General features: G+C 70.9%; 49 protein-coding genes and 3 rRNA genes (2 of these 52 only partly in view). 9 read left to right on the top strand and 43 right to left on the bottom strand.

What is annotated here, in order from left to right; translation table 11 throughout:
• The 7 genes from HDA43_RS30960 to HDA43_RS30930 all read right to left on the bottom strand — a co-directional run.
• A protein-coding gene (locus HDA43_RS30960) for a copper transporter (RefSeq protein WP_179827888.1) crosses the window boundary here: on the bottom strand, positions 1-406 show its start. It extends 560 nt beyond the left edge of the window; only the first 406 of its 966 coding nucleotides appear in the window; it begins with the start codon at positions 404-406; its stop codon lies beyond the left edge, outside the window.
• A complete protein-coding gene (steA, locus tag HDA43_RS30955) occupies positions 403-1,617 on the bottom strand; it encodes a putative cytokinetic ring protein SteA (protein ID WP_179827886.1) in 1,215 nt (404 codons plus the stop codon). The genes HDA43_RS30960 and steA overlap by 4 nt, the downstream gene beginning before the upstream one ends.
• A 119-nt stretch (positions 1,618-1,736) precedes the next feature.
• A complete protein-coding gene (recN, locus tag HDA43_RS30950; RefSeq protein WP_179827883.1) occupies positions 1,737-3,452 on the bottom strand; it encodes a DNA repair protein RecN in 1,716 nt (571 codons plus the stop codon).
• Between the two features lie 90 nt (positions 3,453-3,542).
• Positions 3,543-4,448 carry an NAD kinase gene (locus tag HDA43_RS30945; RefSeq protein WP_179827881.1) on the bottom strand — a complete coding sequence of 302 codons (906 nt, stop codon included), beginning with the start codon at positions 4,446-4,448 and terminating at the stop codon, positions 3,543-3,545.
• A gap of 217 nt (positions 4,449-4,665) precedes the next feature.
• Positions 4,666-5,484, bottom strand: coding sequence for a TlyA family RNA methyltransferase (locus HDA43_RS30940; protein WP_179827879.1), 819 nt, complete (start codon positions 5,482-5,484; stop codon positions 4,666-4,668).
• Entirely contained in the window at positions 5,481-5,669 is a 189-nt protein-coding gene (locus HDA43_RS30935; protein WP_179827877.1) for a hypothetical protein, read from the bottom strand. Before HDA43_RS30935 ends, HDA43_RS30940 begins: the two co-directional genes overlap by 4 nt.
• The gene (locus HDA43_RS30930; RefSeq protein ID WP_179827874.1) at positions 5,666-6,577 is read right to left on the bottom strand and encodes a hypothetical protein; all 912 of its coding nucleotides are present in this window, start codon (positions 6,575-6,577) and stop codon (positions 5,666-5,668) included. Before HDA43_RS30930 ends, HDA43_RS30935 begins: the two co-directional genes overlap by 4 nt.
• Before the next feature lie 124 nt (positions 6,578-6,701).
• On the opposite strand from HDA43_RS30930, the gene HDA43_RS30925 reads away from it, so the two are divergent.
• Complete coding sequence (locus HDA43_RS30925) at positions 6,702-7,049, top strand: SCP2 sterol-binding domain-containing protein (protein WP_179827872.1); 348 nt, start codon at positions 6,702-6,704, stop codon at positions 7,047-7,049.
• Between the two features lie 282 nt (positions 7,050-7,331).
• On the opposite strand, the gene HDA43_RS30920 is transcribed toward HDA43_RS30925, so the two are convergent.
• Entirely contained in the window at positions 7,332-8,351 is a 1,020-nt protein-coding gene (locus HDA43_RS30920; protein ID WP_179827870.1) for an HAD-IIA family hydrolase, read from the bottom strand.
• Positions 8,352-8,375: 24 nt separating this feature from the next.
• Positions 8,376-8,807, bottom strand: coding sequence for a tetratricopeptide repeat protein (locus tag HDA43_RS30915; RefSeq protein ID WP_179827861.1), 432 nt, complete (start codon positions 8,805-8,807; stop codon positions 8,376-8,378).
• Between the two features lie 110 nt (positions 8,808-8,917).
• On the opposite strand from HDA43_RS30915, the gene HDA43_RS30910 reads away from it, so the two are divergent.
• Positions 8,918-10,216 (top strand): DUF1015 family protein, encoded by a 1,299-nt coding sequence (locus HDA43_RS30910; RefSeq protein WP_179827859.1) that lies wholly within the window; start codon positions 8,918-8,920, stop codon positions 10,214-10,216.
• Positions 10,217-10,317: 101 nt separating this feature from the next.
• Here the strand turns inward: HDA43_RS30910 and HDA43_RS30905 are convergent, their stop codons facing one another.
• Positions 10,318-10,851 carry a single-stranded DNA-binding protein gene (locus HDA43_RS30905; protein ID WP_179827857.1) on the bottom strand — a complete coding sequence of 178 codons (534 nt, stop codon included), beginning with the start codon at positions 10,849-10,851 and terminating at the stop codon, positions 10,318-10,320.
• A 116-nt stretch (positions 10,852-10,967) separates the two neighbouring features.
• Between HDA43_RS30905 and HDA43_RS30900 the strand changes: the two genes are divergently transcribed.
• Entirely contained in the window at positions 10,968-11,894 is a 927-nt protein-coding gene (locus HDA43_RS30900) for an MBL fold metallo-hydrolase (RefSeq protein WP_179827855.1), read from the top strand.
• 104 nt (positions 11,895-11,998) lie between these two features.
• Here HDA43_RS30900 and HDA43_RS30895 read toward each other — a convergent pair whose 3' ends face one another.
• On the bottom strand, positions 11,999-12,988 hold the full coding sequence (locus tag HDA43_RS30895; protein ID WP_312873627.1) for a hypothetical protein: 990 nt from the start codon (positions 12,986-12,988) through the stop codon (positions 11,999-12,001).
• Between HDA43_RS30895 and HDA43_RS34540 the strand changes: the two genes are divergently transcribed.
• Entirely contained in the window at positions 12,935-14,047 is a 1,113-nt protein-coding gene (locus HDA43_RS34540; protein WP_218912942.1) for a hypothetical protein, read from the top strand. The two genes, HDA43_RS30895 and HDA43_RS34540, sit on opposite strands and share 54 nt — an antisense overlap.
• Before the next feature lie 610 nt (positions 14,048-14,657).
• Here the strand turns inward: HDA43_RS34540 and rrf are convergent.
• The 12 genes from rrf to argC all read right to left on the bottom strand — a co-directional run bounded on the left by rrf (position 14,658) and on the right by argC (position 30,335).
• A 5S ribosomal RNA gene (gene rrf / locus HDA43_RS30890) occupies positions 14,658-14,774 on the bottom strand.
• 172 nt (positions 14,775-14,946) lie between these two features.
• Positions 14,947-18,072 (bottom strand): 23S ribosomal RNA (locus HDA43_RS30885).
• A gap of 396 nt (positions 18,073-18,468) precedes the next feature.
• Positions 18,469-19,987 (bottom strand): 16S ribosomal RNA (locus tag HDA43_RS30880).
• The 16S, 23S and 5S rRNA genes sit together here, the layout of an rRNA operon.
• A 639-nt stretch (positions 19,988-20,626) precedes the next feature.
• Positions 20,627-21,898: a tyrosine--tRNA ligase gene (tyrS, locus tag HDA43_RS30875; protein ID WP_179827854.1), complete on the bottom strand. Its 1,272-nt coding sequence runs from the start codon at positions 21,896-21,898 to the stop codon at positions 20,627-20,629.
• Positions 21,899-22,139: 241 nt separating this feature from the next.
• Complete coding sequence (locus tag HDA43_RS30870; RefSeq protein WP_179827853.1) at positions 22,140-22,787, bottom strand: DNA-3-methyladenine glycosylase; 648 nt, start codon at positions 22,785-22,787, stop codon at positions 22,140-22,142.
• Positions 22,787-24,205: an argininosuccinate lyase gene (gene argH / locus HDA43_RS30865; RefSeq protein WP_312873626.1), complete on the bottom strand. Its 1,419-nt coding sequence runs from the start codon at positions 24,203-24,205 to the stop codon at positions 22,787-22,789. The genes HDA43_RS30870 and argH overlap by 1 nt, the downstream gene beginning before the upstream one ends.
• A 294-nt stretch (positions 24,206-24,499) precedes the next feature.
• Positions 24,500-25,006 (bottom strand): arginine repressor, encoded by a 507-nt coding sequence (locus HDA43_RS30860; protein ID WP_179827852.1) that lies wholly within the window; start codon positions 25,004-25,006, stop codon positions 24,500-24,502.
• A complete protein-coding gene (argF, locus tag HDA43_RS30855; RefSeq protein WP_179827851.1) occupies positions 25,003-26,019 on the bottom strand; it encodes an ornithine carbamoyltransferase in 1,017 nt (338 codons plus the stop codon). The genes HDA43_RS30860 and argF overlap by 4 nt, the downstream gene beginning before the upstream one ends.
• Positions 26,016-27,161: an acetylornithine transaminase gene (locus tag HDA43_RS30850; protein ID WP_179828852.1), complete on the bottom strand. Its 1,146-nt coding sequence runs from the start codon at positions 27,159-27,161 to the stop codon at positions 26,016-26,018. The genes argF and HDA43_RS30850 overlap by 4 nt, the downstream gene beginning before the upstream one ends.
• A gap of 56 nt (positions 27,162-27,217) precedes the next feature.
• A complete protein-coding gene (gene argB / locus HDA43_RS30845) occupies positions 27,218-28,165 on the bottom strand; it encodes an acetylglutamate kinase (RefSeq protein WP_179827850.1) in 948 nt (315 codons plus the stop codon).
• Positions 28,162-29,316 (bottom strand): bifunctional glutamate N-acetyltransferase/amino-acid acetyltransferase ArgJ, encoded by a 1,155-nt coding sequence (argJ, locus tag HDA43_RS30840; RefSeq protein WP_179827849.1) that lies wholly within the window; start codon positions 29,314-29,316, stop codon positions 28,162-28,164. The genes argB and argJ overlap by 4 nt, the downstream gene beginning before the upstream one ends.
• The gene (gene argC, locus HDA43_RS30835; RefSeq protein ID WP_179827848.1) at positions 29,313-30,335 is read right to left on the bottom strand and encodes an N-acetyl-gamma-glutamyl-phosphate reductase; all 1,023 of its coding nucleotides are present in this window, start codon (positions 30,333-30,335) and stop codon (positions 29,313-29,315) included. Before argC ends, argJ begins: the two co-directional genes overlap by 4 nt.
• Positions 30,336-30,580: 245 nt before the next feature.
• Here argC and HDA43_RS30830 point away from each other — a divergent pair, with 245 nt between their 5' ends.
• Together HDA43_RS30830 and HDA43_RS30825 are read left to right on the top strand one after the other, a co-directional pair.
• On the top strand, positions 30,581-32,239 hold the full coding sequence (locus tag HDA43_RS30830; RefSeq protein WP_179827846.1) for a class I adenylate-forming enzyme family protein: 1,659 nt from the start codon (positions 30,581-30,583) through the stop codon (positions 32,237-32,239).
• 69 nt (positions 32,240-32,308) lie between these two features.
• A complete protein-coding gene (locus HDA43_RS30825) occupies positions 32,309-33,613 on the top strand; it encodes an MFS transporter (protein WP_312873624.1) in 1,305 nt (434 codons plus the stop codon).
• A 116-nt stretch (positions 33,614-33,729) separates the two neighbouring features.
• On the opposite strand, the gene HDA43_RS30820 is transcribed toward HDA43_RS30825, so the two are convergent.
• The 17 genes from HDA43_RS30820 to HDA43_RS30740 all read right to left on the bottom strand — a co-directional run bounded on the left by HDA43_RS30820 (position 33,730) and on the right by HDA43_RS30740 (position 50,558).
• A complete protein-coding gene (locus HDA43_RS30820; protein WP_179827845.1) occupies positions 33,730-33,975 on the bottom strand; it encodes a hypothetical protein in 246 nt (81 codons plus the stop codon).
• 85 nt (positions 33,976-34,060) lie between these two features.
• Complete coding sequence (gene pheT / locus HDA43_RS30815) at positions 34,061-36,577, bottom strand: phenylalanine--tRNA ligase subunit beta (RefSeq protein ID WP_179827844.1); 2,517 nt, start codon at positions 36,575-36,577, stop codon at positions 34,061-34,063.
• Entirely contained in the window at positions 36,577-37,674 is a 1,098-nt protein-coding gene (pheS, locus tag HDA43_RS30810) for a phenylalanine--tRNA ligase subunit alpha (protein ID WP_179827843.1), read from the bottom strand. Before pheS ends, pheT begins: the two co-directional genes overlap by 1 nt.
• A 71-nt stretch (positions 37,675-37,745) precedes the next feature.
• On the bottom strand, positions 37,746-38,828 hold the full coding sequence (locus tag HDA43_RS30805) for a sensor histidine kinase (RefSeq protein ID WP_179827842.1): 1,083 nt from the start codon (positions 38,826-38,828) through the stop codon (positions 37,746-37,748).
• 51 nt (positions 38,829-38,879) lie between these two features.
• Complete coding sequence (locus HDA43_RS30800) at positions 38,880-39,710, bottom strand: TrmH family RNA methyltransferase (protein WP_179827840.1); 831 nt, start codon at positions 39,708-39,710, stop codon at positions 38,880-38,882.
• Positions 39,711-39,827: 117 nt separating this feature from the next.
• Positions 39,828-40,211, bottom strand: coding sequence for a 50S ribosomal protein L20 (rplT, locus tag HDA43_RS30795; protein WP_179827839.1), 384 nt, complete (start codon positions 40,209-40,211; stop codon positions 39,828-39,830).
• 24 nt (positions 40,212-40,235) lie between these two features.
• On the bottom strand, positions 40,236-40,430 hold the full coding sequence (gene rpmI, locus HDA43_RS30790) for a 50S ribosomal protein L35 (RefSeq protein ID WP_179827838.1): 195 nt from the start codon (positions 40,428-40,430) through the stop codon (positions 40,236-40,238).
• A 130-nt stretch (positions 40,431-40,560) separates the two neighbouring features.
• Positions 40,561-41,202, bottom strand: coding sequence for a translation initiation factor IF-3 (gene infC / locus HDA43_RS30785; protein ID WP_312873623.1), 642 nt, complete (start codon positions 41,200-41,202; stop codon positions 40,561-40,563).
• Positions 41,203-41,509: 307 nt separating this feature from the next.
• Positions 41,510-42,334, bottom strand: coding sequence for a shikimate dehydrogenase (locus tag HDA43_RS30780; RefSeq protein ID WP_179827836.1), 825 nt, complete (start codon positions 42,332-42,334; stop codon positions 41,510-41,512).
• On the bottom strand, positions 42,331-43,476 hold the full coding sequence (gene mltG, locus HDA43_RS30775; RefSeq protein ID WP_179827835.1) for an endolytic transglycosylase MltG: 1,146 nt from the start codon (positions 43,474-43,476) through the stop codon (positions 42,331-42,333). Before mltG (HDA43_RS30775) ends, HDA43_RS30780 begins: the two co-directional genes overlap by 4 nt.
• A gap of 163 nt (positions 43,477-43,639) precedes the next feature.
• The gene (mltG, locus tag HDA43_RS30770; protein ID WP_312873622.1) at positions 43,640-44,674 is read right to left on the bottom strand and encodes an endolytic transglycosylase MltG; all 1,035 of its coding nucleotides are present in this window, start codon (positions 44,672-44,674) and stop codon (positions 43,640-43,642) included.
• Positions 44,671-45,168, bottom strand: coding sequence for a Holliday junction resolvase RuvX (gene ruvX / locus HDA43_RS30765; protein ID WP_179827833.1), 498 nt, complete (start codon positions 45,166-45,168; stop codon positions 44,671-44,673). The genes mltG (HDA43_RS30770) and ruvX overlap by 4 nt, the downstream gene beginning before the upstream one ends.
• A gap of 51 nt (positions 45,169-45,219) precedes the next feature.
• A complete protein-coding gene (gene alaS / locus HDA43_RS30760; protein WP_179827832.1) occupies positions 45,220-47,892 on the bottom strand; it encodes an alanine--tRNA ligase in 2,673 nt (890 codons plus the stop codon).
• Between the two features lies 1 nt (position 47,893).
• On the bottom strand, positions 47,894-48,148 hold the full coding sequence (locus HDA43_RS30755) for a hypothetical protein (RefSeq protein ID WP_179827830.1): 255 nt from the start codon (positions 48,146-48,148) through the stop codon (positions 47,894-47,896).
• On the bottom strand, positions 48,145-48,540 hold the full coding sequence (locus HDA43_RS30750; RefSeq protein ID WP_179827828.1) for a DUF948 domain-containing protein: 396 nt from the start codon (positions 48,538-48,540) through the stop codon (positions 48,145-48,147). Before HDA43_RS30750 ends, HDA43_RS30755 begins: the two co-directional genes overlap by 4 nt.
• 124 nt (positions 48,541-48,664) lie before the next feature.
• Positions 48,665-49,975, bottom strand: a complete 1,311-nt coding sequence (locus tag HDA43_RS30745; RefSeq protein ID WP_179827826.1) for a replication-associated recombination protein A — start codon at positions 49,973-49,975, stop codon at positions 48,665-48,667.
• Positions 49,976-50,075: 100 nt separating this feature from the next.
• Positions 50,076-50,558: a DUF2231 domain-containing protein gene (locus HDA43_RS30740; RefSeq protein ID WP_179827824.1), complete on the bottom strand. Its 483-nt coding sequence runs from the start codon at positions 50,556-50,558 to the stop codon at positions 50,076-50,078.
• 247 nt (positions 50,559-50,805) lie between these two features.
• Here HDA43_RS30740 and HDA43_RS30735 point away from each other — a divergent pair, with 247 nt between their 5' ends.
• Positions 50,806-51,675, top strand: a complete 870-nt coding sequence (locus tag HDA43_RS30735) for a peptidylprolyl isomerase (RefSeq protein WP_179827822.1) — start codon at positions 50,806-50,808, stop codon at positions 51,673-51,675.
• Positions 51,676-52,049: 374 nt separating this feature from the next.
• Here HDA43_RS30735 and aspS read toward each other — a convergent pair whose 3' ends face one another.
• From aspS to HDA43_RS30720, 3 genes are read right to left on the bottom strand one after another with little or no spacing between them, the layout of a single operon-like run.
• Positions 52,050-53,786 (bottom strand): aspartate--tRNA ligase, encoded by a 1,737-nt coding sequence (gene aspS / locus HDA43_RS30730; RefSeq protein ID WP_179827820.1) that lies wholly within the window; start codon positions 53,784-53,786, stop codon positions 52,050-52,052.
• Positions 53,783-55,048 (bottom strand): histidine--tRNA ligase, encoded by a 1,266-nt coding sequence (hisS, locus tag HDA43_RS30725; protein WP_179827818.1) that lies wholly within the window; start codon positions 55,046-55,048, stop codon positions 53,783-53,785. The genes aspS and hisS overlap by 4 nt, the downstream gene beginning before the upstream one ends.
• Positions 55,049-55,051: 3 nt before the next feature.
• On the bottom strand, positions 55,052-55,765 hold the full coding sequence (locus HDA43_RS30720) for an MBL fold metallo-hydrolase (RefSeq protein WP_179827816.1): 714 nt from the start codon (positions 55,763-55,765) through the stop codon (positions 55,052-55,054).
• Between the two features lie 148 nt (positions 55,766-55,913).
• Between HDA43_RS30720 and HDA43_RS30715 the strand changes: the two genes are divergently transcribed.
• Both HDA43_RS30715 and HDA43_RS30710 read left to right on the top strand, forming a co-directional pair.
• On the top strand, positions 55,914-56,771 hold the full coding sequence (locus HDA43_RS30715; RefSeq protein ID WP_179827814.1) for a peptidylprolyl isomerase: 858 nt from the start codon (positions 55,914-55,916) through the stop codon (positions 56,769-56,771).
• 38 nt (positions 56,772-56,809) lie between these two features.
• Positions 56,810-57,671, top strand: the 5' portion of a protein-coding gene (locus tag HDA43_RS30710) for a DUF349 domain-containing protein (RefSeq protein WP_179827812.1). It continues 389 nt past the right edge of the window; only the first 862 of its 1,251 coding nucleotides appear in the window; the start codon lies at positions 56,810-56,812; its stop codon lies off the right edge, out of view.

The following is a 57,671-nucleotide window of genomic DNA, read 5'->3' as shown; positions in this document are numbered from 1 at the left end:
CGAGCTTCTCGATGAGGGCCGCCTGGGCCGCGTCGACGTAGCTCTCGTCGAGGACGACCCGGCCGGTCACCGTGGCCCCCGCCTTGACGAGGAGGTCCTGGACCCCCTCGCGCACGGCGTTCGTGACGCCGGGGGCCTCGACGATGGCGACGCTCTCCGTGGCGAGGGCGTTCTGCACCAGTCGGGGGGCCGCGTCGGTGACGAAGGCGTCGTTGGCCGCCTCGCGCTTCTGCACGGCCTCCAGTTGGTCGCGGTACTCCTCGTTGCTCACTCGGAGCTGGTTGGCGAAGATCTCCGTCGCCTTGATGGCGGGGTCCTCCAGGAAGCTGGTGCCGAGCACGATGCCGACCGACAGCGCCAGGAAGATCGCGACGATGGAGACGAGGTGATAGCGGAAATCGATCACGAGAAGAGTCCGACCAACCAGAAGATGAAGCCGTTCCAGATGTCGCGGACGCTGTCCAGCCAGATCTTGCCCACCGGGGAGACGATGATCGCCACCCCCATGGTGATCAGCGTGGTGGCCACGAGCAGGAGCAGTGACGAGGTGGAGATCCGGCTGCGGTACAGCCGGCTGACGCCCTTGGCGTCGACGAGCTTGCTGCCCACCCGCAGGCGGGTGAGGAAGGTGCTGGCCATGCCGGCGCGTCCCTTGTCGAGGAACTCCACCAGCGTCGCGTGGGTGCCGACGGCGACGATCAGGTCGGCGCCCTTGTCGTCGGCGAGCAGCATGGCGATGTCCTCGCTGGTGCCGACGGCGGGGAAGACGACGGCGTCGCGGCCGAGCCGCTGGATCCGCTCCAGGCCCGGCGCGCGGCCGTCCCGGTAGGCGTGCACGACCAGCTCGGCACCGCAGGTGAGGGCCTTGTCCGAGACCGAGTCGAAGTCGCCGACGATGACGTCGGGGAGGTAACCGGCCTCGATGAGCGCGTCGGCTCCGCCGTCCACCCCGATCATGACGGGGCGGTACTCACGGATGTAGGGGCGCAGGACGGCGATGTCCTCCTTGTAGTGGTAACCGCGCACCACGATGAGGACGTGCCTGCCGTCCATGGAGGTGTGGACGTCGTCGGGCACGCCGACGCCGTCGATGAGGAGGTCGCGCTCACGCTGGATGTACTCCATCGTGTTGGTGGCGAACGCCTCGATCTGCGTGGTCAGCCCGGCCCGCGCCTCGGCCATGGCGGCCTCGACGGACTCGGCCGTCTGCACGTCGCCCTTGCCGACGATCTCGTCGTCGAGGTGGACGACGCCGTCGTGCAGCCGGACCAGGTCTCCGTCGGAGATCCGGTCGAACAGCTCGGGGCCGGCGTTGTCGACGAACGGCACGCCGGCCTCGACGATGATCTGCGGGCCGAGATTGGGGTAGCGCCCGCTGATGCCCGCGGCCACGTTGATCACGCCCGCCGCGCCGCACGCGACAAGCGCCTCCGCGCTCACCCGGTCGACGTCGACGTGGTCGATGATCGCGATCTCCCCGGGGCGGAGGCGCTTGGTGAGCCTCTTCGTCCGCCGGTCGATCCGCGCCACGGCCGTCACCCCGGGAAGGTCCGAGACCTTCCTGTGGCGGAGGTAACCGGTGAGCCTGCGTCGAGGCCCGTCAATCGGCACCTTCATCGAAACCATCCTGCCAGAGGCGACGACCGGGTGGGCCGGGCAGCCTGATGCCCGCCGGGTTCCTCACTGGGAATCACCGGCGTCCGGTTACTCCCCTGAATAGGCGTGGACAGTCCTCCTCAACCCCTTTTGTCGGCGGCGGCGATCGCCAGCAGTTCCTCGGCGTGCGCGCGGCCCAGCTCGGAGTCCTCCAGCCCGGCGAGCATGCGCGCCAGCTCCCGCGTCCGGCCGTCCCGGTCGAGCGCCACCACGCCGCTGCGCACCACGCTGCCGTCGCCCGCCTTCTCCACCACCAGGTGCTGGTCGGCGAACGCCGCGACCTGCGGCAGGTGTGTGACCACTATCACCTGGGCGGTGCGGGCCAGGCGGGCAAGGCGGCGGCCGATCTCCACCGCCGCCTTGCCGCCCACGCCCGCGTCGACCTCGTCGAAGACGAACGTCGGCACCGGGTCGGCGCCGGCGAAGACCACCTCGATGGCGAGCATCACCCGGCTCAGCTCACCGCCGGAGGCCCCCTTGTTCAGCGGCAGGGGCGGCGAGGCCGGATGCGGGGACATCCGCAGCTCCACCTCGTCCAGGCCGTGCGGGCCGAACTCGGCGGCGGGCGTGATGACGACCACCACCCGGGCGTGCGGCATGGCCAGCGCGGTGAGCTCCTCGGTCACCGCCTGCCCGAACCGCTCGGCGGCGGTGGTGCGGATCCGGGTCAGCTCGGCCGCGAACCCGGTGAGGCGGCCGGTGAGCTCCTCCTGCTCGCGGGTGAGCTCGGCGATCCGCTCGTCGTCGCCCTCCAGCTCGGTGACGCGCCGCGCGGCCTGCTCCGCCCAGGCCAGCACGGCCCGGGTGTCCTCGCCGTACTTGCGCACCAGGTGGGTCAGCACCGCCTGGCGCTCCTGAACCATCGCGAGGCGGGCCGGGTCGGCCTCGACCGACTCGGCGTAGGCGGCCAGCTCGGTGGCGACGTCGGAGATGAGGTAGCCGGCCTCGGCCAACCGGTCGGCGATCCCGGCCAGCGCCGGATCGAAGTCGCGGACCGCCTCGACGGCCGAGCGGGCCTGTCCGACCAGCGTGACGGCGTCCTGGAGGTCCTGGTCGCCGGCCATCGGGTCACCGAGCAGCGCCCGGTGCGCGGTCTCGGCCGCGCTGCGGAGCGAGTCGGCGTGGGAGAGCCGCTCCTCCTCCTCGCGCAGCTCGGTCTCCTCGCCCGGCCTGGGCTCGGCCCGCCCGACCTCCTCCAGCCCGAACCGGAGTATGTCGGCCTCCTGGGCGCGCTCCCGGGCCCGGGCCGTGATCTCGGCCAGCTCGTCGGTCACCTGCCTGTGGCGCCGGTAGGCCTGCTCGTAGGCGCGCAGCGGCTTGACCAGCTCCTCGCCGGCATAACGGTCGAGGGCCGCGCGCTGACGGCCGGACTGCAGCAGCCGCTGCTGGTCCATCTGGCCGTGGACGGCCACGAGGTCCTCGGCGAGGTAGGTCAGCGTACCCACCGGGACGGTGCGCCCGCCCAGCCAAGCCCGGCTGCGGCCCTCGGCCGAGACGGTGCGCGAGATGATCAGCTCGCCGCCCTCGACGTCTCCTCCGAGGTCCTGCACCTGCTGGGCCACCCGGCCCGCCGGGTTCACCACGAGGGTGCCCTCGACGGTCGCCTTGTCGGAGCCCGGGCGGACGCGGGCCGGGTCGGCCCGGCCGCCGAACAGCAACCCCAGACCTGTCACCACCATCGTCTTGCCCGCGCCGGTCTCGCCCGTGAGCACGGTGAATCCCGGCGACAGCGCCAGGACGGCCTCGTCGATCACGCCGAGCCCTTGGATGCGGACCTCCTCGACCCTGGGTCGCACTGGTCCCTCCCGTCACATCGAATTCACCGAACATCAGTGCGGTGCGCGGGCACGATCCTACGCGCTCGGCACCGCGATCGCCGGGATGATCTACGACCGTGCCCGGCCGCGCCAGCCCTGCACAGGAAGGCCGAACTTGGCGACCAGCCTGTCGGTGAACGGCGCCCCGGTGTCCTCCAGACCGTGCAGCCGAGCCAGCCGTACCGGCACCTCGGCCCGGCGCACCTCGACCCGTGCTCCGGCGGGCAGATCGAAGCGGCGGCGGCCGTCGCACCACAGCACGGCCCCGGCGGTCTCCGGCTGGACCTCCAGCGCCAGCCGGGAACGCGGGGAGACCACCAGCGGCCGGGCGAACAGCGCGTGGGCGCTGATCGGCACCAGCAGCAGCGCCTCCACCTCCGGCCACACCACCGGGCCACCGGCCGAGAAAGCATACGCGGTCGAACCGGTGGGGGTGGCGCAGATGACCCCGTCACACCCCCATCGTGACAGAGGCCGCCCGTCGACCTCGGCGACCACCTCCAGCATCCGGTCGTTCTTCTCCACGGTCGCCTCGTTGAGCGCCCAGGTGTCGGCCAGCAGCCGCCCGTTGAGGCGGGCGGTGACCTCGACGGCCATCCGCTCCTCCACGTCGTAGCGGCCCCGGACCACGCAGTCCACCGCGACCGCCAGGTCCTCCACCTCCGCCTCCGCGAGGAACCCGACGTGCCCGAGGTTGACCCCCAGCAGCGGCACCCCGGCCGGACGGGCGAGCTCGGCGGCCCGCAGCAGGCTGCCGTCGCCGCCGAGCACGATCATCATCTCGGCGTCCTGGACGGCCATGGCGGTGGCCGGCACCACGTCGGCGCCCGCGCACGCGACGGCCTCGGCCTCGGAGCCGAGGACGCGCACCGCCACCCCCGCCTCCAGCAGCCGCCCGATCACCAGCCGGGCGCTCTCGACGGCCGCCTGCCGCCCGGTGTGGGCGGTTACCAGCACGGTGCGCTTGGTTGTCATGTCTCCACTCTTTCGGGGGTGAGCACCGGCGTCTTCGACCCGTCCGCCGGTGAGGCCATGCCGCCGTACGGCCCCGTGCCGGGGGACGGCCCCGGTACGGTGAACGGTCCCGTGCCGGCGGGCTGTTCCGGGCCGTGGCGGGATCCCGACCTCGGTGGTCGCGACCGCCCGTGCCGCGGATCCCCGCCGTCCCGCGGCGAAGATCCACGAGCAGACCTTAGCGGGGCCCTTCCGCCACCGCGCGCCCGATCTCCGCCTCGACGTCGGCGACCGGCGGCGCGCCCTCTCCCTTGCCCAGCCAGATGACGTACTCGACGTTGCCGGACGGGCCGGGCAGCGGGCTCGCGGTGACGCCGCGCACGACGAGACCGAGCCCCCGGGCGGCCTCGGCGACATCCTGTACGGCCTGCGCCCGCAGGGCGGGGTCCCGGACGACGCCGCCGGCACCGACCCGCTCCCTGCCCACCTCGAACTGGGGCTTGACCAGCATCGCGAAGTCGGCCCGCCCGGCGGCGCAGCGGGTCAGGGCCGGCAGCACCAGGCGCAGCGAGATGAAGGACAGGTCGCCCACGACCAGGGTGGGGGCCTCCCCCACCATGTCGGGCGTCAGGTCCCTGACGTTGACCCGCTCCATGACCGTGACCCGCTCGTCGGTCCGCAGCGACCAGGCGAGCTGGCCGTACCCGACGTCCACCGCCAGCACGTGCGCCGCGCCGTTGCGCAGCAGCACGTCGGTGAAGCCCCCGGTCGAGGCCCCGGCGTCCAGGCAGCGCCGCCCGGTGACGGTCAGGCCGCGGGGCCCGAACGCCTCCAGCGCGCCCAGCAGCTTGTGCGCCCCCCGCGAGACGTAGTCGACGCCGCCGGGGGCCTCGGCCACCACGATCGCCGCGGCGGTGTCCACCTGGGTCGCGGCCTTGGCGGCCACCCGGCCGCCGACGGTGACCCGGCCCTCCTCGATCAGCTGGGCCGCCTGCTCCCTGGACCTTGCCAGCCGGCGGCGGACGAGCTCGCTGTCGAGGCGTGCCCGCCGGCTCACCGCTGCCGGTCCGCGGTGTCGTCCGCCGAGGCGAGCACCCCCTCCAGCCCGGCGAACACCTCCTCGAACACGCCCACGTGCGCCGAGACGGGCACCTCGCCGAGCCGGGTCAGCCCGTTCAGCACGGCGTCGACCCGCTCTTCGCCGGTCTCTTCGTCGCCGTTCTCTTCGGGCAGGTAGGTCATCCGTCCCCTCCGGAGGTGTTCTTCGCCGTCCTGTTCGCCGCACGGGCGCGGGACGCCGCGCCCGTGGACGCCTTGACCGTATCGGACGCCGCGGCGCGCGTCGTCCCGGCCGTACGGCCCGCCTTCCCCGCGGTCCTCCCGGCGGCTTTCCCGGCGGTCTTCCCGGCGGCCTTCCCGCTCTTGCCCGCGTCCTCTCCCGGCTTCTCCGCGGTCCCGCCGGTGGTCTTCTCCTCGGTCTTCTCCTCGGTCTTCGCGGTGGCCCTCCCAGCGGCCTTCCCGGTCTTCGCCGCCGCCTTTCCCGCGGTCTTCGCCGTACTCGCCGTGTCCTTCCCCGTCTCCTCAGCCGCCTTCGCGGTCGACCTCCTCGTCTTCGGGGCGGCCTTCCCGGCGGTCTCCTCCGGCTTCTCCTCCGCCTTCGCCTTGCCGGCGGCCTTCGTGGTCTTCGCCGCCCCTGTCTTCGCCGCGGCCTTCCCCGCGGCCTCCTCCGGCTTGCCCGGCTTCGCGGCGGCCTTGACCGCCTTGCCCGGCTTCTCCGCGGTCTTCGCGGCGGTACGGCTCCGTGTGGCGCGCGGTGTGGCAGAGGTCTCGGATTCGGCCAGCCGGGCCTCCAACTCGGCCACGCGCGTCCGCAGCCGGTCGATCTCCTCGATCTCTCTCGCGTGCGCCTGGTCGAACGCGTCGACCAGGCGGTTCACCTCGTTCTGAATGATCTCATCGAGCTGGTGCCGGCTCTCCTGCCCCGCCGTGACCAGCTCCCTGGCCATCTCGTCGATCTGGTCGGACGCCTGCGGTGACTCCGCCTCCTTCAGACCGAACAGGTCACGGACCACCTCCCGCGCCCTGGCCGTCGTCATCTCGGTGAGGCCGGTGGCCCCCTGCAGGTATCCGCGCAGCGCATCGAACACCATGGCGATGCCTCCCCCCTCCGGCGAACCCCCGCACGCCGGATCGCACATTATGTTCATGTGGAACGCTACCGTCCGTACGTCAAAGGATCCGGAAGCGTCCGGAAAGAGAAAGGAGCGTCGCGCGATGGCGACCGTCGACGAGTGCCGGGTGGCACTGCGCAGACTCGGCGAGCAGTTCGACGAGGTTGACCAGGCGAGCCGCGCCAAGCACGTGGTCGAGCGCAGCATCAGCTGCCACATCAGCGATCTCAGCGTCACCTTCTACGGACGCATCCACCACGGCGGACTGGGTCCCTTCGAGGAGCGGCCCCCCACCGACGGCAGACCCGCCGACGTGAAACTGACCATCGGCAGTGACGACCTGGTCTCCCTGGTCAACGGGGAGCTGGACATGGGACGCGCGCTGTTCGGCGGCAAAGTGAAGATCGACGCGAGCTTCGGCGACCTCCTCCGGCTGCGCAAGCTCCTCTGACCTCCGGGACCCGCCGCCTCCCCGGTTTCCCCGGCTTCCCGCCCCTCCGAGCCCGCGGGACCCGGGAAGCCCGGCGGGCGGGTCCGCCGGCCGGTTCCCCGCCCGGACCGGTTCCCTCCTGTACCGGCTCCTCACCCGGACCGGTTCCTCATCGCCTGTACCGGCTCCTCGCCCAGGCCGGCTGCTCACCGCCCGGGCCGGCTTCTCACCCAGACCGGTTACTCAACGCCCGGACCGGTTCGTCCTGCTCTGGGCGGCCCGTCCTCGCTCCGGGTGACCGGATCACGGACGGCGGACGCCTTCCCCGGGTAGCCGGGAGTCCAGTGCGGCCTTCACGGCGTCCTCGTCCGCCCTTCCCTCACCGGCCGCCTCCCATGTCGCGGTGCAGGCCGCGCGGAGACCGTCGATCGCCTCCCCATGGCCGTCGAGGCGCAGCCGACCGCCGTCCCAGCGTGCGCTCCACCCCTCGCAGGCCCACCCGTCTCCGGACCGCAGCACCGCGGGGTAGGGCCGGTGCAGCGCCGACAGGTCCGCGGCGACATAGGCTGGCCGCCGGTGGGGACCCGCTGTCAGCAGGTCGAGCGGCCCGGTCACGCCGGTCAGCACCAGCAGGGCGTCCACCCCCGCGTTCGTCGCCCCCTCGATGTCGGTGTCGAGCCGGTCACCGACCACCAGGGGCCGCCGGGAACCGGTACGCAGCATCGACTCCCGGTGCAGGGGCGGCTCCGGCTTCCCCGCCACGACGGGCTCCACCCCGGTCGCCGTGGCGATCACCCGGGCCATCGCCCCGTTGCCCGGCAGTTCCCCCCGGCCGGACGGCATCGTGGTGTCGGCGTTGGCCGCCACGAACAGGGCGCCCCGCCGTACGGCCAGCGTGCCCTCGCAGAGCAGGCCATAGGAGAGATCGGGCGCGATGCCCTGTACGACCGCGGCGGGCTCCTCCGCCGCGGTGCTCACCGGGCGCAGACCGTGCGCGCGCAGGGCACTGCGCAGCCCCATTCCCCCGACCACCAGCACCGCCGAACCGGGCTCGACCCGTTCGGCCACCAGCCGCGCGGCGGCCTGGGCCGAGGTGACGACGTCCTCGGCACGCGCCGGGGCGCCGAGCGTGCTCAGGTGCTCGGCGATCGCCCCGGGAGTGCGTGAGGCGTTGTTGGTGACGTAGGCGAGCCGCACTCCTCCCTCCGCCGCCCGGCGCAACGCCTCCGGAGCCCCCGGAACGGGGTCACGACCCAGATAGACCACGCCGTCGAGATCGAGGAGGAGGGTGTCGTAGGGGTCGATGAGCGTGTTGGAATCCACCGCCCTATTCCATCACCCCGTGTGTCACGCCTGACGGGCGCGGAGGGTCGCGCGGACGCTCCGCAGCGCCGACACGTAATGACGCTGGTCGGGACGCATCGCGACGGCGATGGCCAGGGGCTCCTGCGCCGCCTCCATGTCCCCGGTGCGCCACAGGGCGAGCCCCAGGCCGAAGTAGGCGTAGTCCTCGGCCGGGTTGGCGTCGATGATCCAGCGGAAACTGTCGACGGCGTCGGCGTACTGCCGCGAGTTGAACTGGGCCCGGGCGAGGCCCTCCCTGATGCTGCGAGACTCCGGTTCGGCGTCGGCGGCCCGCTCCAGCAGCGAGGCGGCGGCGGCCGGACTGCCCTCGGCCAGAAGCCTCATTCCGCGTTGAAACCAGTCATAGACGTCCCCGACGGGAGCGCCCGCCTCTGGATCGGGGGAATCAGGCGAACCGCTGCGTCCTTGGACCATACGTGAGGCCTCCTTCATCGACAGATGACGTATCTGACCGATTCCCTGACAACCCGGGCACCACCGCGCCCTCAAGACGGACCCCGAGCCTTACAGACCTTTATGACAACATGCCCTCTATGGCGAATCCTGAACTGCCGGTGCCTGGCGGGCTGGTGCTACGCCCGTTTCGCGGCGTGCGATTCGCGGTCGGCGATCTGGCCGAGGTGATCTCTCCGCCCTATGACCTCATCACCGAGATCGGCGCACGGGACCTGCTCGACACACACCCCAACAACGTGGTGCGGCTCATCCTTCCCGGCGGCGACCGCCACCGCTACGCCGAAGCCCGCGAGACCCTCCGGACCTGGCTCTCCTCGGGCGTGCTGGTGGCCGACGAGTCACCCGCCGTGTACGTCTACGAGCAGATCGGCCCCGGGATCCTGCAGCGGGGACTCATCGGGGATGTGGGCCTGGCCGGCCCCGAGGAGCAGATCATCCTGCCGCACGAGGACGTCATGCCGGGGCCCGTCGCCGACCGCCTGGCCCTGATGCGCACGACCGAGGCCAACCTTGAGCCCATCTTCCTTCTCTACGATGGCGACGGCGGGGCGGCCACCAGGCTCGTGGACGAGATCGCCGCCTCACGGGCGCCCCTGACCGAGGCGACGACCGACGACATGGTGCGGCACCGGCTCTGGGCCATCACCGCCCCCGACGAGATCGCCCTGCTCAACGAGGACCTGCGTCCCCGCAAGGCGCTGATCGCCGACGGGCACCACCGCTACGCCACGTATCTCGCCCTCCAGCGGGAGCACCACGCCGCGGCCGAAGCCGCCGCGCCGGGGCGGCCGCCGAAGCCGGGTGCCCGGGACTTCGGCCTGGCGCTCCTGGTGGACTCCACCGCCTACCCGCCCGATATCAAGGCCATCCACCGGGTGATCCCGGGACTGCCGCTCGACGAGGCGCTCACCCGGGCCGGGGAAGCCTGGAGGATCCGGGAGTACGGATCCCTCCGCGAGGGGCTCGCCGCGCTGGCGGCCGCGGCGGAGCCGGCCTACCTGCTGTCGGCCGGGGGCGCCGCCCACCTCCTCACCGATCCCGGCCGGGAACGGCTGGAGCGGGCCATGCCCGACACCCGGTCGGCCCGGTGGAGGGCCCTGAACACCTCGGTCCTCGCCGAGTTCCTGCTCCCCGAGATCTGGGGGATGCCCGACGACGAGCGGTCCGTGCGCGTCGTACACCACGACGCGGAGGCCGCGGTACGGCTCGCCCGGGAGTCGGGGGGGACCGCCGTGCTCATGAACCCCCTGGAGGTCGACGACGTGCTCGCCGTCGCGTCCCACCGGGAACGGGTGCCGCGCAAGTCCACCTCTTTCGGCCCCAAGCCCCGCACGGGACTGGTCCTGCGGATGTTCGACCTCGACTGACCACCGTAAGGCGTCGAAGGCCGGGCGGCGGCACGATGACCACGGCGGCGAGCCGATCCGCCCCGGGGCGCCCGCCATTCCACCGGCGTGGTTCGCGGTGCTCATGGCGTCCTCTCCGCCCCGGCCTCGTCTCTCCCGGCCGGTGGCCCGCCGCCGCGGCTCTCACGGGACGGGACGGCTCCGGCCCGCAGCGGTGAACGCTCCCGCCCGGGCCGCACCGGCGATCCCGTCGCGGAACCGCGGGCCGACGCGGACCCGGGAGGCCGTACGGCGGCCGCGGCCGCCCTCTCCTCGCCCCGGTCACCGGCGGGCGCCGCACCGGGAGCGGGGCCGAGGTGCCTCACCGAGTGAACCTCCACCTCGTAACCCGACGCCTTGGATCCGTCATCGCCCCACCAGCGGCGGCGAAGCGAACCCGTCACCTCGACCATGTCACCGGGAAGCCATCCGGCGGCGGCCAGGGCCACTTCCGGGACGAACGACGCGCAGGGAATGGTGTCCACCTGGGTCCGCCGGTCCCGCCGCTGCCGGCGGACGATCAGCCGCCACCTGGTGAGCGCGCTTCCGCTCCGCAGTTTCCTGACGCTCGCCGCCTCGGGCAGGCGGCCCGCCAGGACGACCTCGTTGCGATCCATCGAATCTTCCTCCGATCTCTGCCTCTGCCGATCGGAGACGACTCTTTACGATGTGAGCTGTGCCGGAACGGCCGAACGCCGTTCTGGGGAAGCCGGTTCCAGTTCTGAGGTGACCTGTGGACAACATCACCGCTCTCGGCGGCGAGGTCTATGAGATCGACACGAGAATGGCCGGATACTCCGGCATCACAGCGGGATACCTGATCCTGGGAGACCGTCCCTGCCTGGTCGAGACGGGCACGTCCACCTCCGCCCCGATCGTGCGCGACGCCCTCACCTCCTTGGGCGTGGGGCCCGCGGACCTCGCGACGGTGGTCGTGACGCACATCCACCTGGACCACGCGGGCGGGGTCGGCGACATCGCCCGCTTCTACCCGGAAGCCGAGATCGTGGTCCATGAGAAAGGCGCCCGGCATCTGGCCGACCCCTCGCGACTCATGTCCAGCGCCCGGATGGTCTGGGGCGACAAACTGGACACCCTCTTCGGGGAGCTCTCCCCCACCGAGTCGTCACGCATCCGCGCCCTCGGAGACACGGGGACCATCGACCTGGGCAACGGCCGCACGCTGAGCAGCCACTATTCTCCGGGCCACGCCAAGCACCACGTGGGCCTGATCGACTCCGGCACGGGGGACCTCTACGTCGGCGACGCCGCCGGTGTCTACCTCCCGCAGACGGGAGACCTGCGACCGGCGACCCCGCCCCCGGACTTCGACCTGCAGACCGCGCTCGGCTCGATCGCGTTGTTCGAGTCGCTGGCCCCCCAGCGCCTCCTGTTCAGCCATTACGGACCGGTCGGGAACGTGGCCGAGACACTGGAACGTTCGGCGGAGGAACTGCGCGTCTGGGTGGACCTGACCCGCCGGGCGCACTCCGAGGGCATGGACCTGGACCACGCGGTGGCCATGGTCAGGGAGCGCACCCGGGAGCGGTACGCGGCCCTGAAAGACGACGACGGGACGGCCGAGCAGTTCGAACTGCTCAGCGGCGCCCCGTCCAACGTGGCCGGAATCCTTCACTGGCTGAACCGGGTCCAGCCCTGAGCCGGCGCCGCCTCGGGTCGAACCGGTGACCTCCGGCGTTCTCCGGCCCGATTCCGTACCGCCTCGGGTGAGCCCTCCGGCCCGCCCGAGGCGGCGTGGAACCGCTACTTCTTCTTGTCCTCGTCCTCGTCCTCGTCCTCGTCCTCGTCCTCGTTCGAGTCCCCGAGGACATCGCCGAAGTCCGGCTCGATGAAAGCCGGGCCCACGCCGGCCTCGACCTTCGCCGCGGTCTTCGCGGCATCGGCGTCGGCGGCCCCGGCCGCCTCATCGTCGGCCTCGGTCTCCTCGGCTCCGGCCTTGCCCGCCTCGTCGGCCTCGGTCCCGGCCTTGCCGGCCTCGTCGCCGAGTACGGCCTCGCCCGCGGCCTCAGCAGGCGTCTCTTCTTCGGCGGCAGGTCCCTCCTCCGGCAGCACATCGCCGAAGTCCGGCCCGTCCTCGTCGAGGTCCGCCTCGTCCTCGAGCTGGGCGTCGAGTGTGGCGGCGTCGTCGACCTCGATCTCGTCGAAGTCCTCGTCTTCCTCCAGGTCCTCGATGACGGTGCCCGTCAGCTGCGCGTACCGCTCGGCGGCGTCGGTCTCGCCGTCCTCGTCGAAGGCCATCGCGCGGCCGAACCACTCGACGGCCGGCTCCTCGTGCCCCGCCTCGGCCAGAGCGTCGGCGTAGGCGAAGGCGAGACGCGCCGACCACGGGTGCGGACGCGTGTCGCGCAGCTCCGGGAGGCGCTGGAGAGTGATGACCGCGGCGTCGTTCTGGCCGAGGTCCCGGCGGGCGCCCGACTCCACGATGGCGAGTTCGATCTTTCCGACCCGGTCGAGACGCTCGGCCTCCTGGGAACGGACCAGGTCAAGAGCGCGCTCAGGGCGGCCGAGACCGCGCTCGCAGTCGGCCATGACCGGAAGGTAGGCGTCGGAGCCGGTCATACGGCGCGCCGCGCGCAGGTCGCTGAGCGCCTCGGCGAAGTGCCCGGAACGGTAGGCCGCGATGCCCACGGCCTCGCGGACCACGCCGATGCGGGCGGCGAAACGACGGGCCACCTTGGTGTGCTCGTAGGCGCGCTCGGGCTCGTCCTCCTCAAGCGCCCGGCCGGCCGCCACCAGGTGGCAGGAGACCAGGTCCGCGAGATCGAGCGGAAGAGAGCGCAGCTCGTCCCTGACGTCCTTGTCGAGCTCGTCCGCCGTGATGTCGGGAGCGAGCGGGGGAAGCTCCTCCCGCGTCCGGCTCCCGGTCTCCTCGCGCTCCGCGGGCCGGTCGTCACGGCCGTAACGCGTACGGGATCCGCCGCCCTCGCTGCGGAACCCCCCGTCACGATCGCCGGAGGGGCGTGCCCCGCGGTCATCGCGACCGTAGCGGGGACGGTCGTCGCGGTCGCCGTAGGAGCGGCGCTCCCCACGGTCGTCACGGCCCTGACCCGGGCGGTCGTCACGGTTGAACGGACGACGCTCACCACGGTCGTCACGACCGTAGCCAGGGCGCTCGTCCCGGTCCCGGGAACCGTACCGGCTACGCGCCTGGTCACGATCACCGTACGTCCGACGCTCCCCGCGCTCACCACGCTCCTGACCGGGACGGTCGTCACGATTGAACGGACGACGCTCCCCACGGTCGTCACGGCCATAGCCAGGGCGGTCGTCGCGATTGAACGGACGACGCTCTCCGCGGTCGTCACGGCCCTGACCGGGGCGGTCGTCGCGGTTGAACGGACGGCGCTCACTGCGGCCGTAGCCGGGGCGGTCGTCGCGATCCCGGGAACCGTACCGGCTACGCGCCTGGTCACGATCACCGTACGTCCGACGCTCACCACGCTCCTGACCCGGACGGTCATCACGATTGAACGGACGACGCTCCCCACGGTCGTCACGACCCTGACCGGGGCGGTCATCGCGGTTGAACGGACGACGCTCACCACGGTCGTCACGACCGTAGCCAGGGCGCTCGTCCCGATCCCGGGAACCGTACCGGCTACGCGCCTGGTCACGATCACCGTACGTCCGACGCTCACCACGCTCCTGACCCGGACGGTCATCACGATTGAACGGACGACGCTCCCCACGGTCCTCGCGGTAACCACCGGGGCGCTCATTCCGCTCCCGGGAGCCGTAGGAACCGCCTCCACGCCCTTCGCGGCGCTCACCATATCGGGGACCGTCGCCTGAACGTCCCCATTCGCGGCCCCCTCGGCCGCCCTCTCGACCGCCGAACCCGCGGTTCTCGCCTTCGCCGCGCCGGCCCGTGCCGTCACGCCCGTTATCACTGTTCACTTCTGGTCCATTCATTTGCTCACCGGCGAGCGCGCCCTCTTCGTCTGTGGATGGGCGATCGCTGTACGGGCGGTCTTCGGCCACGGGATGCGCCCCGTTCGATATCGCTGCCCCGCCCTATCGTGGTCCAGCGCAACGAAGGCCACCCGCGGTGGGGTGGCCCGGCACCTCCAGCCTAGCAACCGCTCAGGCCTCCTATGCCCCCTGCGCTCAGGTGTCAACACCCAGATGGCGAAAGTGCGGCGACGGCTCGGTCACCGGGGCTATCTCGCCTCTTCGCCTCGACGACCACCGAGCCTGCCACTCCGCCAACCGACGGGCGTACCGGTCCGACGACGCTTGACGTGACAAGCGCCCCGGCCGGCCTCCTGGCCTCGCCGCCCCTTGCCGAATGACACATCGGCCCTGCAAAGCGTCAGCCCCGCGGAACGCGGGAACGGAATGCGGGCACGCAAAAAAGCGGGGCCCCGGACGACGAACGTCCAGAGCCCCGCTTCGAAAGATTGTCCGGCGGCGACCTACTCTCCCACACCGTCCCCGGTGCAGTACCATCGGCGCTGAAGAGCTTAACTTCCGGGTTCGGAATGTAACCGGGTGTTTCCCCTTCGCCATAACCGCCGTAACACTATGAAACACACAAACACACGCACCCGACCCGGAACCGACATCCCGGGGGTGCAGACGGTGCCTGCTGCCTCAGAATCACACAGTGGACGCGAGCAAAACCAGTGATCACGCGCTGCTCCGGACCCGGCGAAGAGTACAGAGCGCTGCAGAAACCACACGAATGCTTTATGGTCAAGTCCTCGGCCTATTAGTACCGGTCAGCTCCACACATTACTGCGCTTCCACCTCCGGCCTATCAACCCAATCGTCTATTGGGAGCCTTACCCCCTCACGGGGTGGGAGACCTCATCTCAAGGCAAGCTTCCCGCTTAGATGCTTTCAGCGGTTATCCCTCCCGAACGTAGCCAACCAGCCGTGCTCCTGGCGGAACAACTGGCACACCAGAGGTTCGTCCGTCCCGGTCCTCTCGTACTAGGGACAGCCCCTTTCAAGTCTCCTGCGCGCGCAGCGGATAGGGACCGAACTGTCTCGCGACGTTCTAAACCCAGCTCGCGTACCGCTTTAATGGGCGAACAGCCCAACCCTTGGGACCTACTCCAGCCCCAGGATGCGACGAGCCGACATCGAGGTGCCAAACCATCCCGTCGATATGGACTCTTGGGGAAGATCAGCCTGTTATCCCCGGGGTACCTTTTAGCCGTTGAGCGACGGCGCTTCCACATGCCACCGCCGGATCACTAGTCCCAGCTTTCGCTCCTGCTCGACCCGCCGGTCTCACAGTCAAGCTCCCTTGTGCACTTACACTCGACACCTGATTGCCAACCAGGCTGAGGGAACCTTTGGGCGCCTCCGTTACCCTTTAGGAGGCAACCGCCCCAGTTAAACTACCCACCAGACACTGTCCCTGATCCGGATCACGGACCCAAGTTAGACGTCCAAAACGACCAGAGTGGTATTTCACCAATGACTCCACCGGAACTAGCGTCCCAGCTTCACCGTCTCCCACCTATCCTACACAAACCGTTCCAAACGCCAATGTCAAGCTGTAGTGAAGGTCCCGGGGTCTTTCCGTCCTGCTGCGCGTAACGAGCATCTTTACTCGTAGTGCAATTTCGCCGGGTCTGCGGTTGAGACAGCGGGGAAGTCGTTACGCCATTCGTGCAGGTCGGAACTTACCCGACAAGGAATTTCGCTACCTTAGGATGGTTATAGTTACCACCGCCGTTTACTGGCGCTTAAGTTCTCACCTTCGCACACCCGAAGGCATGCTAAGCGGTCCCCTTAACGTTCCAGCACCGGGCAGGCGTCAGTCCGTATACATCGTCTTACGACTTCGCACGGACCTGTGTTTTTAGTAAACAGTCGCTTCCCCCTGGCCTCTGCGGCCCCCACCAGCTCCGAGTGCAAGACTCATCACCAGCGAAGGCCCCCCTTCTCCCGAAGTTACGGGGGCAATTTGCCGAGTTCCTTAACCGCAGTTCACCCGATCGCCTTGGTATTCTCTACCTGACCACCTGAGTCGGTTTCGGGTACGGGCCGCCATGACACTCACTAGAGGCTTTTCTCGGCAGCATAGGATCACCCACTTCGCCACAATCGGCTCGGCATCACGTCTCAGACCCATGAGAGGCGGATTTGCCTACCCCTCGTCCTACACGCTTACCCCAGGAACAACCATCGCCTGGGATGGGCTACCTTCCTGCGTCACCCCATCGCTTACCTACTACCAGATCAGGTCAGGCGTTCAGCCTCACCCCAGACCCGAAGGCCCGGAGGGCTTAAGGACCCTTAGTATCACTGGGTTCAGTATGGGCGCATCACAGCGGGTACGGGAATATCAACCCGTTGTCCATCGACTACGCCTGTCGGCCTCGCCTTAGGTCCCGACTTACCCTGGGCGGATTAGCCTGGCCCAGGAACCCTTGGTCATCCGGCGCAGAAGTTTCTCACTTCTGATTCGCTACTCATGCCTGCATTCTCACTCGCACGGCCTCCACAACTGGATCACTCCGCTGCTTCGCCGGCCGCACGACGCTCCCCTACCCATCCACACCCCTCGACAAAAGCCAGGGTTAATGCGTGAATGCCACGACTTCGGCGGTGTACTTGAGCCCCGCTACATTGTCGGCGCAGAATCACTTGACCAGTGAGCTATTACGCACTCTTTCAAGGGTGGCTGCTTCTAAGCCAACCTCCTGGTTGTCACTGCGACTCCACATCCTTTCCCACTTAGCACACGCTTAGGGGCCTTAGTCGGTGGTCTGGGCTGTTTCCCTCTCGACTACGGAGCTTATCCCCCGCAGTCTCACTGCCACGCTCTCACTTACCGGCATTCGGAGTTTGGCTGACGTCAGTAACCTTGTCGGGCCCATCGGCCATCCAGTGCTCTACCTCCGGCAAGAAACACGCGACGCTGCACCTAAATGCATTTCGGGGAGAACCAGCTATCACGGAGTTTGATTGGCCTTTCACCCCTAAACACAGGTCATCCCCCAGGTTTTCAACCCTGGTGGGTTCGGTCCTCCACGCGGTCTTACCCGCGCTTCAACCTGCCCATGCCTAGATCACTCCGCTTCGGGTCTGCAGCATGCGACTCAAACGCCCTATTCAGACTCGCTTTCGCTACGGCTACCCCACACGGGTTAACCTCGCCACACACCGCAACTCGCAGGCTCATTCTTCAAAAGGCACGCAGTCACATCACGAGCAGGGCGAACCCCGCTCACGCTCCTACGGCTTGTAGGCACACGGTTTCAGGTACTCTTTCACGACCCCTCACCGGGGCACTTTTCACCTTTCCCTCACGGTACTAGTGCACTATCGGTCATCAGGGAGTATTTAGGCTTACCAGGTGGTCCTGGCAGATTCACACAGGATTTCTCGGGCCCCGTGCTACTTGGGATCCCCTCCAGCAGTCGACAGGATTTCGCCTACCCGGCTCTCACGGTCTCCGGCGCCCCTTCCCAGAAGCTTCGGCTACCCCATCGATTTCTCACTGCTCACAGTCCCGGCAGAGACTGTCAGAAGGTCCCACAACCCCGAACACGCAACGCCCGCCGGCTTTAACACGCGCCCGGTTTAGCCTCTTCCGCTTTCGCTCACCACTACTCACGGAATCACTATTTGTTTTCTCTTCCTACGGGTACTGAGATGTTTCACTTCCCCGCGTTACCACCAACCGCCCTATACATTCAGGCGGAGGCAACACCACATGACTGGTGCTAGGTTTCCCCATTCGGACATCCCCGGATCAACGTCTGGTTGGCGACTCCCCGGGGCTTAACGCAGCCTCCCACGTCCTTCATCGGCTCCTGATGCCAAGGCATCCACCGTGTGCCCTAAAAAACTTGGCCACAAAGATGCTCGCGTCCACTATGCAAATCTCAAACAACACGCAGCGACCATCACGACCCCACCACCAGACACCCACCCCCACAAGAGATGAGCCGGTATGACAGGCGGACGGTCCCGCAGAGGGAAAACCAAACCGGCGAGCCCGCCCGAACAGCGGGCCCGCCTGGTCCGTTTCCTCAGGACCCAACAGTGTGTTCACCCGGACCTCACCCCGACGACCCCGTTCCCACTCCCCCATACAGGGGCGGTACTAGCGGCCCGGCGACCCGGTCCGACTGACTAGCCAGTGCTCCACTAATGAGCGCACCGTGCGCGAGACGTTCGCTCGCGGCCACGGCATGGACCGATCAGCCCCCACCTCAGCGGGTGGCGTGCTGTCGGCCGGTGCTCCTTAGAAAGGAGGTGATCCAGCCGCACCTTCCGGTACGGCTACCTTGTTACGACTTCGTCCCAATCGCCAGCCCCACCTTCGACCGCTCCCCCCCAAAGGGTTGGGCCACGGGCTTCGGGTGTTGCCGACTTTCGTGACGTGACGGGCGGTGTGTACAAGGCCCGGGAACGTATTCACCGCAGCGTTGCTGATCTGCGATTACTAGCGACTCCGACTTCATGGGGTCGAGTTGCAGACCCCAATCCGAACTGAGACCGGCTTTTAGGGATTCGCTCCACCTTGCGGTATCGCAACCCTCTGTACCGGCCATTGTAGCATGTTTGCAGCCCAAGACATAAGGGGCATGATGACTTGACGTCATCCCCACCTTCCTCCGAGTTGACCCCGGCAGTCCCCCATGAGTCCCCACCACCCCGAAGGGCGTGCTGGCAACATGGAGCAAGGGTTGCGCTCGTTGCGGGACTTAACCCAACATCTCACGACACGAGCTGACGACAGCCATGCACCACCTGTCACCCAGTCCGAAGAGGGCTCTGTCTCCAGAGCTTTCCGGGCGATGTCAAGCCTTGGTAAGGTTCTTCGCGTTGCGTCGAATTAAGCAACATGCTCCGCCGCTTGTGCGGGCCCCCGTCAATTCCTTTGAGTTTTAGCCTTGCGGCCGTACTCCCCAGGCGGGGCGCTTAATGCGTTAGCTACGGCGCGGAAACCGTGGAAGGTCCCCACACCTAGCGCCCAACGTTTACGGCGTGGACTACCAGGGTATCTAATCCTGTTCGCTCCCCACGCTTTCGCTCCTCAGCGTCAGGTAAGGCCCAGAGAACCGCCTTCGCCACCGGTGTTCCTCCTGATATCTGCGCATTTCACCGCTACACCAGGAATTCCGTTCTCCCCTGCCTACCTCTAGCCAGCCCGTATCGAATGCAGACCTGGAGTTAAGCCCCAAGCTTTCACATCCGACGCGACAAGCCACCTACGAGCTCTTTACGCCCAATAATTCCGGACAACGCTTGCGCCCTACGTATTACCGCGGCTGCTGGCACGTAGTTAGCCGGCGCTTCTTCTGCAGGTACACGTCAACTTCGTCCCTGCTGAAAGAGGTTTACAACCCGAAGGCCGTCATCCCCCACGCGGCGTCGCTGCGTCAGGCTTCCGCCCATTGCGCAATATTCCCCACTGCTGCCTCCCGTAGGAGTCTGGGCCGTGTCTCAGTCCCAGTGTGGCCGGTCGCCCTCTCAGGCCGGCTACCCGTCGTCGCCTTGGTAGGCCGTTACCCCACCAACAAGCTGATAGGCCGCGAGTCCATCCCCAACCGAAAAGACTTTCCACACGCATCCCATGCGGAAGCGTGTCGTATCCGGTATTAGACCCAGTTTCCCGGGCTTATCCCAGAGTCAGGGGCAGGTTACTCACGTGTTACTCACCCGTTCGCCGCTCGAGTACCCCGAAGGGCCTTTCCGCTCGACTTGCATGTGTTAAGCACGCCGCCAGCGTTCGTCCTGAGCCAGGATCAAACTCTCCAAACAATGTCTACAGAGTTTCTCCCGGCTGAAAGCATCCCCATCCCCAGCGAAGGAGACGAGGTGCATCAACCAAAGGAATCCGTCCTCCCACCGAAGCGGGTGGGACGGGGTTGTGCATCATGCACTGGCTTTTAACACACTGTTGAGTTCTCAAGAAACGGACGCGTTCACCGTCGATCCGGACCCTCAGGCCCGTTTCTTCGGGGCGTTCCATTTCGTGTTACCATCTTAGCTTTTCTCGGATTTCCGTGTCAAATCGTTTTCTCGAACGACTTGCCTCGGAGAATCCGGTCGAGCTAGGATTTTGCCACTCTCTTTTGAGAGCAACCCTCCAAACATACCCTGACATTCAGACCGCGTCAAGAAGCTCGGATGTTCCGAATGATCTTGACAAAGGTTGAACGCTCAAGTTCGTTCTGGTGGGATTCGCCTCGGGGCCCGTCCGCCTCTTGGGCGTCCGGCTCGCTCCCGAGCACTGCAGAAGGTTATGCCGCCCATCCGGCTCCGTCAAATCAATTAACCCGCGGGGGCGGAGGGGGTGCGTCCCTCCCCGCCGCCGGCCCCTCCCCCAGCACGAGAGGCGGAGACAGCGAACGCCCCGGCCGAAGCCGGGGCGTTCACCGACGCTGACATCGGCCGATGTCAGCCGGCGACGACCTCGACGCCCCCGATGGACCGCTTGCCGCGCCGCAGCACCAGGAAGCGGCCGTGGAGAAGATCGTCCGCCGTGGGCACGTAGGAGTCGTCGGCGACCTTGACGTTGTTGAGGTACGCGCCGCCCTCGTTCACCGCGCGACGGGCCTCGGACTTGGACTTGACCAGGCCGCTCTGGGCGAGCAGGTCCACCAGCGGAGCACCCAGGGCGGGCACCTCGGCCCGCGGCACCTCGGCCAGGGCCGAGCCGAGCGTCCGCTCGTCCAGTTCCTCCAGTGAGCCCTGGCCGAACAGCGCCCGGGACGCCGTGACCACCCGCCGCAGCTCGTCCGCACCGTGCACGAGGGTGGTGACGTCCTCGGCCAGTGTCCGCTGCGCCTCCCGGGCGGCGGGCCGGTCGGCGACCGCCTTCTCCAGCTCGGCGATCTCGTCGCGGCCTCGGAAGGTGAACACCTTCAGGAAACGGATCACGTCACGGTCGTCGGCGTTCAGCCAGTACTGGTAGAACGCGTACGGCGAGGTCAGCGCCGGGTCGAGCCAGATGGCCCCGCCCGCGGTCTTGCCGAACTTGGTGCCGTCGGCCTTGGTGATCAGCTTCCCGGTCAGGGCGTGGACGTGGGCGCCCTCCACCCGGCGGATCAGGTCGACACCGGCCGTGATGTTGCCCCACTGGTCGCTGCCGCCGAGCTGCAGCGTGCAGCCGTGCCGCCGGTGGAGCTCCAGGTAGTCGTTGGCCTGGAGGATCTGGTAGCTGAACTCGGTGTAGCTGAGCCCTTCCCCGCCGAGGCGGGCGGAGACCGACTCTCGGGCGAGCATGCGGTTCACCGGGAAGTGCTTGCCGATGTCGCGCAGGAAGTCGATGGCCGACATCTGCCCGGTCCAGTCGAGGTTGCTGACCAGCGCCGCGCCGGTGGGCCCCTCGTCGAAGGAAAGGAACCTCTCGACCTGGACGCGGATCCGCGCCACCCACTCGGCGACGACGTCGGTGGAGTTGAGCGAACGCTCGGTGCTGCGGCCGCTGGGGTCGCCGATGAGGCCGGTGGCCCCGCCGACCAGGCCGATGGGCCGGTGACCCGCCCGCTGGAAACGGGTGAGGATCAGCAGCGTGGCCAGGTTTCCGGCGTGCAGCGAAGGAGCGGTCGGGTCGAAGCCCGCATAAACCGTGATCGGCCCCTCGGCGAGTGCCCTGCGCAGCGCGTCAGCATCGGTGGTCTGCGCGACGACGTCGCGCCATTCGAGCTCATCGAGGATGTCGGTCACGATCCTGGCTTTCCAATGTTCGAAGGGACACGTATCACTTCCGTACAGCCTGCCCGATCACGGCCCCGCTTCGCCACTCGAAACCTCCCCCGCGACCGGTCTGAACTGGGGCGGGCAACACGAAAGGCAGCGAACGGAAACGAATCGGAAGATCCCCGCGCCGACATCTCTCCTCAGGACCGGAAGATCCGACGCCGGTGCCTTCCCTCAGGACCGGAAGATCCCCCGCCGGCGCCTTCCCTCAGGAGGCGCGCCGGCGCGGGACGTGTGGCCGGTACGGCGAGACCGTCCGTTCCCCGTCGATCCAGAACCGCCAGGGGACGTCCTTGGCCGCCGACACCCCGGTGCGCGGCCCGGAGCGGACGGTCCCGGCCGCCGGAGGGGCTCCCGCCAGCACGTTGACCGGGCCGGGCGGGCAGGCGTCCACCCCGTCGTGCTCCCGGGTGAAGCCCAGCGTGACCGCCAGCCGGGCCGGTCCCCGGGCCAGGTCGTGCGGGGCGACGGCCCGGCCCGTGCCCGCCGTACGGCGGGCCACGGCGACCTCCGCGCCGGCGACCACCTCCCCGGCGCGCAGGAGCACGCCGGAGCCGATCCCCTCGGGGAGACAGACGAGGTTGGCGCAGAAGTGCATGCCGTAGGTGAAGTAGACGTACAGGTGGCCCGGCGGCCCGAACATCACCGCGTTGCGCGCCGTACGGCCCCGGTAGGTGTGGGACGCCGGGTCCTCGCCGGGCACGCCGTACGCCTCGACCTCGGTGATGCGCACCGAGACCGGTCCGTGCGCGATCACCCTTCCCAGCAGGTCGGGGGCGACCTCGGGGCCGGGACGGTCGAAGAAGTCCCGGGTCAGCGGAACCGACCCGGCCTGGACGGAGTCTCCCGCGGGCATCAGGCCCCGCTCGCCCAGGCGGCCTGGGCGTCGACGGTCTCGCGCAGCGCGGCGAGCTGGTCGCGGACCCGGTCCGGCGCGGTGCCGCCGTGCGCCTTGCGGGCGGCCAGCGCGCCGGGCACCGAGAGCACCTCGCGGGAGTCGGGCGTCAGGTGCGGGGAGACCTTGGCGAGTTCCTCGTCGGTGAGCTCCCCGAAGTCCTTGTCGTTGACCTGGCACCAGACCACCAGGTGGCCGACCGCCTCGTGCGCCTCGCGGAACGGCACCCCCTTGCGGACCAGCAGCTCGGCCAGGTCGGTGGCCAGGGCGAACCCGTCGGGGGCGGAGGACTCCAGCTTGGCGGTGTTGACGCGCATGGTGGAGACCAGGCCGGCCATGGCGGGCAGAACCAGCAGGAGGGTGTCGACGGAGTCGAAGACCGGCTCCTTGTCCTCCTGCAGGTCGCGGTTGTAGGTCAGCGGCAGGCCCTTGAGCGTGGTCAGCAGGGCGGTGAGGTTGCCGATGAGCCGGCCGCTCTTGCCGCGGGCGAGTTCGGCGACGTCGGGGTTCTTCTTCTGCGGCATGATCGACGAGCCGGTGGAGTAGGCGTCGTCCATCTCGATCCAGCGGAACTCCTGGGAGGCCCACAGGACGATCTCCTCGCCCAGCCGTGACAGGTGCACGCCGATCATCGCCGCGTCGAAGAGGAACTCGGCGGCGAAGTCGCGGTCGGCGACGGCGTCCATCGAGTTGGGCGCGGCGGAGTCGAAGCCGAGCTCGCGGGCCACCGCCTGCGGGTCGAGCGGCAGCGACGAGCCGGCCAGCGCGCCCGAGCCCAGGGGCGAGACGGCCGCGCGCCGGTCCCAGTCGCGCAGCCGGTCGATGTCGCGGGCGAAGGCGTGCACGTGGGCCAGGAGCTGGTGGCCGAAGGAGACGGGCTGGGCGTGCTGCAGGTGGGTCATGCCGGGGGCCGCCGTCTCGGCGTGCTCCTCGGCCTGGCTCATCAGCGCGGTCTCCAGCTCGACCAGGCGGGACACGATGTTCCTGACGTGGTCGCGGAGGTAGAGCCGCAGGTCGGTGGCGATCTGGTCGTTACGGCTGCGGCCGGCGCGCAGCTTGCCGCCGAGCGTGCCGAGGCGTTCCAGCAGACCGCGCTCCAGCGCGGTGTGGACGTCCTCGTCGGCCACGGTGGGCCGGAACTCGCCCGCCTTGCAGGCGCGTTCGAGGTCGTCCAGCGCGCCGATCATGCGCTCCAGTTCCTCGGCCGTCAGCAGCCCGGCGCGGTGCAGCACCCGGGCGTGCGCCCGGGAGGCCATCAGGTCGTACGGCACCAGCCGCCAGTCGAAGTGCACGCTCACCGAGAGCCTGGTCAGCGCGGCGGCCGGGCCTCCTTCGAACCTGCCGCCCCACAGCCGCATCGGCTTGCCACCATCAGTCACCGTTGTTCTCCTCCCCTTCCACTCCGCGACCTTAGCCCAACCTGGGCATTCGGATGTTCCGGGTCGCGGCGGCCCTCCGGGGAAGCCCCCGCGGTCCGGCGACGGCCCCGGCGCCGGGGCCCCCGGCGGGGAGCGGCGCGGCGGCGGAGGCGTCGAGGTCGCCGGAGAAGGCGGGCACGACCCGGTCAGGCGTGATCAAGTGTTCTTCATGGTCTTCCGGCGCGGGTGATCCCGCGCCGGGACACGTGTCGTGGATCTTTCCGTCCACCGCGGTCACCCGTCGCGGCGCACCGTCTAGCCACGGCGGTCGGCATGTCGGAGCAGGGCCTCGGCGACCGCTGTGCCGCCCGTCGGGTCGCGGCTGATGACGAGGATGGTGTCGTCTCCGGCGACCGTGCCGAGGATGGACTCCCAGTCGGCGTGGTCGATGGCCGAGGCGAGGAACTGCGCGGCGCCCGGCGGCGTGCGAACGATCACCAGGTTGGCGGACGCGTCGGCGGAGACGAGCAGTTCCTCGGCGATCCGGCTCAGCCGGGCGGCCGGGGTCTCGCCCGTCCCGACCCGGGCCAGTGGGATCCGGCCGCCGCCCTCGCCGGGCAGGGCGTAGACCAGGGAGCCGTCCTCGGCGCGCAGCTTGAGCGCGCCCAGTTCGTCGAGGTCTCTGGAGAGGGTGGCCTGGGTGACTTCGACGCCGCTCTCCAGCAGCAGCTTGGCCAGCTCGGGCTGGGAGCGGATCGGCCGGCGCTGCAGCAGTTCGGTGATCCGCGCCTGGCGGGCGGCCTTCGTCATGGGGATCTTCATGTGACCTCCTCCGCCCGGATCGTAGCGGGGGCGGCGGCCCCGCCGATCCCGCCGGCGGCGGCCTCGCCGTTCCCAGCGACGTCCTCGCCGTTCCCACCGGCGGTGAGCAGCCAGTGCAGCAGGGCCTTCTGGGCGTGCAGCCGGTTCTCGGCCTGGTCCCACACCAGGCTACGCGGGCCGTCGATGACGTCGGCGGCCACCTCCAGCCCTCGGTAGGCGGGCAGGCAGTGCAGGAAGATCGCGTGCGGGGCGGCCAGGTCCATCAGGCGGTCGCCGACCTGGAAGGGCATCAGGTCGGCGACCCGCTGCTCCTTGCCGTCCTGCCCCATGGAGACCCAGGTGTCGGTGGTGACGACGTCGGCGCCGGCCGCGGCGTCGGCGGGGTCGGTGAGCACGGCGGCGGACCCGCCGGTGGCGGCGGCGATCTCCTGGGCGCGGCGCAGGACCTCCGGGTCGGGGTGGTAGCCGGCCGGGGCGCCGATCCGCACGTGCATCCCGGCGACGGCTCCGCCGAGGAGGTAGGAGTGGGCCATGTTGTTGGCGCCGTCGCCGAGGTAGGCGAGGGTGAGGCCGGCGGTGGCTCCGAGGCGCTCCCGGACGGTCTGCAGGTCGGCGAGGATCTGGCAGGGGTGGAACTCGTCGGTGAGGGCGTTGACCACCGGCACCGAGGACCAGGTGGCCATCGTCTCGATCCGCTCCTGGCCGCCGGTCCGCCACACGATGGCGGCGACCTGGCGTTCCAGGACCCGGGCGGTGTCCTCGACGGGCTCGCCCCGGCCCAGCTGGGAGGCCGCGGCGTCGATGACCAGGGGCAGGCCGCCCAGCTCGCCGACGCCGGTGGCGAAGGAGAGCCGGGTGCGGGTGGAGGGCTTGTCGAACAGCACGGCGACGGTCTTCGGGCCGGCGAGGGGGCGGTAGCCGTAGCGGTCCTTCTTCATCGCCGCGGCGAGCTGGAGCACCTCGGTCTGCTCGGCGGGCGTCAGGTCGTCGTCGCGGAGGAAATGCCTGGTCATTCTGCTGCCTCGTCAAGGATGGCGGGGAGGGCCGCCACGAAGGCGGCGGCCTGCCCGGGGGTGATCACCAGTGGGGGCGCGAGCCGTACGGCGCCGGGCTGGACGGCGTTGACCAGGAAGCCGGCCCGCTGGGCCGCGGCCTGGACCTGGGCCGCGCGGTCGGCGGTCAGCACGATCGCCAGCCACAGGCCCCGGCCGCGGACGCCCGCGAGCAGGGGGTGGCCGATCGCGGCGATGCCGCCGGCGAGCTGGGCGCCGACCGTCTGGACGTGCTCCAGCAGGCCGTCGGCGTCGATGGTGTCGAGTACGGCGAGCGCGGCGGCGGCCGAGACGGGGTTGCCGCCGAAGGTGGAGCCGTGGTCGCCCTTGGCGAAGATCGTCCCGGCGGGGCCGACGCCGACGCAGGCGCCGATCGGCATGCCGCCGCCGAGGCCTTTGGCCAGGGTGAGCACGTCGGGCAGGATGCCCTCGTGCTGGTGGGCGAACCAGTGGCCGGTGCGGCCGATCGCCGACTGGATTTCGTCGGCGACCAGGAGTGCGCCGGTCGCGTCACAGATGCGCCGGGCGGCCCTGAAGTAGCCGGCGGGCGGGGGGACGACGCCGGCCTCGCCCTGGGTGGGCTCCAGGAAGACGGCGGCGCACTCGGCGGTGACGGCGTCCCGCAGCGCGTCGGCGTCGCCGTACGGGACGAACCTGACGTCCGTCGGGAACGGGCCGAACTGGTCGCGGATGGCGCGTTTGCCGGTCAGCGACAGCGCGCCGAGGGTCCGGCCGTGGAAGGCGTTCTCGGCGGCCACCACGTAGGTGCGGCCGGTGCTCCTGCCGTACTTGAGGGCCATCTTGAGAGCGGCCTCGTTGGCCTCGGTGCCGGAGTTGGTGAGGAAGACCCTGGCCGGGACCCCGAGCAGGCCGATCAGCCGTTCGGCGAGCAGCACCGCGGGTTCGTTGATGAACAGGTTGCTGGTGTGGGCGAGGACGGCGACCTGGCGGGACACCGCCTCCACCAGCGCCGGGTGGGCGTGGCCGAGGGAGCTGACCGCGATGCCGCCGATCAGGTCGAGGTACTCGCCGCCGTCGGCGTCCCAGACCCGGGCGCCCTCACCGCGGGCCAGCGCGACCGGCGGCACGCCGTAGGTGGGCATGAAGGCGGTCTCGAAGCGCTTCGCGAGGTCGTCCCCGGCAGGCCGGCCGTTGGTGTTCACTGCTCGCTCCCGTTCAGGCTCGTGGCGGTGGGCCGCGCGGCGCCGGGTACGGCCGGCGCGGCGTCGGGCAGCACCATGGTGCCGACCCCCTCGTCGGTGAAGATCTCCAGCAGTACGGCGTGCGGCACCCTGCCGTCGAGGACGTGCGCCTGGGGGACGCCTCCGTCGACGGCGGTCAGGCACGCCTCCATCTTGGGCACCATGCCGCTGGACAGGTCGGGCAGCAGTTCCCGCAGTTCCGAGGCCGACAGCCGGTCGATGACCTTTCCGTCCCGGGTCTCGGGGTCCCAGTCGCGGTAGAGGCCCTCGACGTCGGTGAGGACGATCAGCTTGGCGGCGCCGAGCGCCACGGCCAGGGCCGCGGCGGCGGTGTCGGCGTTGACGTTGTAGACGGTGCCGTCCTCGCCGCGCGCGACGGATGAGATCACCGGGATGCGCCCGTCGTCCAGAAGCGCCCGCACCGCGCCGGGCTCGACGGCGACGATGTCACCGACCTGGCCGATGTCCACCGGGGTCCCGTCGACGACGGCGTGCTTGCGCGCCGCGGTGAACAGGTGGGCGTCCTCGCCGGACATGCCGACGGCGAACGGCCCGTGCCGGTTGATCAGGCCGACGACGTCGCGGTTGACCTGGCCGACCAGGACCATCCGGACGACCCGCATGGCCTCGGGGCTGGTGACGCGGAGCCCGGCGGTGAAGGTGGACTCGATGCCGAGCAGGTCGAGGTGGGCGTTGATCTGCGGGCCGCCGCCGTGCACGACGACCGGCCTGAGCCCGGCGTAGCGCAGGAAGACCACGTCGGCGGCGAACTTCTCCCGCAGGTGCTCCTCGGTCATGGCGTTGCCGCCGTACTTGATGACGACGGTCGCGCCGTGGAAGCGGGCGAGCCACGGCAGGGCCTCGATCAGGGTGTGCGCCTTGGCCGGCGCGTCGCCGGTCGTCATGAGGAGTACGCCGAGTTCTCGTGGACGTAGGCGGCGGTGAGGTCGGTGGTGTGGACCGTGGCCGAGTGCGGGCCCGCCGACAGGTCGATGGTGATCGTCACGTCGCGGGGGCGCAGGTCCACCTTGGCGCGGTCGTCGCCGGCCGCGCCGCCCCGGCAGATCCAGACGCCGTTGATGGCGACGTTGATCCGGTCGGGCTCGAAGGCGGCGGCGGTGGTACCGACGGCCGACAGCACGCGGCCCCAGTTGGGGTCCTCGCCGTGGATGGCGCACTTGAGCAGGTTGGAACGGCAGACCGCGCGGGCGACGGCGAGCGCGTCGTCCTCGGAGGCGGCGCCGACGACCTCGACGGCGATCGCCTTGGTGGCGCCCTCGGCGTCGATGAGGAGCTGGCGGGCGAGGTCGGCGCAGACGCCCTGGACCAGGCGGCCGAACTCCGCGGGGTCGGGGGTGACGCCGGATGCTCCGCTGGCCAGCAGCAGGACGGTGTCGTTGGTGGACATGCAGCCGTCGGTGTCGAGCCGGTCGAAGGTGAGCCGGGTCGCCTCGCGGAGCGTCGCGTCGAGCTGCTCGGCGGGCAGGTCGGCGTCGGTGGTGATCACGCAGAGCATGGTGGCCAGGCCCGGGGCGAGCATGCCCGCGCCCTTGGCCATGCCGCCGACCATGTAGCCGCCCTCGCCCCGCTTGAAGGAGATCTTCGAGACGGTGTCGGTGGTGCGGATGGCGTCGGCTGCGGCCAGGCCGCCGTCCCTGCTGACCTGGGAGACGGCGAGGTCGACCCCGGCCAGCAGGGCGTCCATCGGCAGCCGCTCGCCGATCAGGCCGGTGGAGCAGACGGCGATCTCTCCGGCGGAGTCGCCGAGCGCGGCGGCGACCTTCTCGGCGGTGGCGTGGGTGTCCTGGAAGCCGAGCGGGCCGGTGCAGGCGTTGGCGCCTCCGGAGTTGAGGACGACGGCGTGGACCCGGCCGCCGGTCAGCACCTGCCGGGACCACAGCACCGGCGCGGCCTGGACGCGGTTGGCGGTGAAGACGCCCGCCGCGGCGCGGGAGGGGCCGTCGTTGACGATCAGCGCCAGGTCGCGGGCGCCGCCCGACTTGATTCCGGCGGCGACGCCGGCGGCGCGGAAGCCGAGGGGTGCGGTCACGCTCATGGGGCGACTCCGTTGAGAGGAAGGCCGGTCTCTTCGGGCAGGCCGAGGGCGAGGTTGGCGCTCTGGATCGCGCCGCCCGCGGTGCCCTTGGTGAGGTTGTCGATGGCGACGACGGCGACGACGCGCCCGGCGCGCTCGTCCAGGGCGACCTGCAGGGCGGCCGTGTTGGCGCCCAGGGTCATCGAGGTGGCGGGCCACTGGCCCTCGGGCAGCAGCCGCAGGAACGGCTCGTCCTTGACGGCCGCCTCGTAGGTCTCGCGCAGCTCCCGCGGGGTGACGCCGGGTTTCGCCGGCGCGGTGCAGGTGGCGAGGATGCCGCGGCTCATCGGGGCGAGCACGGGGGTGAAGGAGACCCGCACCGGCGCGCCGGCCAGCGGCGAGAGGTTCTGTTCCATCTCGGGGGTGTGCCGGTGGACTCCTCCGGCGGCGTAGGCGGTGGCCGAGCCCATCACCTCGCTGCCCAGAAGGTTGGGCTTGGGCGACCGGCCCGCGCCGCTGGTGCCGCTGGCGGCCACCACGACGAGGTCGGGTTCGGCGAGGCCCGCGGCGAAGGCGGGGAACATCGCCAGGGTGACGGCGGTCGGGTAGCAGCCGGGGACGGCGATCCTGGTGGCCGTGCGGAGCGGGTCGCGGTGGCCCGGCAGCTCGGGCAGGCCGTAGGGCCAGGTGCCGGCGTGGGCGCCGCCGTAGAAGTGCTCCCACGCGGCGGGGTCGGCGAGTCGGAAGTCCGCGCCGCAGTCGACGACGAGCGTGCCGTCGCCGAGCCCGGCGGCGACGGCGGCGGACTGGCCGTGCGGCAGGGCCAGGAAGACCACGTCGTGGCCGGCGAGGGTGCCGGGGGTGGTGTCGAGGAGGACGCGGTCGGCCAGCGGGGCCAGGTGGGGGTGGTGGGCGCCGAGCGGGCTGCCGGCACTGGAGGCGGCGGTGAGCGCGCCGATCTCTATTTCCGGGTGCGACAGCAGCAGGCGCAGGATCTCACCTCCGGCGTAGCCGCTGGCACCGGCGATGGCCGCTCTCATCCGCCCCCCGCTCTCTGCATGTTCATGCACTGTAGCTCATGGATTTACTAGAGAGATTATGCATCTTCCGTAATCGTCATGCAAGCGGGGCTGGCGGGCGCGCCACCACAAGAACGTCTTGACCAGGAGGAACACGGTCCCCTCGACGCATGGGCATGCGCCGCGTGTTTCGGCACTGTTGCACGTACCTACCGGTCGGTATCGTGGCGGGTCCGGTTCCCTTCGCCCGCGGGAGATGTGAACGCATGACTGTCGCCCATGACGAGGTCCAGGCCCGGCTCACCGGTCCGGGACAGCTGTTCGAGATGGTGGATGTTCCCGGCCACGGCGGCGCCGTCAGGACCTGGAAGCACGCCCCCGCCCACTTCCGCGCGTTGCTGGAGGGCAGCAGGCTCCACGGCGAGCAGGTCTTCCTCACCTACGAGGACGAGAACCTCACCTACGAGGAGCACTTCCGCCGGGCCGCCACGCTGGCGCACCGCCTGGTCGCGGAGTACGGCGTGGCCAAGGGCGACCGGGTGGCCATCGCCATGCGCAACTACCCCGAATGGGTCGTCGCCTTCTCCGCGGCGCTGGCCGCCGGGGCGGTCGCCGTGCCGCTCAACGCCTGGTGGACCGCCCAGGAGCTGGAGTTCGGCGTGTCGGACTCCGGCGCGAAGGTGGTGATCGCCGACGCCGAGCGCGCCGAGCGGCTCGCGGGCCGCGCGCCGCTGATCGTGGTCCGCGGCGAGGCGCCCGAGGGGGCGCGCCCGTTCGAGGAGGTGCTGGGCGAGGTCGCGGCGGACGTGACACTGCCGGAGGTGGAGGTGTCCCCGGAGGACCCGGCGACCATCTTCTACACCTCCGGCACGACCGGCCGTCCCAAGGGCGCCCTCGGCAGCCACCGCAACCTCGGCCAGTCGCCGATGACGGTGGCCTACGGCATGATGCGCAGCCTCGCCAGGGCCGGCAAGGACCCGGCCGAGGCCGCCGGCAGGCGCCGCGTCACCCTGCTGACGGTGCCGCTCTTCCACGTCACCGGCTGTTTCGCGGTCATGACCACCACCATGTTCACCGGCGGCGGCCTGGTGCTGATGTACAGGTGGGACGCCGGGCGGGCCCTGGAGCTGATCGAGCGCGAGCGGATCACCACGCTCAGCGGGGTGCCCACCAACGTGTGGCAGCTCCTGGCCCATCCCGACCTGGGCAGGTACGACATCTCCAGCCTCACCTCACTGGGCTACGGCGGCGCCCCCGCCCCGCCCAAGCTGCTGGAACGCATCACCGAGCGGCTGCCCAGCCGCGCCCCCTCCAACGGGTACGGCATGACCGAGACCACCGCGCTGGCGATCTACAACAGCGGCCCGGACTACCTCGCCAAACCCGACAGCATCGGCCTGCCGATGCCCGTGGTCGAGGTGAGGATCGCCGACCCGCTGGGCGGGGAGCTGCCGGCCGGCGAGGTCGGGGAGCTGTGCCTGCGCGGCCCCAACGTCATCCTCGGCTACTGGAACCGCCCCGAGGCGACCGCCGAGACCTTCGTCGACGGCTGGCTGCACACCGGCGACATGGCCCGGGTGGACGCCGAGGGGTTCGTCTACATCGTGGACCGGGCCAAGGACATGGTGATCCGCGGCGGCGAGAACGTCTACTGCGCCGAGGTCGAGGCCGCGCTGTTCGAGCACCCCGCGGTGGACGACGTCGCGGTGATCGGCGTCCCCCATGAAGAGCTGGGCGAGGAGGTCGGCGCGGTGGTGCGGCTGTCGTCCCCGGCGACCCCCGAGGAGCTGCAGGCGTTCCTGCGCGAGCGCATCGCGGCGTTCAAGATCCCCGTTCGGTTCTGGGTCCGCGACGACGAGCTGCCCCGCAACCCCGGCGGCAAGATCCTCAAGACCCACCTGCGCAGGGAGGTCCTCGGCGCCTGACGCCGCCCGGCGGTGACCCGCGCGAAAATGGTTTGCCGGGGCGTGGGTCACCGCCGAAACTGGGTTCCCGTGCCCGAGACTCCCGACCGACCGCTCAGAACGCTGCTCCGCCGCCTCAGTATGGACCTGGGGCCCCTGCGTGACTCCCGTGACTTCCGGCTGCTCTTCGGCTCGGGGGCGGTCACGATGTTCGGCAGCTTCCTCACCCTGGTCGCGGTGCCGCTGCAGATGAAGGCGCTCACCGGCTCCTACCTGGCGGTCGGCCTGGTCAGCGTGGCCGAGTTCGTGCCGATGGTGGTGTGCGGCCTGTGGGGCGGGGCGATCGCGGACGCGCTGAACCGGCGGAAGATCATCCTCTACACCGAGGCGGGGCTCTGCGTCACGGTGCTGGCGTTGATGGTCAACGCGATGCTGCCCGCCCCGCATCCCTGGGTGCTGTACGTGGTCGGCGCGCTCTCGGCGGGCCTCGGCAGCCTGCAGCGCCCCAGCCTGGAGTCACTCACGCCCCGCGTGGTCAGGCACGACCAGCTCACCGCGGCCGCCGCGCTGACCAGCTTCCGCTGGAACCTCGGTGCCATCGTCGCCCCCGGGCTCAGCGGCCTGCTCGTCACCTGGTCCGGATTCGCCGTCGCCTACGGCATCAACGTGGCGACCTACCTGGGCTCGCTGGTCCTGCTCTGGCCGGTGAGGACTCCCCCGCGGTCCGAGGACGCTCCCCAGGCGTCGATCAGGGCGCTGGTGGAGGGCGTCCGCTACGCCGTGGGCCGCCCGGACCTGATGGGCACCTACCTGGTGGACGTCGCCGCGATGATCTTCGCCTTCTCCACCGCGCTGTACCCGTTCCTCGCCGACGAGCTCGGCGTTCCCGAGCTGCAGGGCCTGTTCTTCTCCGCCTCGGCGGTCGGATCGCTGATCGCCTCCGTCACCTCCGGCTGGACCGGCCACGTCCACCGGCACGGCCTGGGGGTCGTCGCCGCGGCGATCGTGTGGGGAGCCGCGGTGGCGCTGGCGGCCGTCATGCCGACCGTCTGGGGCATCTTCGCCTGCCTGGCCCTGGCCGGCGCGGCCGACATGATCAGCGGCGTCTTCCGGTCCACCATCTGGAACCAGACCATCCCCGACGAGTTCCGCGGCCGGCTGGCCGGCATCGAGCTGCTCTCCTACACCAGCGGTCCGATGCTCGGCAACGCCAGGGCGAGCCTGATGGGCCAGCTCGGCGGGACCCGCTTCTCCCTGGGGGTGGGCGGCCTGCTCTGCGTCGGCGCGGTCGTCGCGATGGCCGGGCTGCTGCCCGGGTTCCGGAGATACGACGCCCGCACCGACGAGCACGCGCTCCGGGAGCGGGCCCGCCGGGAGGCCCTCAGCGGAACCTGACGTCGCGGCGGGCGACTCCCCTCACCGAACGGAGTCCCGCTGCCACGGTGGAGAGTGGTCTCACCCGATTCCAAGGAGCGCGACCGCAATCGACCGGCGGTCCGGCCGGGGCCTGCTCAGCCCGTCTCGCGCCAGCCGCCGTACTCGTCGGCGAGCGTGTCCAGGCGGGCCAGCTCGTCCGCGGTCAGGCCGTCGGCCGCGACCTCGACGACCACGACCCACTGGGCGTCCTCGGCGTCGTCCTCGCCGGCCAGGGTCTCCCGGACGACGGCGGGCGTGCCCGCCCGCGGCAGCCCCTCCTCGACGAGCTCCGCGACCTCCTCGGCGTCGTCGCGGTCGGCGAACACCAGCAGCTGCCTCATCGTCCCTCCCGAACCGGATGGATCGGATCCGAATCCGAAGACGGGGTCCCGGCGGAAGGCTCCGCCGGGACCCCGGACACGCGGATCAGGCGCCGCGGAGCCGCGCCCCGGTGCGCTCGGCCGCCAGCGCCACGGCGGCGTCGCGGGCGGCGGTGGTCTCCTCAGCGGTCAGCGTCCGGTCCGCCGCCCGGAACCGCAGCGCGTAGGCGAGGGACTTGTTGCCCTCGCCGGCCTGGGCACCGGTGTAGACGTCGAACAGGCGGACCGACTCCAGCAGGTCGCCCGCGCCCTCGCGCAGCGCCGCCTCCACCTCGGCCACCGGGGTGGCGGAGGCGACGACGAGCGCGACGTCCTGGGTGGCGACCGGGTAGGCGGAGATCGACGACACCTGGACCGGACCGGCCGACAGCGGCTCCAGCCGGGTGAGCTCCAGCTCCATCGCGGCGGTGCGCGGCGGCAGGCCGTACGCCTCGATGACGCGCGGGTGCAGCTCTCCGGCGTGGCCGACGAGGACGTCCCCGGCGTACAGGGCGGCGCAGCGGCCCGGGTGCCAGGGCTCGTGCCGGTCGGCGCGCACGCTCAGCTCGACCCCGGCCTCGCGGGCCACCACGCGGGCCGCCTCGATGGCGTCGGCCCAGCTCGCGGTGCGCCCGCCGCCCCACCAGCCGGACCGCTCGAACTCCCCGGCCAGCACCGCGGCGACCCGGACCGGCTGGTCGGGCAGCGCGGACTCGATCGAGGCGAGCTCCTCGGCGGTGGGCCTGCGGTCCACACCGAGGACCGGCGCGGTCGCCGGGGCCTCCCGGTCCGGCCGGTAGACCAGGCCCGTCTCGAACAGTGTGAGGTCGGCGAAGCCCCGGCCCGTGTTGCGCACCAGCGTCCTGAGCAGCCCCGGCAGCAGGGTGGTCCGCATCAGCGGCTCGTCCTCGCTGAGCGGGTTGGCCAGCCGTACGGCCAGGCGACGCTCGTCGTCCGCGGGCAGCTGCAGGGCGTCCAGGTCGCGCTCCCCCATGAAGGGGTAGGCGAGGATCTCGACGTATCCCGCGCCGGCCAGCGCCCGGCCGACCCTGCGGCGCAGCCGCTGACCCTCGGTGAGGCCGGCGCCCGCCGGGGCGGCCGGCAGGACCGAGGGCAGCTTCTCATAGCCCTCCAGCCGGATGACCTCCTCGGCGAGGTCGTTGGGGTCGGTCAGGTCGGGCCGCCAGGAGGGCGGGGTGACCGTCAGCATGTCGTCGCCGGTGACGGCGAGCCTGGCGGCGATCCCGCCGGCCGGGGCGGCGCCGCCGGCCTGGACCGTGCAGCCCACCTGCTCCAGGCGGCGGACGACCGTCTCACGGTCGTAGGGGATCCCGGCGACCCGGCCGGGGTGGCCGCTCGGCATGGCGACGCGGACCGGCTCGACCTCGGCCTCGGCGTGGGTGACGCCCGGCTGGATGGTGCCGCCGCCCAGCTCGGCCAGCAGCCGCGCCGCCTTCCAGGAGGCGTACAGCGGCAGCTCGCGGTCGACGCCCCGCTCGAAGCGCTTGGACGCCTCGCTGACGAGGTTGTGGCGGCGCGACATCCGCGCGACGCCGCTGGGCGAGAAGTGCGCGGCCTCGATCACGATGTCGGTGGTCTCGCCGGAGATCTCGGTCTTCAGGCCGCCCATCGTCCCGGCCATGGAGATCACCCCAGAGCCGTCGGTGATCAGGACGTCCTCGGGGTGGAGCGCGCGGACGACGTGGTCGAGGGTCTCCAGGGTCTCCCCCGGCTCGGCCCGGCGCACCACGATCTCACCGGTCAGCGTCGCCGCGTCGAAGGCGTGCAGCGGCTGGCCGAGCTCCAGCATCACGTAGTTGGTGACGTCGACGGCCAGCGAGACCGGGCGCACGCCGGAGCGGGCCAGGCGCACCCGCAGCCACAGCGGGCTCTCCGCCGCCGGGTCGAAGCCGCGGACCTCGCGCAGCACGAAGCGGTCGCAGGCGGACGGGTCGGCGATGGAGGCCGGGTGGGCGGGGCCGGAGCCGTCGGGCGGGGTGACGTCGGCCGGGTCGCGGAACGGCACGCCGAAGGCGGTCGCGGCCTCCCGCGCCACGCCCCGGACGGACAGCGCGTAGCCGACGTCGGGGGTGATCTCCAGCTCGATCACGTCGTCGCGCAGGCCGAGCAGCTCGACCACGTCGACGCCGATCGGGGTGCCGGGCGACAGCACGAGGATGCCGGGCGAGGACTCGGCCACGCCGAGCTCGGCCTCCGAGCAGATCATGCCGTCGGAGAGGCGGCCGTATGTCTTGCGGGAGGCGATCTCGAAGCCCCCGGGCAGCACCGCGCCGGGCAGCGCGACCGGGACGCGGTCGCCGGCCTGGAAGTTGGTCGCGCCGCACACGATCTCGCGCGGCGCGGCCTCCCCAACCTCGACCTGGCAGTGCCGGATGGGCTTCTTGAAGCCGGAGAGCTCCTCGATGGCGAGCACCTCGCCGACCACGACGTTCTTGATGTCGTGGCCGTAGGAGGTGATCGCCTCCAGCTTGAGGCCGGCGCGGGTGAGCGCGTCGGCGACCTCGTGGGCGGTGACGGCGGGGAGATCGACGTACTCCCGCAGCCATGAGAGCGGGATCTTCATCAGACCTCCATACCGAACGGGAGCGTGAAGCGGACGTCTCCCTCGACCATGTCGCGCATGTCCTCGACGTTGTGGCGGAACATCAGCGTGCGCTCGATGCCCATGCCGAAAGCGAAACCGCTGTAGCGGGCCGGGTCGACGCCGCAGGCGACGAGGACCCGCGGGTTGACCATGCCGCAGCCGCCCCACTCGATCCAGCCCTCCGACTTGCAGGTGCGGCAGGGCGGGTTGCCGGGCGTCGCCGAGGCGCCGCGGCAGACGAAGCACTTGAGGTCCATCTCGGCGGACGGCTCGGTGAACGGGAAGTAGTTGGGCCGGAACCGGGTGGTGATGCCCTCGCCGAACATGACCTCGGCGAACCGGTCGAGGGTGCCCTTGAGGTGGGCCATGGTCAGGCCCTCGTCGATCGCCAGCCCCTCGACCTGGTGGAAGACCGGGGTGTGGGTCGCGTCGAGCTCGTCGGTGCGGAACACCTTTCCGGGCGAGACCACGTAGACCGGCAGGCTCCGGCCGAGCAGCGCCCGGATCTGCACCGGCGAGGTCTGGGTGCGCAGCACCTTGCCGGATTCGACGGACTCGACGAAGAACGTGTCGTGCTCCGAGCGGGCCGGGTGGTCGGGCGAGATGTTCAGCGCGTCGAAGTTGAACCACTCGCCTTCCAGCTCGGGCCCCTCGGCCACCTCGTAGCCCATCGCGACGAACGCGTCGGCGACACGCTCCTGCAGCGTGGTCAGCGGGTGGCGGGCGCCACGCGGGGCGCGATCCCAGGGAAGGGTGACGTCGACGGTCTCCTCGACGAGGACCCGCTCGTCACGCTCGGCCTCCAGCTGGGCCTGGCGCTCGGCGAGGGCCTCGGCGACGGCCTTGCGCGCGCCGCCGATCCGCTTGCCGGCGTCGGCGCGGGCCGCCGGGGGCAGCGCGCCGATCTCGCGGTTGGCCAGGGCGATGGGTGAGCGGTCTCCGGCGTGCGCGAGCCGTACCTGCTTGAGTTCGTCGAGGTCGCGCGCCGCCTTGATGGCGTCGAGCGCGTCGTCCCGCATGCGCGCGAGCTCGTCGGCGTGCAGCGGTGTCACCTCGACCGGGTCGTAGTTAGACAAGGGAGCTCCGAATCCAGGGCTTAGGCGGCCATGAGTCTAGTCGGGAGAGCCCACCGGGCCTGCATCGACGCTCAGGCGAAGTCAGGGGTGCCGGTGGGCACGGTAAATCGGAACTCGGCGCCGCCCTCGGGGCCCCGCCGCACGGAGATGGTGCCGCCGTGCGCCTCGATCAGGCCCTTGACGATGAACAGGCCGAGCCCGGTGCCTCCCCGGCGGCGGGCGTTGCCCCGCCAGAACTGCCGGAAAACGCGCGTGACCAGCTCGGGCGGGATGCCCTCACCCTGGTCGCGGACGGACACGGTGACTCCCCAGTCGTTCGGTTCGATGGTTATTGTCACCGTACCGCGACCGTGGCGCACCGCGTTTTCCAGCAGGTTGGCCAGAACCTGGTCGATTTTGTCCTGATCGAGCCAGGTCTCGGGGAGTTCGCCGCGGACCTCCAGCCGGAAGCGGTCCTCCGGTTCCCCCGCGGCCACCCGCCCGGCGATGATCTTCCGGGCCCTGGCCGGGACGTCGACCACCTGGCGGTGGATCTCCAGGCGGCCCGACTCGATGCGGGAGACGTCGAGCAGCTCGGTGATCAGCCGGGTCACCCGATCGGCGTCGGCGTTGACCGTCTCCAGCATGACGAGCTTCTGGTCGTCGGTGAAGCGGGTCCACTTGGCCAGCAGCGTCGCGGTGAAGCCCTTGACGCTGGTCAGCGGGGAACGCAGCTCGTGGGCGACCGTGGAGACCAGGTCGGCGCGGCTGCGTTCCAGCCGGGCGCGGGCGCCCGCGTCGCGCAGGGTGATCACCACCCGGACGACCGGTCCGCCCCGCTCGGGCCGGCGCACCAGACGGGCGGCCACGAGCATCTCCTGCCCGCCCGGGACGCGCAGCGGCAGCTCCGGCTGGCGGGCCCGGCTGGGCAGGCCGCCGTAGGGGTCGAACCACTTCCACCAGTCGCGCCCGTCGTGGTCCCGGAAGGAGAACACGTCCCGCAGGTGCCGTCCGACGGCCCGGTCGCGGGTGACGCCGGTGAGGCGGGTGGCGGCGCGGTTGACGGCCAGTACGTGGCCGTCCCGGTCGGTCACGACGAGGCCGTCGGGGAGGTCGTCCACGTCGATCACACAGGCGGAGTCAGCGCTCCGTTCGTCGGTGTGTTCGCCGTGCACGACCCCGCCTCCTCGACGCTACACCGCCGACAATAGCGGGTTTCCCGCGTCCTACGGCAGCCTCGGGACGCTGCTCCGGGAACCGGCCCGCTGAGATCGGGCAGATGCGTACAGACAGACCGCGGCGGCGGTCGCGAGGTTGAGGCTCTCGGCCCCGCCGTAGATCGGGACACGGACGACGTCGTCGGCCAGTTCCAGGATCTCCTCCGGCAGCCCCCACGCCTCGTTGCCGAAGATCCAGGCGGTCGGCCCGGACAGGTCGACGTCGTCGAGGGTGTGCTCGCCGGCGCCGTCGGCCGCCAGGACCCGCAGGCCCCGCTCCTTCAGCCGCCCCACGGCCCGCGCCACGGGGGTCCCCGTGACCACCGGGAGGTGGAACAGGCTGCCGGCGCTGGCCCGGACGCACTTGCCGTTGTAGGGGTCGACCGAGGCGTCGGTGAAGACGACCGCGTCGGCGCCGGCGGCGTCGGCGGTGCGCAGCACGGTGCCGGCGTTGCCCGGGTCGCGGACGTGCGCCAGGACGGCCACCAGCCGGGCGTCGGCCGTGACGGCGTCGTCCAGGGGGACGTGCACGAACCGGCAGACGGCCAGCAGGCCCTGCGGGGTGACGGTCTGGGCGAGCTCGGCCATGACCTCGCCGCTGGCGCGCTGCGACGGCACGCCGGCCGCCGCGGCGGCGGCGACGATGTCGGCGTGCCGGACCTCGGCCTCTGCGGTGGCGAACAGCTGCGTCACGACGCCGTCCAGTGCCAGGGCCTCGCGTACGGCCTGTGGCCCCTCGGCGATGAAGGACCGGTCACGGTCCCGGAAGGCGCGCTTGGTCAGCCGCCGCACGGCCTTGACCCGCGGCGACTTGATGTTGGTCAGCTCAGATCCCGCCATGTTCGAAGGTCCCGCCATGTTCGAATCCCCCAAGAATGCGAACGCGGCCCACAGCGTGATCGCTGTGGGCCGCACCCTCGCCGGCACCGGGCCGCGGCCCGGTGGCAGGCGTGTTGCTCAGCCGGCGACCGGCGCGTTCACGTCGGCCGGGAGCGCCTTCTTGGCGGCCTCGACCAGCGTCGCGAACGTGGCGGCGTCGTTGACCGCGAGGTCGGCGAGGATCTTGCGGTCGACCTCGATGGAGGCCAGGCGCAGACCCTGGATGAGCCGGTTGTAGGTGATGCCGTTCTGGCGGGCAGCGGCGTTGATGCGCTGGATCCAGAGACGGCGGAAGGCGCCCTTGCGGTCCTTGCGGTCGCGGTAGGCGTAGGTCATCGAGTGGAGCATCTGCTCCTTGGCCTTGCGGTACAGACGCGACCGCTGACCCCGGTAGCCGCTCGCCCGCTCGAGAACGACCCTGCGCTTCTTCTTGGCGTTGATCGCCCGCTTCACGCGTGCCATGTCTATCTATCTCCCCGGGGGTCGTTACTTGGCGAGCAGCTTCTTGATCTTCTTGGCGTCGGCGTCGGACAGCACGACCTCGGGCTTGAGACGACGCGTCATGGTGGAGGGCTTCCACTCGTTGTAGTGCGCGCGGTTGGCACGACGCCGCTTGATCTTGCCGGTGCCGGTGAGCCGGAACCTCTTCTTCGCACCGCTGTGCGTCTTCATCTTCGGCATCTCAGCCGTCTCTCCCTCGATCGTGCCGATGTCCCGGGCCGGTAACCCGAGTCAAGGGCATGCCTGACTGCGAGACCGGACCCGGTCTCGGCTTAATCCCGCGACTGCCCGGCGGTCCGGGCCGTGCGAGTCACTCCTGCGGGACGGCCGCGCCGTCGTCGACGGGCGCCGGAGCCTCTTCGGAGGTCTCGTCACGTCGCGCCTTGGCCGCCGCCTTCTCGGCCTTGGCCTCGGCCTTCTTCTTGTGCGGACCGATCACCATGATCATGTTTCGGCCGTCCTGCTTGGGCTGGGACTCCACGAAGCCGAGCTCCGAGACGTCCTCCGCCAGTCGCTGCAGGAGCCGGAAACCCAGCTCGGGCCGGGACTGCTCCCGCCCACGGAACATGATCGTGACCTTGACCTTGTCCCCGGCCTTGAGGAACCGCACCACGTGACCCTTCTTGGTCTCGTAGTCGTGCGGGTCGATCTTCGGACGGAGCTTGATCTCCTTGATGATCGTGTACGCCTGGTTGCGCCGCGCCTCGCGTGCCTTCATCGCGGACTCGTACTTGAACTTGCCGTAGTCCATGAGCTTGCACACGGGCGGGCGAGCCGTAGCCGCGACCTCCACGAGGTCGAGGTCGGACTCCTGAGCCAGCTTCAGAGCATCGCCGATGGAGACGATGCCGACCTGCTCGCCGTTCGGGCCGACGAGGCGGACCTCGGGGACACGAATACGGTCGTTGATGCGGGGCTCGGCGCTGATGGGGCCTCCTAGGTCGCGATCCACCGCCGGCTTGTCCGGCGGCGTCTGCCACATACTCGATCGTGCCGGGAAGTCACCTTCCGCGGCCGAGGGCCCGGAACGCGAAATGCCCCGCACGTCGCGCATGCGGGGCCACATGAGCTCATCGACTTCGCCGCCGTGGGCTCTCCGGAGTCAACCGGTGTGATCCTTGACCTGCCGGCCTTTCGGCCGACCAGGTGGGAGGTGAACCTCCGCTTGCGCGTCCAGCAGGCATGCCGGACCGATCGAGTAGTCACTCTATCACAACACCGGGGACCGCCCGAACCTTCCCGGGAGCGGGCGGGGCCGGTCAGCCCGCGGCGGCCCGCCGGGCGATCTCGGCCTCGCCCGCCGCGCGCATCGCCTCCACCGGCACGTCGGACCGGCCGGTCATCAGCTCGACCTGCCGGACCGCCTGGTGCAGCAGCATGGGGAAACCGCCGACCACCGTGCCGCCCCGGGCGGCCACGGCCGCGGCCAGGCGGGTGGGCCACGGGGCGTAGACGACGTCGAAGAGCGCGGGCACCCCGGCCACCAGGTCCGCCAGGCCGTCGGCGGCGCCCGCGGGCAGCGTCGAGACCACCAGGTCCGCCTCCAGGGCCGTGCCGATCTTGTCGAAGGTCAGCACCTGCAGGGCCGTCTCCAGCCGCTCGGCGGTCTCGGCGGTCGGCCGGGCCCGCTCCGGGTCGCGCACCACCAGGGCCGCCTCGGCGAGGCCCAGCTCGCGCAGCGCGGCCAGCGCCGAGGCCGCCGTGGCCCCGCCGCCGAGGATCGTCGCCGACCGGGGCGGCGCCACCCCGGCCTCGGCGAGCGCCCGGACGATGCCGTGGACGTCGGTGTTGTGGCCGTGGCGGGCGCCGCCGGCGAAGACCACGGTGTTGGCCCCGCCCACCTGTACGGCGAGCTCGGAGACCGTGTCCAGCAGCGGCAGCACCGCGCGCTTGAGCGGCATGGTCAGCGACAGGCCGGCCCACTCGGGGCCGAGCCCGGCGACGAGGCCGGGCAGGGCGGCCTCGTCGCACTCGATCGCCTCGTAGCGCCATCCGTCCAGGCCCATCGCCGCGTAGGCCGCGCGGTGCAGGACCGGCGACAGCGAGTGGGCGATGGGCGACCCGAGGACGGCGGCCCTGGTCATCCGCCCGCCTTGTTCCGCTCGTACTCCGCCTTGAGCTTGAAGAAGTCGGCCTCGTTGTCGGCGAACTTGGTGATGCGGCGCTTGGGGTCGACGGTGACGAAGAACTTCCAGTCGCCCTTGGCCGGGTTGAGCGCCGCCTGGATGGCGTCGTCGCCCGGGTTGGAGATCGGCCCGGGCGGCAGGCCGAGACGCTTGTAGGTGTTGTAGAGCGAGGTGCTCTCCAGATCGGCGTGGCTGGCCTCGATGCCGTACTTGCCGAGCCCGTACATGACCGTGCTGTCCATCCCGAGGTTCATCGGCGGGTTGGAGTGGAGCCGGTTGTAGATGACGCGGGACATCTTGGCCATGTCATCGAGGTTCCCGGCCTCGGCCTGGACGATGCTGGCGATCGTCACGATCTGGTGCGGGGTGTAGCCCAGGGCCTTGGCCTCCCTGACCAGGTTCTCCTTCTCGGCGGTCTCCTTGAAGCGGTCGACCATCGCGGTCAGGATGTCGGAGGCCGTCATCTTGGGGGTGATCTCGTAGGTCGCCGGGAAGACGTAGCCCTCCGGCTTGCCCTTGGCGTAGGAGGGCAGGTCCAGCGCCTTGACGTTCTTGGCGGCCTGCTGGAACTCCTTCAGCGGCTTACCGGTCTGCTTAGCGAGTTCCTCCAGCGCGGCCGTCAGGCGCAGGCCCTCCTTGATGATCACCCGCTCGTGCAGCCGCTTGGTCGGGTCGAGCAGCTTCACGGCCTCGGCGGCGGCCATCCGCCTGCGCATCCGGTACTCGCCGGGCTGCAGGGAGGAGCTCTTGCCGGCGTCGGTGATGGCGTCGGTGAACGCCTCGGAGCTCTTGACGACGTCCTTCTCCCGGAGGGTCTGGGCGATCTGGGAGGCGCTCTCGCCCTCCTTGATCTCCACGACGACCTCGCCGCTGCCGGGGCCCTTGTAGTCCTCGACGGTCATCGCGTCGCGCACCCACAGGTAGCCGTAGTAGCCGCCGGCGCCGAGGCCGCCGACCAGGATGATGACCGCGAGCATCGGGGCGAGGAACCCGCCGCGGTTGCGGCGCCGCCGTCTGCGGCGCCCGCGGCCGGTCCGGCGGGGGCGGCGCGAGGGATCGTCGTCGGCGCCGACCAGGAAGTCCATATCGAGATCGTTCATAGGTGCGCTGGCCAATCTCCCGGGTGGGACGGCCTGGCGTCAAGCGGGCATGCCAAACCGAGGGGGGACACGGGGTCGAGCGGCCCGGTGTCCCGGGATCCGCGCCTCGGCCGCGCAGTGGGCATCGCCGCTTGCGGCGGAACCGGGGGTGTTCCGCCGGACATCAATGCGTCCCGAGGTATCTGTTCAGCTCTTCCCGGTATCTCACAAACTCACTCTCTTTGTCAGTGAATTTCGTGATTCTACGCTTTGGATCGATCGTGACAAACCAGAACCAATCGCCCTGATCCGGGCGGAGAGTGGCGATCATCGCCTTCTCCCCCGGATTCGCGATGGGTCCCGGAGGCAGGCCGGGATGAGCGTAGGTGTTGTAGGGCGACTTCACCTTCGTGTCCTTCTCCGTCACCCTGAGTGTCCGGCGGTTCTGCGCGTAGAGCACCGTGCTGTCGATCTGCAGCGGCACGCCCGCCTTGATCCGGTTGTAGATCACTCTAGCGATCTTCGGGTAGTCGGAGTCGCGCCCGCCCTCCGCCTGGACGAGGCTGGCCACCGTGACCGCCTCCAGCGGCGTCAGGCCGCGCTCGGCCGCGCGGTTCTCCAGCTCCAGCTTGGCCGCGGCGCTCTTGTACCGTTCCACCATGAGTCCCAGCACGTCGGCGGGGGTCATGTCCGGCTCGACCTCGTAGGTGGCCGGGAACATGAAGCCCTCGGGTCCCTTGGCGTAGGACGGCAGCTCCAGCTCCTCACGGTCCTGGGAGGCCCGGACGAAGGCGTCCCTGGGCATCCCGGTCTTGGCCGCCAGCCTGTCGAACAGCTCCGTCAGGCGCAACCCCTCGGGGATCGTGACCCTGCGCACCACCCGCGACCCCGGGGCGAGCAGCAGGTCGAGGGCCGAGGCGGCGGCCATGCCCTTGCGCAGGCGGTAGTGGCCGGGCCGCAGGCTGCCGGTCTTGGCCCGCGCCTCGGCCGCCTTGACGAACGCCCCGGCGCTCGCGACGACCCCCGCGTCGGCCAGAGTCTCGGCGACCTCCCCGGCGCTCGCGCCCGAGGGGATCCGCACGACGACCGAGCCCGAGCCGGGCCCGGCGAAGTCGTCGGGCATCAGCCGCGGCCCGACCACCACGTAACTCCCGGCGGCCGCCGCGAGGACGACCGCGGCCGCCCCGCCCGCCAGCAGCCACGCGGGCCGGGGGATCACCGCGGTGTCCCGTCACCCGATCCCGCGACGGGCGGCCCGCCCGGCGGCGCCAGCGCGCTGCCCGGCGGCCTCCCGGTGGCGCGCTCGGCGTCCAGGGCGGCCTGCAGCAGCACGATGGCCGCCGCCTGGTCCACCACGCCGCGCTGGTTTCTGGCCTTCACCCCGCTGGCCCGCAGGCCCTGCTGGGCGGTGACCGTGGTCAGCCGCTCGTCGAACAGCCGTACCGGTACGGGCGCCAGCCGGTGGGCGATCCGGGCCGCGAAGTCGCGGGCGAGCACCGCCGCCTGCCCCTCCCGGCCCGACAGCGAGGTCGGCAGCCCGACCACGATCTCGACGACGTCGTACTCGGCCGCGATCTCCGCGAGCCGTTCCAGGTCTCCTCTGCCGCGCCGTACGGTCTCCACCGGCGTGGCCAGCAGACCTGAGGGGTCGCTGCGGGCCACGCCGATGCGGACCGAGCCGACGTCGACGCCCAGGCGAATGCCGTTTCTCATGTCGTCATCGTCCCCGCCTCCGGGCCTCGTCAGACCCTCGGGCGCCCGGCGTCAGGAGGACGCCTGCGCGATCGCCTGCTGCACGGCGCCGAGCGCGTCGCCGATCGCCTCGGGACGGGCCCCGCCGCCCTGCGCGACGTCGTCCTTGCCGCCACCGCCGCCGCCGAGCGCCTTGGCCGCGACGCCGACGAGCCGGCCGGCCTTCAGGCCCCGGGCGCGCCCGGCCTCGTTGACGGCCGCGACGACGACGGGCCGGTCACCGGGCACACCGGCGACGACGACCACGGCGGCGCGGTCGGCGGGGAACCTGCCGCGCACGTCGAGCGCCAGCTTGCGTAGGTCGTCCGGGGAGGTGCCGTCGGGCGCCCGGTGCGTCACGACCGAGACGCCGTCCAGGTCGCGGGCGGCGGCGGCCAGCTCACCGGCCACCGCGAGCACCTGGGCCGAGCGGAGCCGCTCCAGCTCCTTCTCGGCGGTGCGCAGCCGGGTGACGATGCCCTCGATCCGCTCGGGAAGCTCCTCGCGGCGGGCCTTGAGCTGCTCGGACAGCTGGGCCACCAGCACGCTCTCGCGGGCCAGGAACCGGAAGGCGTCCAGGCCGACCAGGGCCTCCACGCGGCGCACACCGGCGCCGATCGAGGACTCGCCCAGCACCTTGACCAGGCCGAGCTGGCCGGAGCTGGCGACGTGGGTGCCGCCGCACAGCTCCCGGGAGTAGTCGCCGACCTCGACGATGCGGACGGTCTCGCCGTACTTCTCGCCGAACAGGGCCAGCGCGCCCATCGCCCGGGCCTCGGCCTGGGAGGTGTGGAAGGCGTTGACCGTGAGGTCGTTGATCAGGACGGCGTTGACCTCGTCCTCGACGTCGCGCAGCACGCTGGGCGGCACGGCGCCGGCGGCGGTGAAGTCGAAGCGGAAGCGGCCGGGCGAGTTCTCCGAGCCGGCCTGCGCCGCCGTCTCGCCCAGCGCGTTGCGGAAGCCGCGGTGCACCAGGTGGGTGGCGGTGTGGCTGCGGGAGATGGCGCGGCGCCGCTCGACGTCGATCTCGGCCTGGGCCTGGTCGCCCACCCGGATCTCCCCGCCGCGAACCTTGCCTCGGTGCACGATGACGCCCGCGACCGGGGACTGCACGTCCACGATCTCGACCTCGGCGCCGTCGGTGCGGATGACGCCCTGGTCGGCGAGCTGGCCGCCGCCCTCGGCGTAGAAGGGGGTACGGCTCAGCACGACCTCCACCGTGGTGCCGGCTCCGGCCGCGGGGACCGGAGCGCCGTCCACCAGCAGGCCGATGACCTGCGCCTCGGCCGTCACCTGGTCGTAGCCGAGGAAGTCGACCTTGCCGGTCTTCTCCAGGATCCGGCCGAACACCGAGATGTCGGCGTTGCCGGTCTTCTTGGCGGCGGCGTCGGCCTTGGCGCGGTCGCGCTGCTCCTTCATCAGCCGGCGGAAGCCCTCCTCGTCGACCTTGAGGCCCTGCTCGGAGGCCATCTCCAGGGTCAGGTCGATCGGGAAGCCGTAGGTGTCGTGGAGCTGGAAGGCCTGGTCTCCGCCGAGGGTGCCCCGCCCCTTGCGCTTGGTCTCCTCCACCGCCGCGTCGAAGATCGCGGTGCCGGTGCGGAGGGTGCCCAGGAAGGACGCCTCCTCGGCGTCGATCACGGCGTGGATCTGCGGGGCGTCGGCCTTGAGCTCGGGGTACAGCTCGCCCATCACGGCGATGGTCACCGCGGTGAGCTCGTGCATGTAGCGCTCCTCGCCCGCGCCCAGCAGGCGCAGGTTGCGGACGGCGCGGCGCAGGATGCGCCGCAGCACGTAGCCGCGGCCCTCGTTGGAGGGCAGCACGCCGTCGGCCACCAGCATCACGCTGGTGCGGACGTGGTCGGCGACGACCCGCAGCGAGACGTCGGCGCGCTCGTCGCGTCCGTAGCGCGTCCTGGTGAGCTCGGCGGCCCGGTCGAGGATCTTGTAGGTGGTGTCGATCTCGTAGATGTTGTCGACGCCCTGCAGGATCGCCGCCATGCGCTCCAGGCCCATGCCGGTGTCGACGCTCCGGGCGGGCAGCTCGCCGGCGACGTCGAAGTCGGTCTTGCTGCGGACCGCGCCGAGCTGGAACTGCATGAAGACGTTGTTCCAGACCTCGAGGTAGCGGTTCTCGTCGGCGACGGGGCCGCCGTCCCTGCCGTACTCGGGGCCGCGGTCGTAGTAGATCTCGGTGCAGGGGCCGCCCGGGCCGGGCACGCCCATGTGCCAGTAGTTGTCCTCCAGGCCGCGGCGCTGGATGTGCTCGGCCGGGACGCCGACCTCGTCGTGCCAGATGCGGTAGGCCTCGTCGTCGTCGTGGTAGACGGTGACCCACAGGCGGTCGGCGGGGAAGCCGAAACCGCCCTCGGACTCGGGCTTGGTCAGCAGCTCCCAGGCGAGCGGGATCGCCTGCTCCTTGAAGTAGTCGCCGAAGGAGAAGTTGCCGAGCATCTGGAAGAACGTGGCGTGCCTGGTGGTCTTGCCGACCTCGTCGATGTCAGGGGTGCGCACGCACTTCTGGACGCTGGTGGCCCGCTTGAACGGGGGCTTCTGCTGCCCGAGGAAGTAGGGCTTGAAGGGCACCATGCCCGCGGGCACCAGCAGCAGCGTCGGGTCCTCGGCGATCAGGCTGGCCGAGGGCACGACGGTGTGCCCACGCTCCTCGAAGAAGCGCAGGAAGCGGCGCGCGATCTCTGCCGACTCCATTTCAGCGGCCGTCCTTTACGTCGTAGTGGTTGGTGTCGTCAACACTGTCCAGCCCGAACCGGGAGCGCAACTCGGTTTCCCGCCGGGCGGCGCCGTCCAGGGCGTCGCCCGCGAACTCCCGCGCCTGCTCCAGCATCCCGGCGGCGCCGTGGAGGGTGCGCCGGGCCACGTGGTTCGGATGCAATGCCTGCAGCTTACGCATTGTCCACACCGCGCAGAACGCGCCGAGGGACATGTAGAACAGCCGGCGGATCATGACCTGCGTCCCTCCAGCACCCGGGGGACGGACCGGCCGCGGGAGCGGCGGGCGCCCAGGGCCTGCCGGACGCCGTGGCCCAGTGCCGCCACCTTGATCAGCGGCCCGGTGACGAGGGTCTGCGTGACGTCGCTGACCTTGGCGACGTGCCCGCTGACCTGCTTGACGTCCTTGGCGATGGCCTCGACGGCGACGAGCTGGCGGTTGGCCTCGCTGACGGTGGCCGTGACGTCCTCCAGCAGCGGCACCACGCGGTCGCCCAGCTCGGAGACCATCTTGGACGTCTGGGTCAGCAGGCGTGCCAGCCTGACCAGGACCACGGCAAGAAAGCAGACCAGGATCGCCCAGAACATGGCGACTATCAGGCCCGCGACCTCTCCGGCGGTGAGCATTCGCCGATCTCCCTACTTCACCCGGCTGGAACGGCAAGACCCTATCGCGTCTCGCCGCCCCTTCCCGGCACACGTCCCGCGAACGACGAGGAGAGACCGGGGGAAACGGCCCGGGCGGTGGTGGTCAGCGGCCGCGCAGGAAGGCGCGGATCCGCGCCCAGCGGTCGGCGAAGCCGGCCTCGGCGCCGTGCCGGGTGGGCCGGTAGTAGCGGCGGTCGCGGATCTCGGCCGGGGCGTAGTCCTGGCGGACCAGGCCGTGCTCGAAGTCGTGGGGGTACTTGTAGCCCTCGCCGTGGCCGAGTTTGCCGGCCCCTGCGTAGTGGGAGTCGCGCAGGTGGGCCGGGACCTGGCCGATGTCGCCGCGCCGCACGTCCGCGGCGGCGGCGTCGACGGCGGTGATCACGGCGTTGGACTTGGGGGCCAACGCGCAGTGGATCACCGCCTGGGCGAGGTTGAGCCGTCCCTCGGGCAGGCCGACGAACTCCACCGCCTGGGCCGCGGCCACCGCGACCTGCAGGCAGGTGGGATCGGCCATGCCGACGTCCTCGGAGGCGAAGATGACGAGCCTGCGGGCGATGAACCGGGGGTCCTCGCCCGCCTCGACCATGCGGGCGAGATAGTGCAGCGCCGCGTCGGCGTCGGAGCCCCGCATGCTCTTGATGAAGCCGCTGATCACGTCGTAGTGCTGGTCGCCCTGGCGGTCGTAGCGCACGGCCGCCTTGTCCACCGCGCGCTCGACCGTCTCGACGGTGATCTCGCCGTCGGCGATCAGCGCGGCGGCCTCCAGGTAGGTCAGGGAGCGGCGGGCGTCGCCGCCGGCCAGCCGTACGAGGTGGTCGGCGGCCTCCGGCGCCAGCGTCACCTTCCCGTCCAGGCCGCGCGGGTCGGTGACGGCGCGCTCCAGCACCTTCCTGACGTCGTCGTCGGACAGGGGTTCCAGCGTCAGCAGCAGCGAGCGTGACAGCAGCGGCGAGATGACGGAGAAGAACGGGTTCTCGGTGGTCGCGCCGATGAAGGTGACCCAGCGGTTCTCCACCGCGGGCAGCAGGGCGTCCTGCTGGGCCTTGTTGAAGCGGTGCACCTCGTCCACGAACAGGACCGTCTGCCGGCCGGACATGCCCAGCTCCCGCCGGGCCGACTCGATGGCCGCGCGGACCTCCTTGACGCCCGCCGACACCGCGGAGACCTCGACGAACCGGCGCTCGGTGGCGCCGGCGACGACGTAGGCGAGGGTGGTCTTGCCCGTGCCGGGCGGACCCCACAGGAACAGCGACATCGGGGCCTCGGACTCGACGAGCCGGCGCAGCGGCGTGCCGGGGCCCAGCAGGTGGCGCTGGCCGATCACCTCGTCCAGGCCGCGCGGGCGCATCCGCACCGCCAGGGGCTCATGGCCCCGATGGGTTTCCTCCGCCACCGAGTCGAACAGGCTGTCCACGCCTCGACAGTACCGCCAGGGCGCGCGGACGGCGGCCGGGGACCGCGGAGGCCGGGGCCGTCCGGGGCCGTCCGGGACCCCGGGGCCGGGCCGTCCGGGGTCAGCCTCCCCAGACGGCGACGGCGCCGCTGTGGCCGGCCCGCACCGCGTAGTAGCCCGCCACGACGGCCACGACCGCGGTGAGCACCGCGGCGGACGTCGTCACCGCGCGGCCGCCGCCACCGCCCTCACCGCTGTCCCGGCCGCGGCGCACGAGGTGGAGCAGGACGAGAGAGAGCACGCCCAGCGCGAGGGCGGCGATCAGCAGGGGGTCGGCGAACTCCTCGTGCTCGGCGATGCGCCGGGCCAGCATCCCGGTCGCCGAGGCGAAGTTCCGGTGCTCCAGCGACTCGCCGCTCTCCTTGGCGGCGAAGGCGGCGATCGGGGCGACCACCGCCAGCCCAGCCACCGCCCAGCCGAGCGCGGGGCGCGTGCGGGGCGCCAGCCCGTAGACGGCGGCCAGGACCGCGAGGGCCGGGACCGCGATCACGGCGGCGTGGACGATCAGGGGGTGGGCGGGCAGGCCGAGGATCTCGTCGAACATGTGGGCTCCGGTCATGGGGGTCGCCGCTCTCGCCGGCACCGGGCGCCGTTGTCGGCCGCCGGCGCCGGAGATCGGAATCTACCGCGTGGAAGCCGCACAACACAGCAGGACAAAGCACGTGAATACCCACGTACCTCCTCCGTTGACCCTCGCCACTTACGTTCAGCACATCCGGGGGCCGGTACGCTTTCGGCCAGTCGAAAGTAATGAGACGGCAAACCCGACGGCTAACCTGGAGGACATAGCGGTGAGCGGCGAGGACCGCCAGAGCCAGCTGGCGCGAGAGCACAAGGAGCGGCAGGCTCAGCGTGCCGAGCAGGCGGGCAAGGCGAAGCGGAACACCTTCATCGGTGCCGGTGTCGCCGTGGCCGTCGTCGCCGTGGGCGCGGTCGCCATCACGGCCTTCGCGGGAGGAGACGACCCCAAGCCCGCGGCCGCATCCTCCCCGGCCCCCTCGACCGCGGCGCCCCAGGCGACCCCGACCATCCCGGCCGCCCCCGGCGAGGTGACCTGCTCCTACCGCAAGGACACCAGCGGCGCGCCCGCCAAGAAGGTCGGCATGCCGCCGAGCAAGCCCGACCTCAAGCTCAAGACCATGACGGTCACCACCAACCATGGTGACATCGTGATCGACCTGATGACGCAGCAGGCTCCCTGCGCCGTGAACTCCCTGGCGTTCCTGGCCAGGAAGAACTTCTACGACGACACCAAGTGCCACCGCCTGGCCACCCCGGAGAACTCCGGCGTGTCCCTGCTGCAGTGCGGCGACCCGCAGGCCAAGGCCGACGGCAAGAACCCCACCGACGGCCAGGGCAGCTCGGGTTACGTCTTCAACGACGAGAACCTCGGCATGCCGTACGCCAAGGGCGTGGTCGCGCTGGCCCAGCCGGCGGACGCCTCGAACCAGAACGGCAGCCAGTTCTGGTTCTCGCTGGGCGAGGAGAGCGCCCAGCTGGACACCGCCTACACGCCGTTCGGCACGGTCTCCAAGGGCATGGACATCCTGGAGAAGATCTCCAAGGGCGAGTGGATCACCAACCCCGACGACATCACCGGTGACGGCGGCTCCACCGCGCCCAAGATCCCGGTGATCATCAAGGACGTGAAGGTCTCCTAGGGGACTCCTGGAAGGCCGGTGTTCCGGCAGCCCGCGCGGGCCGCCGGAACACCGGCCTTCCGCGTGTCCGGACTCGTCCGCGCCGAATCCTCCCGACGGTCGTCCTCCCGCGTCCGGCCCACCCCGGGTACGGCCCCCGCGGCCGGCGGCGGGCCGTACCCGGCCCCGGACGCGGCCACGGGGCCCCGTCCCGCCTCGCGGGCGGACGCGGGCGGATCCCGACGGGAAGGACCGCGGAGGCCGCGGAGCCGCCCGTGTGGGCCCGGCCGGGCCCACGGAGCCGGAGCCCGAGGAGGAGCCCGTACGGCCCCGCACGCGGGCCGGGCCCCGGACGGGAGGATCCGTCCGGGGCCCGGCCGCGCGCCGCGCGGGGTTTACGCCTCGCTCTTGGGCTTGGCGTCCACCCCGGCCTCCTTGCGCTGCTCACCCGTGATCGGGGTGGGCGCGCCGGTCAGCGGGTCGAACCCGGAGGCCGTCTTCGGGAAGGCGATGACGTCGCGGATGGAGTCTCCGCCCGCCAGCAGCATGCAGATGCGGTCCCAGCCGTAGGCGATGCCGCCGTGCGGCGGCGGGCCGTACTTGAACGCCTCCAGCAGGAAGCCGAACTTGCTCTCGGCCTCCTCCTTGGAGATGCCGAGCACGTCGAAGACGCGCTGCTGCATCTCGGCGCGGTGGATTCGGATGGAGCCGCCGCCGATCTCCATGCCGTTGCAGACCATGTCGTAGGCGTAGGCCAGCGCCTCGGCCGGGTGGTCCTGGAAGTTGTCGGCCCACTCGGGCTTGGGGCCGGTGAACGGGTGGTGCACCGCGGTCCAGCCGCCCTCGCCGTCCTCCTCGAACATCGGGGCGTCGACGACCCACAGGAAGCTCCACCGCGACTCGTCGATCAGCCCGCAGCGGCGGCCGATCTCCAGCCGCGCCGCGCCGAGCAGGTCGCGGGCCGCGGCCGGCTTCCCGGCCGCGAAGAAGACGGCGTCGCCGGGGGCGGCGCCGACCTTCTCGGCCAGGCCGGCGCTCTCGCTCTCCGAGAGGTTCTTGGCGACCGGGCCGCCGAGCGTGCCGTCCTCGCCGACGAGGACGTAGGCGAGGCCCTTGGCGCCGCGAGACCGGGCCCACTCCTGCCAGGCGTCGAGCTCCCGGCGGGTCTGGGAGCCGCCGCCCGGCATGACCACGGCGCCGACGTACGGGGCCTGGAAGACCCGGAAGGAGGTGTCGGAGAAGTACTCCGTCATCTCGACGAGCTCCTGGCCGAAGCGCAGGTCCGGCTTGTCGGAGCCGTAGCGCGCCATGGCCTCGGCGTAGGTCATCCGGGGCAGCGGCGACGGCAGCTCGTAGCCGACGATCTCCTTCCAGACGCGGCCGATCAGCGCCTCGCCCAGCGCGATGACGTCGTCCTGGTCCACGAAGGACATCTCAACGTCGATCTGGGTGAACTCCGGCTGGCGGTCGGCGCGCAGGTCCTCGTCGCGGAAGCAGCGGGCGAGCTGGTAGTAGCGCTCCATGCCGGCGACCATGAGGAGCTGCTTGAACAGCTGCGGCGACTGCGGCAGGGCGTACCAGCTGCCCGGCTGCAGGCGGACCGGGACCAGGAAGTCGCGGGCGCCCTCGGGCGTGGAGCGGGTGAGCGTCGGGGTCTCGATGTAGTTGAACCCGTGCTCGTGCATCACCTCGTGGGCGAGGTAGGTGGCCCGGGAGCGGATCCGCAGGGCCTGCGCGACCTGCGGGCGGCGGATGTCGAGGTAGCGGTGCTTGAGCCGGGCCTCCTCCGAGACGCCCGCGGCGCCCTCGACCGGGAACGGCAGCGGCGCGGCCTCGCTGAGCACCTCGACCTGGGAGGCGACGACCTCGATCTCACCGGTCGGCAGATCGGGGTTCTCGTTGCCCTCGGGACGGACCCGCACCTCGCCGACGACCTTGACGCAGTACTCGGCGCGCAGGCCGTGCGCGTCGTCCTCCTCGCGGAAGACCACCTGGGAGGAGCCGGAGGCGTCGCGCAGGTCGATGAAGACCACGCCTCCGTGGTCGCGGCGGCGCGCCACCCACCCGGCCAGCGTCACCTGCTCGCCCGCGTGCTCCTTGCGCAGTGATCCCGCTTCGTGCGTGCGGATCATTTCCTCAGTCTCTCCTTCAGAGTCTCGACGATCTCAGCGAGCGGCACGGCGGTCTGGTCACCGCTGGCCAGATCCTTGACCTGGGCGGACCCGGCGGCGAGGTCACGCTCGCCGAGGATCACGGCGTAGCCCGCGCCCGACCGGTCGGCGCCCTTCATCGCGCCCTTGAGACCCTTGCCGCCGAACGACATGTCGGCGTCGAGGCCCGCGCGGCGCAGCTCGGTGATGAGCAGGAACATCCGGCGGCGCGCCTCCTCACCCAGCGGCACACCGTACACCTGCACGCGGGAGGCGGCCTCCTCGCGGTCGAGCAGCCCCTCGGCCTCCATGGCCAGGACGGTGCGGTCGACGCCCAGCGCCCAGCCGACGCCGGGCAGGACCGGGCCGCCGAGCATCTCGCTCAGGCCGTCGTAGCGGCCGCCGCCGCCCACCGCCGACTGCGAGCCCAGCCCGCCGTGGACGAACTCGAACGTGGTGCGCGTGTAGTAGTCGAGCCCGCGGACCAGCCTCGGGTCGTCGGTGTAGATCACGCCGGAGGCGGTCAGCAGCGCGCGGACCTCCTCGTGGTAGGTCTTGCACGCCTCGCACAGGTGGTCGACGACCAGGGGCGCGCCGGCGAGCTGCGCCTGCACCTCGGGCCGCTTGTCGTCGAGCACGCGCAGCGGGTTGATCTCGACACGCTGCCGGGTGGCCTCGTCGAGGTCGAGCGCGCGCAGGAAGTCCTGCAGCGCCGCGCGGTAGGCGGGGCGGCACTCCCGGCAGCCGAGCGTGTTCAGCAGCAGCCGCACGCCCGTCAGCCCCAGGCCGGCGTAGCCGTCGGCGGCCATCACGATCAGCTCCGCGTCGAGGGCGGGGTCCTCGGCGCCCAGCGCCTCCGCGCCGACCTGCCAGAAGTGGCGGTAGCGGCCCTTCTGGGCCCGCTCGTAGCGGAACTGGCTGCCGGAGTACCAGAGCTTCACGGGCAGCTGGCCGTTGTGCAGACCGTGCTGGAGGACCGCCCGCACGACCGAGGCGGTGCCCTCCGGTCGCAGTGTGAGGGAGCGGCCGCCCTTGTCGGTGAAGGTGTACATCTCCTTGGAGACGATGTCGGTGGACTCGCCCACCCCGCGGACGAACAGCGCGGTGTCCTCGAAGACGGGGGTCTCGACGTAGCCGTAGCCGGCGCGGCGGACCGGAGCGGTCAGCGCCTCACGTACGGCGAGCGCCACCTCCGAACGGGGTGGAAGCCAGTCAAAGGTGCCCTTGGGCGCCTGCAGAGTCATCTCTTATAGTCCCCTGGTGGGTCCCGCTCCCGGCGCCGACTCCGCTCGCCCGGCGAGTTCGGCGAGGTACGGGTTGGTGGCGCGTTCGCGGCCGATCGTGGTCTGTGGTCCGTGGCCGGGCAGGACCACCGTCTCGTCCGGCAGCGGCAGGCACTTGGCCGCCAGGCTGCGCAGGATGGTCGGGTGGTCGCCGCCCGGGAGGTCGGTGCGGCCGATGGAGCCGGCGAACAGCAGGTCGCCCGAGAACATCACGTCCGGGATCTCCTCGGAGGCGGGCAGCCTGAAGGTCACCGACCCCCTGGTATGGCCGGGGGCGTGGTCGACGGTGATCTCCATGCCCGCCAGCTCCAGCACCTGGCCGTCGGCCAGCTCGCGGACGTCGTCGGGCTCGGTGAAGGTCATCCCGCCGAAGAACTGCTGCCTGGCCGCGAGCGGCAGCCCCTTGCCGGGGTCGGACAGCAGATCGCGGTCCTCGGGATGGATCCACGCGGGGACGTCGCGGGCGCCGCAGACGGGGGCGACCGACCACATGTGGTCGACGTGCCCGTGGGTGACCAGCACCGCGACCGGCCGCAGCCGGTGCTCGCGCAGCACGTCGTCGAGGTCGGCGACCGCGTTCTGCCCGGGGTCGACGACGACGCACTCCTCGCCGGCGGCGGGAGCGACGACGTAGCAGTTGGTCTGGAACGACCCGGCGGGAAAGCCGGCGATGAGCATCTGCCTCAGCCGATCTCGTCAAGAATACGGATGGGAATGTAACCGAAGGGTACCGGTGCGGGTCGCCGGGCTGCGAACCATCACCCTTTGGCCGATACGATTCGCCCACCTCAATAAGTAACACTCCGGCACTCGGGAGGGCGAAGCGGTGAGCGGCAAGGACCGCCAGAAGCAGCTGGCGCGCGAGCACTACGAGCGGCAGACGAAGCGGCGCGTCGAGCGTGAGGCCAGGGCGAAGCGCACCGCGGTCATCGGCACCACCGCCGGGGTCGTGCTGGTGGTGGGCGGTGTGGTCGCCGCGACCGCCCTGCTCGGCGGCGGTGACTCCGACGCCACCTCCACCGCGTCGGCGTCGGGGACCCCCGGCCCGGTCGCGAGCGCGAGCGAGGGGCCCAAGCCCGCCGCGTTCGACCCGGCGACCGGCACCTGCGGCTACGTCCCCGACACCCAGGGGGCGGCGAAGAACGTCGGCATGCCGCCGGCCAAGGTGGACACCTCGCCGGCGACGATGACGCTGAAGACGAACCGTGGCGACATCGTGATCAAGGTGTCGGCCGACAAGACCCCGTGCACGGTCAACTCCTTCGCCTTCCTGGCGAAGAAGAACTACTTCGACGGCTCCAAGTGCCACCGGCTGGGCTCCGACCAGTTCCCGGTGCTGCAGTGCGGCGACCCGCTCGCCAAGGCCGACGGCAAGAGCGAGACCGACGGCCAGGGCGGGCCGGGGTACCGTTTCGTCAACGAGAACCTCGACGGCGCCAAGTACACCCGCGGCGTCGTGGCCATGGCCAACAGCGGTCCCGACAGCAACGGCAGCCAGTTCTTCATCGTGTACGGCGACACCCAGCTCCCCCCGAACTACACACCGTTCGGTACGGTCACGAAGGGGATGGAGATCATCGACAAGGTGAACAAGGGAGGCGTCATCACGCCGGGACCCGACGGCACCGGGGCTCCGAAGGAAACCGTCGAAATCAAAAACGTGACAATGTCCGGCAAGAGCTGACGTAATACAACCAAGAGGCGGTTAGCCTCGAAAGGCTGATGAAAGTGCGGGAGGACACGGTGAGCACCGACCCGTGGGGCCGGGTAGACGACGACGGCACCGTCTACGTGCGTACGGCTGAGGGAGAACGGGCCGTCGGGTCCTGGCAGGCCGGAGAGCCGGAAGAGGCACTCGCCTACTTCCATCGCAAGTTCGACGAGCTGGCCGGGCAGGTCACGCTGCTGGAGCAGCGGGTCCGCGGCACCGACCTGCCGCCGGCCCAGGCGGAGGCGACGATCGTCAAGCTGCGTGAGGCGATCACCGGTGCGCACGCCGTCGGCGACCTCGACGCGCTGCTGGGCCGCCTGAACGCCCTCACGGAGACGGTCGCCCAGCGCCGCGAGGAGGTCAAGGCGGCGCGCGACGTTGCCCGGGCCGAGGCCAGGGCCGTCAAGGAGCGCATCGTCGGCGAGGCCGAGCGGATCGCCGAGGACACCACCCACTGGAAGAGCGGGGGCGAGCGGCTGCGCCAGCTCATCGAGGAGTGGAAGGCCGCCGAACGCATCGACCGCGTGACCGAGGCCGCGCTCTGGAAGCGGCTGTCGGCCGCCCGTACGGCCTTCGCCAAGCGGCGCAAGGCGTACTTCGCCGGGCTGGACGAGCAGCGGGAGAGCGTGCGCGCCACCAAGGAGCGCATCGTCGCCGAGGCGGAGGAGATGGCCTCCTCCACCGACTGGGGCGCCACGGCCGCCGCCTACCGCGAGCTGATGCGGCAGTGGAAGGCCGCGGGCCGGGCCTCCCGTGAGGTGGAGGACGAGCTGTGGGGCCGGTTCAAGGCCGCCCAGGACCAGTTCTTCCAGGCCCGCTCGGCGGTCTTCGCCGAGCGCGACGCCTCGCTCGCGGCCAACGCCGAGGTCAAGG

Source organism: Streptosporangium sandarakinum, from assembly GCF_013409935.1.
Taxonomy (GTDB): Bacteria; Actinomycetota; Actinomycetes; order Streptosporangiales; family Streptosporangiaceae; genus Streptosporangium; species Streptosporangium nondiastaticum.
This window is presented reverse-complemented; position numbering and strand designations above follow the sequence as displayed.

Bases quoted from the DNA above. Each gene is read 5' to 3' on its own strand.
- steA (WP_179827886.1), bottom strand. From the start codon at position 1,617: ATGAAGGTGCCGATTGACGGGCCTCGACGCAGGCTCACCGGTTACCTC.
- HDA43_RS30945 (WP_179827881.1), bottom strand. From the start codon at position 4,448: ATGACAACCAAGCGCACCGTGCTGGTAACCGCCCACACCGGGCGGCAG.
- HDA43_RS30935 (WP_179827877.1), bottom strand. From the start codon at position 5,669: ATGACCTACCTGCCCGAAGAGAACGGCGACGAAGAGACCGGCGAAGAG.
- HDA43_RS30930 (WP_179827874.1), bottom strand. From the start codon at position 6,577: ATGGTGTTCGATGCGCTGCGCGGATACCTGCAGGGGGCCACCGGCCTC.
- HDA43_RS30925 (WP_179827872.1), top strand. From the start codon at position 6,702: ATGGCGACCGTCGACGAGTGCCGGGTGGCACTGCGCAGACTCGGCGAG.
- HDA43_RS30915 (WP_179827861.1), bottom strand. From the start codon at position 8,807: ATGGTCCAAGGACGCAGCGGTTCGCCTGATTCCCCCGATCCAGAGGCG.
- HDA43_RS30910 (WP_179827859.1), top strand. From the start codon at position 8,918: ATGCCCTCTATGGCGAATCCTGAACTGCCGGTGCCTGGCGGGCTGGTG.
- HDA43_RS30905 (WP_179827857.1), bottom strand. From the start codon at position 10,851: ATGGATCGCAACGAGGTCGTCCTGGCGGGCCGCCTGCCCGAGGCGGCG.
- HDA43_RS30870 (WP_179827853.1), bottom strand. From the start codon at position 22,787: ATGCCCGCGGGAGACTCCGTCCAGGCCGGGTCGGTTCCGCTGACCCGG.
- HDA43_RS30860 (WP_179827852.1), bottom strand. From the start codon at position 25,006: ATGAAGATCCCCATGACGAAGGCCGCCCGCCAGGCGCGGATCACCGAA.
- argF (WP_179827851.1), bottom strand. From the start codon at position 26,019: ATGACCAGGCATTTCCTCCGCGACGACGACCTGACGCCCGCCGAGCAG.
- HDA43_RS30850 (WP_179828852.1), bottom strand. From the start codon at position 27,161: ATGCCCACCTACGGCGTGCCGCCGGTCGCGCTGGCCCGCGGTGAGGGC.
- argB (WP_179827850.1), bottom strand. From the start codon at position 28,165: ATGACGACCGGCGACGCGCCGGCCAAGGCGCACACCCTGATCGAGGCC.
- argJ (WP_179827849.1), bottom strand. From the start codon at position 29,316: ATGAGCGTGACCGCACCCCTCGGCTTCCGCGCCGCCGGCGTCGCCGCC.
- argC (WP_179827848.1), bottom strand. From the start codon at position 30,335: ATGAGAGCGGCCATCGCCGGTGCCAGCGGCTACGCCGGAGGTGAGATC.
- HDA43_RS30830 (WP_179827846.1), top strand. From the start codon at position 30,581: ATGACTGTCGCCCATGACGAGGTCCAGGCCCGGCTCACCGGTCCGGGA.
- HDA43_RS30820 (WP_179827845.1), bottom strand. From the start codon at position 33,975: ATGAGGCAGCTGCTGGTGTTCGCCGACCGCGACGACGCCGAGGAGGTC.
- pheT (WP_179827844.1), bottom strand. From the start codon at position 36,577: ATGAAGATCCCGCTCTCATGGCTGCGGGAGTACGTCGATCTCCCCGCC.
- HDA43_RS30800 (WP_179827840.1), bottom strand. From the start codon at position 39,710: ATGGCGGGATCTGAGCTGACCAACATCAAGTCGCCGCGGGTCAAGGCC.
- rplT (WP_179827839.1), bottom strand. From the start codon at position 40,211: ATGGCACGCGTGAAGCGGGCGATCAACGCCAAGAAGAAGCGCAGGGTC.
- rpmI (WP_179827838.1), bottom strand. From the start codon at position 40,430: ATGCCGAAGATGAAGACGCACAGCGGTGCGAAGAAGAGGTTCCGGCTC.
- HDA43_RS30780 (WP_179827836.1), bottom strand. From the start codon at position 42,334: ATGACCAGGGCCGCCGTCCTCGGGTCGCCCATCGCCCACTCGCTGTCG.
- mltG (WP_179827835.1), bottom strand. From the start codon at position 43,476: ATGAACGATCTCGATATGGACTTCCTGGTCGGCGCCGACGACGATCCC.
- ruvX (WP_179827833.1), bottom strand. From the start codon at position 45,168: ATGAGAAACGGCATTCGCCTGGGCGTCGACGTCGGCTCGGTCCGCATC.
- alaS (WP_179827832.1), bottom strand. From the start codon at position 47,892: ATGGAGTCGGCAGAGATCGCGCGCCGCTTCCTGCGCTTCTTCGAGGAG.
- HDA43_RS30755 (WP_179827830.1), bottom strand. From the start codon at position 48,148: ATGATCCGCCGGCTGTTCTACATGTCCCTCGGCGCGTTCTGCGCGGTG.
- HDA43_RS30750 (WP_179827828.1), bottom strand. From the start codon at position 48,540: ATGCTCACCGCCGGAGAGGTCGCGGGCCTGATAGTCGCCATGTTCTGG.
- HDA43_RS30740 (WP_179827824.1), bottom strand. From the start codon at position 50,558: ATGTTCGACGAGATCCTCGGCCTGCCCGCCCACCCCCTGATCGTCCAC.
- aspS (WP_179827820.1), bottom strand. From the start codon at position 53,786: ATGATCCGCACGCACGAAGCGGGATCACTGCGCAAGGAGCACGCGGGC.
- hisS (WP_179827818.1), bottom strand. From the start codon at position 55,048: ATGACTCTGCAGGCGCCCAAGGGCACCTTTGACTGGCTTCCACCCCGT.
- HDA43_RS30720 (WP_179827816.1), bottom strand. From the start codon at position 55,765: ATGCTCATCGCCGGCTTTCCCGCCGGGTCGTTCCAGACCAACTGCTAC.